Source organism: Megamonas rupellensis DSM 19944 (assembly GCF_000378365.1).
Taxonomy (GTDB): domain Bacteria; phylum Bacillota; class Negativicutes; order Selenomonadales; family Selenomonadaceae; genus Megamonas; species Megamonas funiformis.
Genome location: NZ_KB899583.1, coordinates 1 through 45,456, shown reverse-complemented (window position 1 = coordinate 45,456; position 45,456 = coordinate 1). Strand labels below are relative to the sequence as shown.

The 45,456-nt window shown below is 32.9% G+C and carries 42 protein-coding genes and 1 other annotated feature; of the genes, 22 read left to right on the top strand and 20 right to left on the bottom strand.

Annotated features, from left to right (window positions below; all coding sequences use genetic code 11):
- On the bottom strand, positions 1 to 585 hold a 585-nt coding region (locus tag F553_RS0107750), incomplete at its 3' end, for an S-layer homology domain-containing protein (RefSeq protein WP_018999668.1).
- A 461-nt stretch (positions 586 to 1,046) separates the two neighbouring features.
- Between F553_RS0107750 and F553_RS0107745 the strand changes: the two genes are divergently transcribed.
- Both F553_RS0107745 and sstT read left to right on the top strand, forming a co-directional pair.
- A complete protein-coding gene (locus tag F553_RS0107745) occupies positions 1,047 to 1,709 on the top strand; it encodes an MgtC/SapB family protein (protein WP_018999667.1) in 663 nt (220 codons plus the stop codon).
- A gap of 185 nt (positions 1,710 to 1,894) precedes the next feature.
- Entirely contained in the window at positions 1,895 to 3,148 is a 1,254-nt protein-coding gene (gene sstT, locus F553_RS0107740) for a serine/threonine transporter SstT (RefSeq protein ID WP_018999666.1), read from the top strand.
- A 134-nt stretch (positions 3,149 to 3,282) separates the two neighbouring features.
- On the opposite strand, the gene F553_RS0107735 is transcribed toward sstT, so the two are convergent.
- From F553_RS0107735 to F553_RS0107725, 3 genes are read right to left on the bottom strand one after another with little or no spacing between them, the layout of a single operon-like run.
- Positions 3,283 to 3,645, bottom strand: a complete 363-nt coding sequence (locus tag F553_RS0107735; RefSeq protein ID WP_015561792.1) for a hypothetical protein — start codon at positions 3,643 to 3,645, stop codon at positions 3,283 to 3,285.
- Between the two features lie 2 nt (positions 3,646 to 3,647).
- Entirely contained in the window at positions 3,648 to 5,354 is a 1,707-nt protein-coding gene (gene ptsP / locus F553_RS0107730; protein WP_008539428.1) for a phosphoenolpyruvate--protein phosphotransferase, read from the bottom strand.
- A gap of 40 nt (positions 5,355 to 5,394) precedes the next feature.
- Positions 5,395 to 5,658, bottom strand: coding sequence for an HPr family phosphocarrier protein (locus F553_RS0107725; RefSeq protein ID WP_015561791.1), 264 nt, complete (start codon positions 5,656 to 5,658; stop codon positions 5,395 to 5,397).
- A gap of 475 nt (positions 5,659 to 6,133) precedes the next feature.
- On the opposite strand from F553_RS0107725, the gene F553_RS0107720 reads away from it, so the two are divergent.
- The 4 genes from F553_RS0107720 (at position 6,134) to F553_RS0107705 (ending at position 9,797) form a co-directional block, all read left to right on the top strand.
- Entirely contained in the window at positions 6,134 to 6,571 is a 438-nt protein-coding gene (locus F553_RS0107720; protein WP_008539426.1) for a PaaI family thioesterase, read from the top strand.
- A gap of 1 nt (position 6,572) precedes the next feature.
- Entirely contained in the window at positions 6,573 to 7,778 is a 1,206-nt protein-coding gene (locus F553_RS0107715) for a D-alanyl-D-alanine carboxypeptidase family protein (protein ID WP_244263949.1), read from the top strand.
- 36 nt (positions 7,779 to 7,814) lie between these two features.
- Complete coding sequence (locus F553_RS0107710) at positions 7,815 to 8,756, top strand: AEC family transporter (protein ID WP_018999664.1); 942 nt, start codon at positions 7,815 to 7,817, stop codon at positions 8,754 to 8,756.
- A gap of 405 nt (positions 8,757 to 9,161) precedes the next feature.
- On the top strand, positions 9,162 to 9,797 hold the full coding sequence (locus F553_RS0107705; protein WP_018999663.1) for an HAD family hydrolase: 636 nt from the start codon (positions 9,162 to 9,164) through the stop codon (positions 9,795 to 9,797).
- Positions 9,798 to 9,912: 115 nt separating this feature from the next.
- Here F553_RS0107705 and F553_RS11820 read toward each other — a convergent pair whose 3' ends face one another.
- From F553_RS11820 to F553_RS0107690, 3 genes are read right to left on the bottom strand one after another with little or no spacing between them, the layout of a single operon-like run.
- Positions 9,913 to 11,265, bottom strand: a complete 1,353-nt coding sequence (locus F553_RS11820; RefSeq protein WP_018999662.1) for a glycoside hydrolase family 32 protein — start codon at positions 11,263 to 11,265, stop codon at positions 9,913 to 9,915.
- A 31-nt stretch (positions 11,266 to 11,296) separates the two neighbouring features.
- Entirely contained in the window at positions 11,297 to 12,292 is a 996-nt protein-coding gene (locus tag F553_RS0107695) for a LacI family DNA-binding transcriptional regulator (RefSeq protein ID WP_018999661.1), read from the bottom strand.
- A gap of 23 nt (positions 12,293 to 12,315) precedes the next feature.
- The gene (locus F553_RS0107690) at positions 12,316 to 12,567 is read right to left on the bottom strand and encodes a PTS sugar transporter subunit IIA (protein WP_018999660.1); all 252 of its coding nucleotides are present in this window, start codon (positions 12,565 to 12,567) and stop codon (positions 12,316 to 12,318) included.
- A 159-nt stretch (positions 12,568 to 12,726) separates the two neighbouring features.
- Between F553_RS0107690 and F553_RS0107685 the strand changes: the two genes are divergently transcribed.
- A complete protein-coding gene (locus F553_RS0107685) occupies positions 12,727 to 13,560 on the top strand; it encodes an AraC family transcriptional regulator (protein WP_018999659.1) in 834 nt (277 codons plus the stop codon).
- Between the two features lie 132 nt (positions 13,561 to 13,692).
- Here the strand turns inward: F553_RS0107685 and leuB are convergent, their stop codons facing one another.
- Genes leuB through leuC form a run of 3 tightly spaced genes read right to left on the bottom strand, consistent with a single transcriptional unit; the run spans position 13,693 to position 16,527 of the window.
- Positions 13,693 to 14,760, bottom strand: coding sequence for a 3-isopropylmalate dehydrogenase (gene leuB, locus F553_RS0107680; protein WP_018999658.1), 1,068 nt, complete (start codon positions 14,758 to 14,760; stop codon positions 13,693 to 13,695).
- An 8-nt stretch (positions 14,761 to 14,768) separates the two neighbouring features.
- The gene (locus F553_RS0107675) at positions 14,769 to 15,263 is read right to left on the bottom strand and encodes a 3-isopropylmalate dehydratase small subunit (protein WP_008539526.1); all 495 of its coding nucleotides are present in this window, start codon (positions 15,261 to 15,263) and stop codon (positions 14,769 to 14,771) included.
- Position 15,264: 1 nt separating this feature from the next.
- Positions 15,265 to 16,527 (bottom strand): 3-isopropylmalate dehydratase large subunit, encoded by a 1,263-nt coding sequence (gene leuC / locus F553_RS0107670; protein WP_018999657.1) that lies wholly within the window; start codon positions 16,525 to 16,527, stop codon positions 15,265 to 15,267.
- 325 nt (positions 16,528 to 16,852) lie between these two features.
- On the opposite strand from leuC, the gene F553_RS0107665 reads away from it, so the two are divergent.
- The 7 genes from F553_RS0107665 to F553_RS0107635 all read left to right on the top strand — a co-directional run bounded on the left by F553_RS0107665 (position 16,853) and on the right by F553_RS0107635 (position 25,436).
- Complete coding sequence (locus F553_RS0107665) at positions 16,853 to 17,428, top strand: hypothetical protein (RefSeq protein WP_018999656.1); 576 nt, start codon at positions 16,853 to 16,855, stop codon at positions 17,426 to 17,428.
- Between the two features lie 85 nt (positions 17,429 to 17,513).
- Positions 17,514 to 17,752: a binding site (T-box leader), on the top strand.
- A gap of 48 nt (positions 17,753 to 17,800) precedes the next feature.
- Positions 17,801 to 19,462, top strand: a complete 1,662-nt coding sequence (locus F553_RS0107660; protein WP_018999655.1) for a 2-isopropylmalate synthase — start codon at positions 17,801 to 17,803, stop codon at positions 19,460 to 19,462.
- A gap of 89 nt (positions 19,463 to 19,551) precedes the next feature.
- Positions 19,552 to 21,204, top strand: coding sequence for a dihydroxy-acid dehydratase (gene ilvD / locus F553_RS0107655; protein ID WP_008539522.1), 1,653 nt, complete (start codon positions 19,552 to 19,554; stop codon positions 21,202 to 21,204).
- Positions 21,205 to 22,035 (top strand): pyridoxamine kinase, encoded by an 831-nt coding sequence (locus F553_RS0107650; RefSeq protein WP_018999654.1) that lies wholly within the window; start codon positions 21,205 to 21,207, stop codon positions 22,033 to 22,035.
- A 152-nt stretch (positions 22,036 to 22,187) separates the two neighbouring features.
- Positions 22,188 to 22,835, top strand: a complete 648-nt coding sequence (locus F553_RS0107645; RefSeq protein ID WP_018999653.1) for a TatD family nuclease-associated radical SAM protein — start codon at positions 22,188 to 22,190, stop codon at positions 22,833 to 22,835.
- A gap of 71 nt (positions 22,836 to 22,906) precedes the next feature.
- Entirely contained in the window at positions 22,907 to 24,088 is a 1,182-nt protein-coding gene (gene alr / locus F553_RS0107640) for an alanine racemase (protein WP_018999652.1), read from the top strand.
- Between the two features lie 61 nt (positions 24,089 to 24,149).
- The gene (locus tag F553_RS0107635) at positions 24,150 to 25,436 is read left to right on the top strand and encodes an ArsB/NhaD family transporter (protein WP_018999651.1); all 1,287 of its coding nucleotides are present in this window, start codon (positions 24,150 to 24,152) and stop codon (positions 25,434 to 25,436) included.
- Positions 25,437 to 25,498: 62 nt separating this feature from the next.
- Here F553_RS0107635 and F553_RS11815 read toward each other — a convergent pair whose 3' ends face one another.
- The 4 genes from F553_RS11815 to tadA all read right to left on the bottom strand — a co-directional run bounded on the left by F553_RS11815 (position 25,499) and on the right by tadA (position 27,967).
- Positions 25,499 to 26,332, bottom strand: coding sequence for a hypothetical protein (locus F553_RS11815; RefSeq protein WP_033405665.1), 834 nt, complete (start codon positions 26,330 to 26,332; stop codon positions 25,499 to 25,501).
- A 157-nt stretch (positions 26,333 to 26,489) separates the two neighbouring features.
- Complete coding sequence (locus F553_RS0107625; protein WP_008539539.1) at positions 26,490 to 26,912, bottom strand: universal stress protein; 423 nt, start codon at positions 26,910 to 26,912, stop codon at positions 26,490 to 26,492.
- Between the two features lie 18 nt (positions 26,913 to 26,930).
- Positions 26,931 to 27,368: a universal stress protein gene (locus tag F553_RS0107620; protein WP_008539540.1), complete on the bottom strand. Its 438-nt coding sequence runs from the start codon at positions 27,366 to 27,368 to the stop codon at positions 26,931 to 26,933.
- Between the two features lie 119 nt (positions 27,369 to 27,487).
- On the bottom strand, positions 27,488 to 27,967 hold the full coding sequence (tadA, locus tag F553_RS0107615) for a tRNA adenosine(34) deaminase TadA (protein WP_008539541.1): 480 nt from the start codon (positions 27,965 to 27,967) through the stop codon (positions 27,488 to 27,490).
- A 182-nt stretch (positions 27,968 to 28,149) separates the two neighbouring features.
- Here tadA and F553_RS0107610 point away from each other — a divergent pair, with 182 nt between their 5' ends.
- Entirely contained in the window at positions 28,150 to 29,577 is a 1,428-nt protein-coding gene (locus tag F553_RS0107610; protein WP_018999650.1) for a sodium:solute symporter family protein, read from the top strand.
- Positions 29,578 to 29,622: 45 nt separating this feature from the next.
- Here the strand turns inward: F553_RS0107610 and F553_RS0107605 are convergent, their stop codons facing one another.
- From F553_RS0107605 to perR, 5 genes are all read right to left on the bottom strand, one after another.
- Positions 29,623 to 30,537: a cysteine hydrolase family protein gene (locus F553_RS0107605; RefSeq protein ID WP_244263948.1), complete on the bottom strand. Its 915-nt coding sequence runs from the start codon at positions 30,535 to 30,537 to the stop codon at positions 29,623 to 29,625.
- Positions 30,538 to 30,607: 70 nt separating this feature from the next.
- A complete protein-coding gene (gene rlmH, locus F553_RS0107600) occupies positions 30,608 to 31,087 on the bottom strand; it encodes a 23S rRNA (pseudouridine(1915)-N(3))-methyltransferase RlmH (RefSeq protein ID WP_008539547.1) in 480 nt (159 codons plus the stop codon).
- Between the two features lie 2 nt (positions 31,088 to 31,089).
- Complete coding sequence (locus F553_RS0107595; RefSeq protein WP_018999648.1) at positions 31,090 to 32,184, bottom strand: S1C family serine protease; 1,095 nt, start codon at positions 32,182 to 32,184, stop codon at positions 31,090 to 31,092.
- Between the two features lie 54 nt (positions 32,185 to 32,238).
- Positions 32,239 to 33,042 (bottom strand): MBL fold metallo-hydrolase, encoded by an 804-nt coding sequence (locus tag F553_RS0107590; RefSeq protein ID WP_018999647.1) that lies wholly within the window; start codon positions 33,040 to 33,042, stop codon positions 32,239 to 32,241.
- A 168-nt stretch (positions 33,043 to 33,210) separates the two neighbouring features.
- Entirely contained in the window at positions 33,211 to 33,654 is a 444-nt protein-coding gene (gene perR, locus F553_RS0107585) for a transcriptional regulator PerR (protein ID WP_008539551.1), read from the bottom strand.
- A 346-nt stretch (positions 33,655 to 34,000) separates the two neighbouring features.
- On the opposite strand from perR, the gene F553_RS0107580 reads away from it, so the two are divergent.
- The 4 genes from F553_RS0107580 (at position 34,001) to F553_RS0107565 (ending at position 39,121) form a co-directional block, all read left to right on the top strand.
- Positions 34,001 to 35,134, top strand: coding sequence for a metallophosphoesterase (locus tag F553_RS0107580; protein WP_018999646.1), 1,134 nt, complete (start codon positions 34,001 to 34,003; stop codon positions 35,132 to 35,134).
- Positions 35,135 to 35,182: 48 nt separating this feature from the next.
- Entirely contained in the window at positions 35,183 to 36,025 is an 843-nt protein-coding gene (locus tag F553_RS0107575) for an HD domain-containing protein (protein ID WP_018999645.1), read from the top strand.
- 72 nt (positions 36,026 to 36,097) lie between these two features.
- A complete protein-coding gene (locus F553_RS0107570) occupies positions 36,098 to 37,768 on the top strand; it encodes a glutamine--tRNA ligase/YqeY domain fusion protein (RefSeq protein ID WP_018999644.1) in 1,671 nt (556 codons plus the stop codon).
- A gap of 66 nt (positions 37,769 to 37,834) precedes the next feature.
- On the top strand, positions 37,835 to 39,121 hold the full coding sequence (locus F553_RS0107565; protein WP_018999643.1) for an ArsB/NhaD family transporter: 1,287 nt from the start codon (positions 37,835 to 37,837) through the stop codon (positions 39,119 to 39,121).
- A gap of 525 nt (positions 39,122 to 39,646) precedes the next feature.
- Here F553_RS0107565 and putP read toward each other — a convergent pair.
- Positions 39,647 to 41,152 (bottom strand): sodium/proline symporter PutP, encoded by a 1,506-nt coding sequence (gene putP / locus F553_RS0107560; protein ID WP_018999642.1) that lies wholly within the window; start codon positions 41,150 to 41,152, stop codon positions 39,647 to 39,649.
- A 415-nt stretch (positions 41,153 to 41,567) separates the two neighbouring features.
- Here putP and F553_RS0107555 point away from each other — a divergent pair, with 415 nt between their 5' ends.
- From F553_RS0107555 to pepD, 3 genes are all read left to right on the top strand, one after another.
- On the top strand, positions 41,568 to 42,959 hold the full coding sequence (locus tag F553_RS0107555; protein ID WP_018999641.1) for an ammonium transporter: 1,392 nt from the start codon (positions 41,568 to 41,570) through the stop codon (positions 42,957 to 42,959).
- 81 nt (positions 42,960 to 43,040) lie between these two features.
- On the top strand, positions 43,041 to 43,403 hold the full coding sequence (locus tag F553_RS0107550) for a P-II family nitrogen regulator (RefSeq protein ID WP_008539559.1): 363 nt from the start codon (positions 43,041 to 43,043) through the stop codon (positions 43,401 to 43,403).
- 267 nt (positions 43,404 to 43,670) lie between these two features.
- Complete coding sequence (gene pepD, locus F553_RS0107545) at positions 43,671 to 45,122, top strand: beta-Ala-His dipeptidase (RefSeq protein WP_018999640.1); 1,452 nt, start codon at positions 43,671 to 43,673, stop codon at positions 45,120 to 45,122.
- Positions 45,123 to 45,456: the final 334 nt, after the last annotated feature.

Here is a 45,456-nt window from a genome sequence, read left to right as displayed (position 1 = left end):
ACCGAAGAGAGGACCTTCAACCCAAGCACGATCAACTTCTACGTTGTTATCGTTTTCATCAGAGGAAAGATCCATTTCATAGTCTAAACGAGCATTAGCTGTCCAGCCGGAATCACCGATATAAGCTTTTGGTTCAAGACGGAATAAAACTTTGTTATGAGTTTCGTCACCAAGGTTAGAATCGCGATTGATATCATAATAACGATAACGGAGTTCTCCGCCCCATTTAACGTTATCGGATTTCTTTTCAAGGTCAGCAACGCGAACGCCAAGGTTATCAAGTTCTTCAGCGAATTCAGCAGCTAATTTGTCAACGAGAGCTTTATCAGCTTTTTCGAGGTCAGTTTTAGCCATAGCACGAGCTACGATCTGAGCCATTTCATAACGAGTCATAGTGTTTTGGCCTTTGTAAGTGCCATCTGGATAACCATCGATAACACCATCAGCAGCAAGAGTAGTAACAGCATCATATGCCCAGCTATCAGCAGGAACATCGCTGAAAGGATTTGCAGCAGCAAAAGTTGTGCTAGCAGCGCCAACTACGAGAGCGGCAGTGATTGCAGAAACAAGAGTTTTTTTAGACATAATAAAACTCCTCCTATAAAATATATTTTTTGTTCAATAAAAAATATATTGTTAGGAGAAATGATTGTGTATGAGTATCCACGTTTCCTCAACTTTTTTTCCTCTGCTCAATATATCTTTTTCTTGAACTAATAAAATGATAACATAAATGAGAAAAATACACAAATTTCTAACAAATGAATTATTTTAAATTATTAAAAAATAATTAAAAATATCTGTGAATTTATTAGAGAAATGAAAGTTTATTTATTAGTTTTAATGTATTTAATTTTATTAAAAAAATAAAACGAAATAAAATAACATAAAAATGCGTTCGATTAAAAAAAGATTAAAATTAGATTAAAATTTTAAATTTATTTTGTAATAGAGATAAAAAAACTAATATTTAGTATAATAAAACTTAAGAAATAGATGATTTATTTATATTTTTGATTTTGATTTTTAAGAATTTAGGTGAATATATGGAAAATGCAATAGAATATATTTTTAGAATAATTTTATCAGCGATATTAGGTGCGCTAATTGGTTATGAAAGACAATTTAAACATAAATCAGCAGGACTTAGAACGAATATTTTAGTGTGTATTGGTTCTTGTTTGATTATGATTTTGTCGAATTTATTGTATGAGCAAGTAGAGGGAAGAACAAATGCTGATCCTGCAAGATTAGCTGCACAAGTTGTAAGTGGTATAGGTTTTTTAGGTGCAGGAGCTATTATTAAAGAAGGTGTGAATGTAATTGGTCTTACAACAGCAGCTTGTATTTGGGTAGTATCTGGCGTTGGTTTAGCTGTAGGTGCTGGATATTATATAATTGCTGTTTTTGCTTCATTGCTAGTGTATATAATATTAGAGATTTTATCGCAAATGGATAGTTGGTTAGTTCCAACTGATAATATTATGATAAAAATAAGAATGATCAATGATAGTGAAAAGATAAAAGAAGTCTATAATGCATTATTAAAATTAGGTCTAAAAAGTAAAAATTTTTCGGTAGTATTTATTTCTGAAGATATTGTAGAATTAAATATTTTAATGTTTAATCCACATAAATTAAAATTAGCAGAGATATCCACATATTTTACTTCTATGGAAGGTATAATAAAATCTATAGAAATTCATTGAGTTTAAAGGGATTAGGAATGATAAAATTCTTAATCCTTTTTTTTATGTTTATATTATTATATAGAAGAAAAAATATTTATCTGAGTTTCAAGAGTGCATAATACTTGTCATTTTGGCAAAAATGATGTATACTATGAGAAAATATTTGTCTTTATATTGTGCAGTTTTAAAGGAGATGTATTATTTTGTTAAGTCGTATTGGAAAAAAATATCAAGAAATGGCTTTATTAAAACTAATAGTTTTAGGGCTTATAATTGGTATTTTCATTGCAGTGGCTGTGCCGACAGCTGTACCTGCCGTAGCTATCTTAGGGGATTTATTCGTTAAAGCTTTAAAAGGTATTGCACCTATTTTGGTATTTATTTTAGTAATGAACGCTATGGCACAAAAAAATGCAGAGGCTAGTGCATCTATAAAACCTATTGTTAAATTGTATGTACTCGGAACATTTTTTGCTTCTTTAGTAGGCGTATCTATGTCATTTTTATTCCCTACTACATTACAATTACAAGTTGCAGATGCTACAATAGCTCCACCAAGTGGTATCGTAGAAGTTTTACATAATTTACTTATGAGTATTGTTGATAATCCTGTTAATGCTTTAGTTAATGCAAATTATATTGGTATTTTAGCTTGGGCTATTTTAGCAGGTGTAGCTTTACATGCTTCTTCTGATAAAACTAAAACTATGATTGCTGATTTGGCTAGTGCTGTTACAAAAATTGTAAAATGGATTATTCGTTTTGCTCCATTTGGTATTATGGGCTTAGTAGCAAATGCAGTAGGAACAAGTGGTATTGGTGCTCTCTTAGGTTATGCTCATTTACTTGTTGTATTGCTTGGAGCATTCTTCATCGTTGCACTTGTTATGAATCCATTGATTGTATTTTTACACATTCGTCGTAATCCTTATCCATTAGTATTTGCAACTCTTCGTGAAAGTGGTTTATATGCATTCTTCACTCGTAGTTCTGCTGCTAATATTCCAGTAAATCTTTCTTTATGTAAACGTCTTGGTCTAAATGAAGATACTTATTCTATCTCTATTCCACTTGGTGCAACAATCAATATGTCTGGTGCTGCTATTACAATTGCTATTCTTTCCCTAGCAGCTGCTCGTACACTTGGTATTGAAGTTGATATTTTAATGGCATTATTATTATCCATAATCGCTACAATTGGCGCTTGTGGTGCTTCAGGTGTAGCTGGTGGTTCATTATTACTCATTCCAGTAGCATGTGCATCTTTTGGTATTAGCAATGATATCGCAATGCAAGTTGTAGGTGTAGGCTTTATTATTGGTGTGCTCCAAGACTCTTGTGAAACAGCTTTAAATAGTTCTAGTGATGTATTATTCACTGCAACAGCAGAATTTGCTGCTCGTTCTAAAGAAGGAACTCTTGATGTGAAAGATATGGTTCCACAAAATAGAGCTTGATAATAATTTATAAATGATAATAGGCGACATTTTAAGCTTTAATTGCTTTTAATGTCGCTTTTATTTTTACTTTTATTTAAAATAAAAAGGACTTAGTTTTATAAAACTAAGTCCTTTTCTATAAGTAGCTTAAACTACATTAATTTATGTTCAAGTTCTTGTATTTTCTTTTTATGATGTTCAATGGCAAATTTTAAATGACTTTGAACTTCATCGCTAGTAGCTTGTTTAAAAGCTTCTTCTAGTTTAGCTAGGCGAGTCCTAACTTCAAGAAGTTCATCACTTAATACGGTTTTTTCATTTAAACCAATGCCATAAACAGTTCTGATATCATTCAATATAATATCAGCATAACCTGGTTCAGATGATACAGTCTCAAGATATTTTGCTAATTCATAAATGATACTATAAGGATCTTTTCCTTCGTTTAACCATTTTAACAAATTCATCTTGATATTTTGCTCTTTACCATGAGCAGAATTAATATTATCTGTCATTATTATAATGCTGTTTGAAGATATTCTTTAATAGCGTTTCCATCTTCCATAGTCATAACAGTGTCTAAAGCAGCTTTAGCTTGAGCAGATGTTATGGAACGGATTTTTTCTTTTACGCGTGGAATAGATGGAGCACTCATGGAAAGTTCGTTGATACCCATTGCCATTAAGATAGCAGCAGCATTAGGGTCGCTAGCCATTTCACCGCACATACCTACCCAAATATTATTATTACGAGCAGACTCAATAGTGAGTTTAATGAGGCGAAGAACAGCTGGATTAAAGTGATTATAAAGATAACTTACATTAGTGTTAACACGGTCAACAGCAAGTGTATATTGAACAAGGTCATTAGTACCAATGCTAAAGAAATCAAGGTATTTAGCAAGTACAGGAGTCATTACAGCAGCTGCTGGAGTTTCAACCATGATACCAAGTTGAACATTATTGGAGAATGGTTTTTCTTCATGAGCAAGCTGTGATTTAGCTTCTTCGATAATTGCACGTACTTGTTTTACTTCTTCTACGTTGATAACCATTGGGAGCATCATTGCTGCTTTACCATAAAGACCAGCACGTAAAATAGCTTTAACCTGTGGCATAAATACTTCACGACGGTTTAAACAAATACGAATTGCACGGTAACCTAAGAAAGGATTTTCTTCTTCTGGGATATTTAAGTAAGGGAGTGGTTTATCGCCACCGATATCCATTGTGCGAATTACACATAAATGACCATTGCATTTTTCAATAGCTTCTTTATATGCTTTAAATTGAGTTTCTTCATCAGGAATAGTATCTCTACCCATGAATAAGAATTCAGAACGGAATAAACCAACGCCTTTAGCACCAAATTTCATAGCAGCTTCAACATCTAAATGAGTGCTGATGTTAGCCATAAGGTCAACTTCTACACCATCTTTAGTTACTGTAGGAAGTTTGGAAAGCTGAGCATAATGTTCTTTTAAGCGGCGTTGTTCTTCTAATTTTACCTGATAGGAAGCGATTAAATCTTCAGTTGGTTCGACAAAGATTTCACCAGTTTCACCATTTAAGATAACTTCAGCATTATCAGGAATATCTTTAATTTTATCGCCAAGACCTGCAACAGTAGGGATAGCTCTTGCTTTAGCAATGATTACAGCATGGCAAGTAGTACTACCATTACCTAAAATTACACCAGCAATTTTTTCAGTAGGAATGTTAGCGATAACAGATGGTTCAATTTCTTCTCCACAGAGAATTACAGCACCACCATCAACTGTTTTTTCTTTAAGACCTAAAATACGTCTTGTTACGCGTTTACCAACATCGCGGATATCTACAGCACGTTCACGGAAATAAGTGTCGTCCATTTGTTCAAAGATAGATGCATTTTCTTCAGACGCTTCAAGTACAGCTTTTGGTGCACTTCCACAAGCGCCGAGTTTTAACATAGCATTTTCTTCGAGCATAGGGTCTTGTACCATCATACGATGTGCTTCCATAATGCCTGCTTGTTCAAGCATGCCTTTATCACGAAGTGTTTTAATATTTGTTTGAAGTACTTCAGCTGCATAAGCTAAAGCTTCTTTAATTTTTGATACTTCTTCTTCAGCAGTTCCTGGAGTGTAAGCATCAATATAAGATTGTAAATCTTCTCCGAGTTTCATTACTTTGGCAATAGAAATACCAGTAATAACTCCTTTTCCTCTTAATTCGTACGGCAAAGTACAAATCCCCCTCTCTCATTAACTCTCAGTTTAGAAATTATTCTTCACCGAATTTGTTTTTGATGAGACCAGTAAGAGCATCAAGAGCTGCTTGAGCGTCGTCACCTTCAGCACTGATAGTGAGTTCAGTACCCTGAGTAAGACCAAGGCTCATGATCATAAGAATGCTTTTAGCATCAACAGTTTTACCTTTAGCAGTAAGTTTGATTTTGGAGCTGAATTTGTTAGCTTCCTGTACAAACATAGATGCAGGACGTGCATGTAAGCCAGTTTTGTTTTCAATAATAAGTGTAGTTTCCATTATAAATAAACCCCTCTCTTAATACATCATAGAACATAATTGTATATTTAACATTATCGTTTGAAAATTATGTCTTTGTTAATTATAACTAAAAATTGCAAAAATGACTAGTGCATTTTGGAAAAAAATAAGAAATTTTCTAAAAAAACTTTAATTGAACATCATTTCTGTCATTTCCATAACTAAAACATAATAAATCAAAAGAAATGTTATTTTTAAATATCGGTTTTATTACGAAGTAAAAGTCTTATAATAATGGATAAATTTTTATTTGTTAAAGTAAATTATATCTGAAAATCTCTCAATATATAATGTTAAATGCTGTTTATTTTACCTTATAGAATTTTATTCATAGAAAAAATTTTTGGTTGGTTTATTTCTATATTAAGAAATAAATAAAAAAGTTAGCTTTTTCTTGAAATCAAAAAAAACGTAAATTATAATAAAATTTATCTATAAAGGCAGGTGAAAAAGTGTGAAACAATTTAATCAAGATAATATGAAAAGTATAAGTGATTATATCAACAATTTTTATGAAGATAATCCCTTTACAAAACATTTAGGTGTAGATATTGTTTCGATTGATAAGGGTAATGTATGTGTTAGTCTGACAATTAAACATGAACATACAAATGTTTATGGCATAGCTCATGGTGGCGTGATTATGTCCCTTTGCGATATGGCTATGGGCGCAGCCTGTCTTAGTGTGGGAAAGAAAGTAGTAACTTTGGATTTTAATATTAATATTTTAAAATCTATTGATATGGAAGATGTGGCTATTGTAAAAGGAATGATTATTCATAATGGAAGAAGTACAGTAGTTGCTGAATGTGAAGTTTTTAATAAAGATAATAAATTATGTGCCAAAGCTCGTGGTACATTTTTTGTGATAGGACGATTAGCTAGTGAATGAGATGATTTTTAAACGACTTATAATTTTTAGTATAGTTTTTGTACAAATTTTTATAGCATTTAACCCAGCAAGGGCTATGGATAGCATAGTAGATGATGCTCCACCAGTAGATGAATCAAAACCATATATTCCTGTTACAGCAGATAATCTACAAGATATGACTGCTCAAGCTGCAATTTTGATAGATGCAACTACAGGTAGAGTTCTTTATGAAAAAAATCCAGATGCTAAGGCAATGCCTGCAAGTACGACTAAGATGATGACTTGCATACTTGGACTGGAAAATGCAAATGATGATGATATTGTTGAAGTTGATAAACGTGCTGTAGGTGTAGAAGGGTCTGCCATTTATATAAATGAAGGCGATAAAATAAAAATGTCAGAACTGTTGCAAGCTACAATGCTAGCTTCTGGTAATGATGGTGCTGCAGCCATTGCTTATTATGTAGGAAAAGGTTCCCTAGAAACTTTTGTGCAAATGATGAATGGTAAAGCAAAAGAAATTGGCGCTACTAATACACATTTTAATAATCCTCATGGATTGACAGACCCAAATCATTATACGACGGCTAGAGATTTAGCTAAGATTGCAAGATATGCATATCAAAATGAAAAATTCTGTAAGATAGTATCAACAAAAGAACAAGAGATACAGTGGGTAAATCCAGCGGAACGAAAAGATATTTATGGTAGTACAAATCGTTTATTGTGGAATTATGATGATGTAACTGGTATAAAAACAGGATATACTGATGCTGCTGGTGGCTGTTTAGTAGCTTCTGCACAAAAAAATGGTATTACACTTATTGCCGTAGTATTGAAAACATCAGATAGTAGAGCTCGTTTTGTTGAAGGCAGAGCTTTATTGGATTATGGATTTAAACATATAAAAGAAATGAAAACTGTTGATGAACAGAAATTAATTTCTAGTATATATACGCATAATAGCACTAATTATAAGACTACAGTAAAACCTATACAGCCTTTTACTTATTTAGTCATGGATACAGATAATGTAAATGATTTTTCTTGGAAAATGAATTTACCAGCATATATAGATGCTCCATTAAAACAAGGTGCTAAAGTGGGAACAGTTGATTTATTATATCAGAGAAATGTTGTTGGTAGTGTAGATATGGTAACGACAGAAGAAGTAACAGAAGGATTTAATCTGTTAGGCTTTTTACACAAATTATTTTTTAGTTGATAAAGATAAAACTTAATAAATGAAGGGAATGATAATATGCAAGCATTGCTACACGCTATCAGTGGTGTTTTGACTTTGATTTTTATGGGGCTGATAGGTTGCTATCTAGCTAAGATTGGTTGGATAAACAAAGATAATAAAGCTCTATTGCCGAAATTGGTAACAAATGTATCATTGCCTTTGTTTTTTATCTATAATATTACACATGCTTTTAGTCATGACCAATTATTACATTTAATAACTGGTTCTATCGTGCCATTTATTTCTATTGGTGTATGTTTTATTTTAAGTGTGTTTTTGGCAAGATTTATGTCTAAAAAAGGTCATAGAGGGATTTTTCAATCTACATTTACAACTTCCAATACTATTTTTGTAGGTTTACCAGTAACTATGGCATTATTTGGTGAGGAAGCAATACCTTATACTTTATTGTATTTTTTTGCTAATACTACATTCTTTTGGACTTTAGGAAATGCTTGTATTCAAGCAGATTCAAAAGAATTTTCTTATCAGCAAATGTTTACTTTAAAAACTTTGAGAAGAATTTTTTCTCCACCGATTTTAGGGTTTTTAGCTTCATTGATTATTTTAATTTTAGACATTCCTTTACCTAAATTTTTTATGGATACAGCTCAATATATGGGAAATTTAACAACACCACTTGCTTTGATTTTTATAGGTGTAACACTTTATTCCATGGGTTTGAAAAAAATTCGTTTTGATTTAGGTTTAATAGGTATATGTTTAGGTAGATTTATAATTGCACCGCTTAGCATGTACTTATTGTCTTTTATCTTCCCTATGCCAGAATTGATGTTTAAAGTATTTGTAATCATGGCGTCATTACCGGCGATGATTCAAACAGTAGTACTATCTAGTCTTTATAATACAGATACAGAATATGCAACATTAGTAGTTTCCGCGACTACATTATTATCTATAATTACAATTCCAATTTATATGGTATTATTATCGTAAGTTTTTGTTCATTTCTTTGATGACAAAGAAACGAACCAAAGAAATCACCGCAGATAAAATTTTAATTTTGAAAATAATTATCGCTTCATACAACGCTTAGAAACTCGCTACGCTCAAACATTCAGACAAAAACCGTATTCAGCGATAATTATTTTCAATAACCTTGCGGTTACCTTTAAAATTTTATAATGCGGGAAATAAAAATACGTATTATTTAATTGTAATTAATGTTTATATTAGTTTATGAATAAGAAAAATTATATGAAATGTTGTACCTATTAGTGGATTTTACAGCAATAAAAAATTGTTTTTATCAGAGTAAAATCAGTATCATAGGGCAACTTTCTTTTTTTACATTTCTATTTAAAAGAAGACAAACATTGCATATATTGAGGAGAAATTTTTATGTCCTATAAGGTTTATTTATTTGATTTTGATTATACTTTGGCAAATTCGGAAGTTGGTATTGTGAAGTGTTTTGAGTTGCTTATGGAGCAGGAGGGGTATCCGCTTCGTCCTAAAGATGAGATAAAAAAAACTATTGGTCTGCCTATGAGTGAGGCTTTGTCTATATTGACTGGAGAGGTTGATGAAGCAAAAATACAGGAGTTAAAAGATAAATATACTGTTTTTGCTGATTTATATATGACAGAGAATACATATTTATATAATGATACAAAAATGGTACTGAAGACTTTAAAAGAACGTGGGGCTAAGATAGCAATTATCTCTAGTAAAACACGTCGTCGTATTATGCAGACTTTGACTAGGGATAAAATAGATGATTTGGTAGAGTTTATTATCGGTAGTGAGGATAAATATGCGTATAAACCTGCTCCAGATGGAATTTTAGAAGCTGTTAAGCGTTTAAATGTAGATAAAAAAGATGTAATTTACATTGGTGATAATATTGTAGATGCACAAGCTGCTCAAAATGCGCAGGTGGATTTTGCAGGGGTATTAACAGGGAATAATATTAAAGCAGATTTTGCAAAATTTCCTCATGTTAAAATAATGAATTGTTTACAAGAATTAATATAATGTCTTGGATATAAAATTTAAAATAATTATGTAGATAAAAAGAAAAAGTAGTCAACTAAAATATATTAAACGGAAAGGGGGAATTTAATATATTTTTAGATTGACTACTTTTTGGCTATAAGTAAGAAATAGAGTTTAAATCTGTGAGTGTAGTGTAATTATTAGTATTTTGGATTAAATCGAAAACTGGATTATCATTTGTTGGATAATAACAAAATGTAGCATAATATTCTCCATCTTGTAGATATAGTTCTATAATACTATTGTCTATATAGACGGACAGATTTAATTCATCTTGAGCTTTTACTAGAAATTGACGAATGCCTTTTCCGCCTAATTTTAATTGATTGCGGTCTATAGTAAAAACAGAAGTATTTTTATCATAAGTTAATAAAATATATTCATCATTGAATTTTAATTTACCTTGCCAGCTAGAAATATCTTTAAGGGGGATAGATATTTCTAGTTTTTTATTTGCAGATAAAGAGATTTTATCTGTATTTATTTTTGTTGTAGTATTTTGATTTAATTTATTTAATTCGCTTATAGGACGTTGGTATAATTTATCATTTTTTAAAATTAATTCACGTGGTAAAGTTAAAGAATGAACCCAGCCATCATTTATAGTTGGATAATCTTGTAATTTATCTGGCATACCCACCCAACCAATTAAAATATGGCGATTTTCATGAACTAAAACTTGCGGTGCGTAAAAATCAAAGCCCATATCAAACTCATGAAATTCGCCATGAGTAAATTCTAGTGTATCAGGATTAAATTGACCTATTAGATAGCCTGCTTGATAAAGATTTTGATATTGATATTTTTGAGCTTTTAAACCTTGAGGGCAGAATACTAAAATATCTTTATCGTCTATAGTAAATAAATTAGGACATTCCCACATATAACCGAAATCAGTTAGTTGAGTTTTTAATTCACCCCTAAAAATCCAATTTTCATCAATTTCTTCATAGATTAAAGCGCAACCTGTTAAATTTTCACGTTGAGCGCCTAAAATAATGAAACTGCGATTATTTTTGGTGAATATATAAGGGTCGCGAAAATGTGTAGTATATCCTTTAGGTACGGTATCAATAATGATTTTTTCTTTGATGAATTTACCATCATCATCTTGTTTAACTAAAACTTGACGAGGATAGCGTATATTTTGTTCATCTTTTAAATTAGCTGTGTAAATAATTTCTAATTTATTATTTTTACTACGTGCAGAGCCTGAATAACAGCCATCTTTATCAAATTTGTCAACAGGAGCTAAAGCTATTTGAGGTTTAGTATAATTTATAAAATCTGTAGTTTGTGTGTATGTCCAATGTTTATGTTTATGTTCACAGCCAAAAGGATTCCATTGGAAAAATATTTGATATTTACCTTGATGATAACAAAGACCATTAGGGTCATTAACTAAGCCTTTAGGCATTTCCAAATGAAATTTGTTATGCCATTGCATAAATGAAAGTCCTCCTTCATTAAGTATTATTTTATATTTTTGCTAAGCGTGTGCTTTCACGTATGATTAAATTCATATTGTGGTCGTATTCAGAAGTTACAGGTTGATTTTGAAGCATAGATAATAATTTTTCTGCTGTTTTTATGCCTAGATGTTTATAATCAAAAGCTAGGCTAGTCAATGATGGATAAGATATACTGCCTACAGGATAACCACCAAAGCCAGCAAGTGAAATATCTTGGGGAACATGGATTTTCTTTTCATGAAAATAACGCAATAATCCTAAAGCGATATTATCTGTAGCACAGACGATTGCACTAGGTTCAAAAGATACTACAGTATCGCCTAAATTATAGGCTTGTTCAAAACTAAAATCAGTTTGGACAAAAGATATTTTACCTTGCGGATTATTAGCAAGAAAACCTTGTTTAAATCCTTCATAGCGGTCTACGCCTACAGCTTTATCTTGAGGAGATACGCCTAAAAATACCACTTGTTGATGATTTAAAGAGGCGATATATTCACCCATTAATTTGCCTGCATTGATATCATCTACTTTGATAAAATTTACTTTATCGTGGCTTTGCCCTGTAAAAATGATGGGGATATTGGCTTGATTGATTAATTTTAGATGATTGTCATTGATATTGATGGAGTCAACGATAATTCCATCTACACCTTGTTGAATTAATTGAGAGATATTATCTAGTTCTTTTTGCGAGTTTAATTCACTGATTAAAATCAAAGCTTGATATCCCATTTGTTGTAAAATTATATTAAAACCTGTCAATAATTTGCCCGCAGAAAAAGAGTCTAAACGAGGCATGACAATGCCGATTAATTTACTTTGTTTAGTTTTTAAACGCTTGGCGAAAAAATTGGATTTATAACCTGTTTCACGTATGACTTTATCAATTAACATAGCTTTTTCCTTGCTTACGTAACCATTATTTAGATAGCGAGAAACTGTGCTTTTAGCTACTCCAGCTAGATTAGCAATATCTTGTATAGTGAGTTTTTGAGTCATGATAAAGTCATCCTTTGCAATAATTATTCTTCTGGTTTAAAGCATACCATAGTTAGAGCAAAAGCGACAGCTAAACCAATAAAAGTAAGTCCAATAGCATGTTTAGTTTCAAAGAGAACTTCTACTTTAGCATCAAATGGTGCAAAGACTTTGCCTTCAGATGGCACGATACCACAGCCAGCACCCATAGCACCAGAGGAAAACGCAGGGTCTTTTATTTTGTCCAAGGCAATTAATTCGCCAGGAATAGGACTTGTTAGAATAAGATTTTTCATTTATGTACACTCCCTTAATTATGGAATTGGTTCCACTTATATGGTATCAGTTCCATAATTCTAAGTCAAGATTTAAATTTTGTATTGTGTTTTGAAAAAGAGTATATATAATAAAAATAGAGCAAGAATGGTATAAATTTTATTTGGGTGGGATTTTTTATGGAAATAAGAAAAATTTATAGTGAATTTAATACACCTGTTTATTTAAGTAAAGCATTAAATTTATATTATGGAGGCTGGGAAATTTGTTGTCCTATGCATACATTTGGGCCAGCAATACGACAGCATTACTTAATTCATTATGTAACGAGAGGCAAAGGAAGACTTTGGATGAATGATACTTGTTATGTAATAGAAAAAGATACTATGTTTCTTATTCGTCCAGGAATAACATGTGTTTATCAAGCTGATAAAGATGATCCATGGGAATATTGTTGGATTTGCATTGATGGCTATGATGTAGAAAATATGTTAAATAATAGTGGTTTTGACAAGGTAAATCCATTATTTTTTGATAAGAGTAATGGTGAAGTTAGAAATGCTATGCTTAATTTTATATTTTATTTTTCTAAGTATAAAAATAATGAATATATGTTACTTAGTCGTTTATATAATATTTTTGGTCATATGAAAATACAAATGAAAAAACAACAAGCAAAATCTATTCATGTAGAAAAAGCTATAGACTATATATATGAAAATTATTATAAAAGTATCACTATTATTGATATAGCAAATTATTTAGGTATAGATAGAACATATTTATATCGTCTATTTAAAGAAGAATATAATATGTCTCCCCAGAAATATTTATTAAATTTTCGTTTGAAAGCAGCTATGAATAAATTAGAAGGTGGAAATATGTCTATAGCTGAAATAGCATATAGTTGTGGTTTTAATGATGCATCTGCATTTTGTCATCAATTTAAGAAAGTTTATAAAGATACACCACTTAACTACCGAAGATATCCTCAATTAGCTATTCATGAATAAATAAAGAAAACCCCCTAGTTATTCACTAGGGGGTGAGTAAAGAATGTATATAAGTCCTAACACAAGAATTATATTAGAAGATAAGTTAATTGTCAATAAAATTTTCTAATAAGTTTATAGATAAAATATATATTAAATATTGTTTAATACAGCTTCAGTCATAGTTTTTGTATCTGCTTTGATGAAGCCTTCTTTATATAAATCAGGTGTGCGATATCCTTGAGCTAAAGCTTTATCTACAGCTTGTTCAATGCAAGTAGCAGCTTCTTGTTCATCAAGAGAATAACGAAGAAGCATAGCAGCAGAAAGTATAGTAGCTAATGGATTAGCAATGCCTTTGCCCGCAATATCAGGAGCAGAGCCATGAATTGGTTCATAAAGGCTAGTGGACTCACCGATACTAGCAGATGGAAGCATACCAATAGAACCACTTAAAACTGCAGCTTCATCACTTAAAATATCGCCAAAGAGATTGCCTGTTACAATGACATCAAATTGGCTTGGGTTGATGGCAAGTTGCATAGCACAGTTATCTACATAGAGATTTTCTAAAGTGATTTCAGGATATTTTTCCGCTACTTTAGCAGTTGTTCTACGCCATAATCTAGAGGTTGCTAAAACGTTGGATTTATCTACGGAAGTCACTTGATTTTTACGTTTTTTAGCAGCTTGCATAGCGAATTCTACGATGCGATTGACTTCAGGAACAGAATAATTTTCTAAATCCCAAGCACGTTCATTGCCTTCATAGATTTCACTTTCACATTTATCGCCAAAATAGATACCGCCGATTAATTCACGTACGATTAATACATCAGTACCTTTTACGATTTCTTCTTTGAGTGGAGAATATTCAACAAGAGCATCTGCTACTTTGATAGGACGAAGATTAGCATATAATCCGAGTCCTTTTCTAAGCCCTAAAACTGCTTTTTCAGGGCGAAGTGTAGGTTCTACATTATCCCATTTTGGACCACCAACAGCACCGAAAAGCACAGCGTCAGCATTTTGTGCAGCTTCAAGTGTTGTCTGTGGAAGTGGGGTGCCACATAAATCATAAGCAGTACCACCAGCAGGATGACTTTCAAATTCAAGATTTAAATTATATTTATCAGAAACTTTTTTTAAAACGGCAACGGCACTATCAGTTATTTCTTGACCAATACCATCGCCAGGAATGACTACAATTTTTTTACTCATAGATAATCTTAACCCTTCTGTTTAATGTAGTTGATGAGTCCGCCAGCTTTGGCAATATCTTGGATAAATCCAGGAAGTGGCACAGCATGGAATGTATCACCAGTTGTGAGATTTTCAATAGTACCAGTGGATAAATCAACGCGTAATTTATCATTAGCATGGATTTTTTCTACATCATCACCAATTTCAAGTAATGGTAAACCAGTATTGATGGCATTGCGATAGAAAATACGAGCAAAACTGCTAGCGATTACTACAGGAACACCAGAAGCTTTGATGGCGATTGGAGCATGTTCACGAGAAGAACCACAGCCGAAGTTTTTACCGCCGACCATGATATCGCCTTCTACTACATTTTGAGCAAAAGTTTCGTCGATATCTACCATACAATGACTAGCTAATTCTTTTGGGTCAAAAGAATTTAAATAACGAGCAGGGATAATTACATCTGTATCAATATTGTCGCCATAGCGCCAAACTTTTCCTTCTAATTTTTCAGCCATATTATTCTACCTCCTCAGGAGTTGCGATTTTTCCAAGAATTGCACTAGCTGCAGCTACATAAGGGCTAGCGAGATATACTTCACTATCTACATGTCCCATGCGACCACGGAAGTTACGATTTGTAGTAGAAACGCAACGTTCACCAGCAGTCATAATACCCATATGAGCACCAAGACAAGGTCCACAAGTTGGTGTACTTACAGCAGCACCAGCTTCAATAAATGTATCTACATAACCATTATGAATAGCATCAAGATATACTTGTTGGCTACCAGGAATGATGATACAACGAACATTAGGATGTACTTTATGACCTTTTAAGATAGAAGCAGCGATTGCTAAATCTTCTAAACGTCCATTAGTACAAGAGCCGATAACTACCTGATCAATAGTGATAGGTTCTTTGATGGATTCAACAGTATGAGTATTTTCAGGAAGATGAGGGAATGCTACTACAGGTTTTAATTCAGAAAGATTGATTTCTACAGTTTGACAATAAGTAGCATCGCTGTCTGCTTCAACGATTTCATATGGTTTAGTTACACGGTCTTTAATATAATTGAGAGTTTCATCATCTACAGGGAAAATACCATTTTTAGCACCAGCTTCGATAGCCATATTGGCAATTGTTAAACGGTCAGTCATATTGAGTTCTTTGACACCTTCGCCAGCAAATTCTAATGCTTTATATAAAGCTCCATCTACACCGATCATGCCGATTAAAGTGAGCATAACATCTTTACCACAGATATATTTAGGTTTTTTACCAGTGATATTGACTTTGATGGTTTCAGGAACTTTGAACCATGCTTCACCAGTAGCAAGGGCAACGCCTAAATCTGTAGAACCAACACCTGTGGAAAAGCCACCTAAGGCACCATATGTACAAGTATGAGAATCTGCACCGATAGTTACCATACCAGGAGCTACAAGACCTTTTTCTGGTAAAATTACATGTTCAATACCTACACGACCAATTTCAAAGTAGTTTACAATATTATGTTTATGTGCAAAATCACGAACAATTTTAGCAAGTCCAGCGGATTTAATATCTTTATTTGGTGTAAAATGGTCAGGCACAAGAGCTATTTTTGTATTATCAAAAACAGGTTTGCCAATTTTTTCAAATTCTTTAATTGCAGGTGGAGCAGTTACATCATTTGCAAGTACCATATCAAGTTTGCAATTGATGAGCTGTCCAGGTTTTACCACATCAATTCCAGCATGTTTAGCCAAAATTTTTTCGGTCATAGTCATACCCATGAAAATCACTCCAATATCGTTTATTTTAAGTTAACAAATTAACAATGTCATTAAAAGATATGATATTACAAGTGGAAAAATTTTGTCAAGAGTAATATTTTGGCGAGAAAAACAGCAAAACTTTGGGTAAAAAGTATATTACTAGGAAGATTTTTTCTTTTTTTAGGAAAGTAAAAACGGACTTTTGATTTTTAGTATAGGAAATTTGTTTTTGCTAAAAGTATAAAAAAGTTTTATTTTCATTGATATTAATATTTGATTTTAATAATTATTATGATAAAATTTACCTATTAATGAAATAAATTTCTATAAAGGAGATGGAATAATGAAAAAGTATTTGAGTTCAGTTTTGATTATGTTATGTATTTTATTATCAGCAGTAGTGGCAAGTGCTGAAAAAGCTGAATGGAAAGCGGACAATTATGATTTAAGTAAGGTACAAAAAATTTACGTTGAAGATGATGTAGAAAAAGACGAAAGTGTCTCTTTTTCTGATTTAGAAGCTTTGAAAGTACGTCAATCTTTGGACGAAAATGAAAAATATATAAAAAAATATAGAATTGTAAATAATAAAGATATAGCAGATGCTGTTTTATCTGTGAAAATGTTGACATGGGGAACTAAGAAATATTGGGTAGATGAACAAACTGTTACAGAAAACCAAACTATTACGCATACAGGCAAAGATGGGAAGACTTCTTCAGTAACAATTCCTGTAACAGTAACAAAACCGGGTTATTATTATTACACTCAGTATTTTTCCGCTAAATTTGTCTTAACTGATAAAGACGGCAAGACAATATTTGAAAGAATTGATAAAAGAGAAGATGAGAAAAAAGCCTATGATATGTTTAATAGAGCAGTAAAAGATTTCTATAAAGATGTCAATTCTTTAAAATAAAATGTAAATTTGTATACAAAACACTTGCAAAAAATTATGCTATATGATAAGGTATTAAACAGCAATATTAAACAATTATAAATATAAAAATATGAAGAAAAGGAATAGTAAAATTATTTTCTTTTACAGAGAGCTGTTGATTGGTGCAAAACAGTAAGGAAGATTTTTTGAACTCGCCTTGGAATAGCTGGCTGAACATCTTAGATTATAGATAATTAGGTTAAGTCGGTACTCGACCGTTATATTGAGTTTAAAAATGAGTGCATGTAGATATTTTTACATGAATAAGAGTGGTAACGCGTAAGTACAGCTTTCGTCTCTAGTTTTAGAGATGAAAGCTTTTTTTATAAATTGTTATTGGAGGAATACATAATGATGAATGTTAATAAATATACTAAAGGTTATTTTATGCCACCAACAGTAGACATGAGTTGGACTCAAAAAGAATATGTGGACAAAGCTCCTACATGGTGTAGCGTAGACCTTCGTGATGGTAATCAATCTTTGATTATTCCTATGAGCTTAGAGGAAAAAATCGAATTTTATAAACGCCTTGTAGAAATCGGATTTAAAGAAATTGAAGTTGGTTTCCCAGCAGCTTCTGAAACTGAATTTGAATTTTTGCGTACATTGGTAGAACAAGATTTAATTCCTGATGATGTAACAGTACAGGTATTGACTCAAGCTCGTGAACATATCATCAAAAGAACTTTTGAAGCTTTAAAAGGTGTAAAAAATGCTATAGTTCATGTGTATAATTCCACTTCTGTAGCACAGCGCCAACAAGTATTTAGAAAATCTAAAGAAGAAATCAAACAAATCGCTATTGATGGTGCAAAATTACTTAAAGATTTAACTGAACAAGCAGGAGCAAATTATCGTTTTGAATATTCTCCAGAAAGTTTCACAGGAACAGAACCAGAATTTGCTTTAGAAGTATGTAATGCTGTTTTAGATGTATGGCAACCAACAAGCGATCGAAAAGCTATCATTAATTTACCTGCAACAGTGCAGATGTCCATGCCTCATGTATATGCAAGTCAGATAGCATATATTTCTCAAAATCTCAAATATCGTGAAAATGTAGTATTATCACTTCACCCACATAATGACCGTGGCACAGGCGTTGCAGATTCTGAAATGGGCTTACTCGCTGGTGCTGACCGTATTGAAGGTACTCTCTTTGGTAATGGTGAACGTACAGGTAATGCCGATATTATCACTATCGCTATGAATATGTTTGCTTTAGGCGTTGACCCTAAACTTGATTTTTCCAATATGCCAGAAATCATTGAAATGTATGAACGCGTAACTCGTATGCATGTATATGAACGTCAACCATATGCTGGTAAACTCGTATTTGCAGCATTCTCCGGTTCTCACCAAGATGCTATCGCTAAAGGTATGAAATGGCGTGAAGAAAATGATGAACCACATTGGACTGTTCCATATCTTTTAATTGACCCACAAGATGTTGGTCGTCAATATGATGCAGATGTTATTCGTATCAATAGCCAATCTGGTAAAGGTGGCGTAGCTTATGTTATGGAACAAAAATATGGTCTTAACATGCCTAAGAAAATGCGTGAAGACTTCGGTTATTGCGTAAAAGGTGTATCTGACCATAAACATAAAGAACTTATGCCAGAAGAAATTTATCAAATTTTCCAAGACAATTATGTAAATGTTGAAGAACCATATAAATTGATTGATTTTGTTTTGAATAAACAAGCAGATGGCACATTTAAAGGTAATGTACATTTGATGGAACATGGTCATGAAGTTGTAGTAGAAACACAAGGTAATGGTCGCTTTGATGCCGCAAGTAATGCTATACAAAAAGAATTTGGCATCAAATATGATAATTTGATTTATAGTGAACATGCTATGGAAATCGGTGCTACTTCAAGAGCTATGGCATATGTAGGTATTACAGCAGAAAATGGTAAAACATACTGGGGTGCTGGTATGGATACAGATATCATCACTGCTTCTATAAAAGCTTTAATCAGTGCAGTTAATCGCATGGATTAAGAGAATTTTATTTGTATATATGATTAATCTGTTAGTATAATAAATTTATTGTTTATATATTATATGTAGATAGAAAAGGTGGTTTGTTCATGAGAAGTGATTTAGTAAAAAAAGGTGCAACTCGTTCAGCACATCGTGCTTTATTTAATGCTATGGGATATGGTCCAGAAGATTTGAAAAAACCATTAGTTGGTATTGTAAATGCTTTTAATGAAATAATTCCAGGTCATATTCATTTACGTACAATCGCTGATGCAGCAAAACTCGGTGTAGCTGCTGCTGGCGGTACACCTATTGAATTCCCAGCTATTGGTGTTTGCGATGGTATTGCTATGGGACACCCTGGTATGAAATTCTCCTTGGCTAGCCGTGAATTAATTGCTGATTCTATCGAAGCTGTAGCAACAGCTCATGCTTTTGATGGTTTAGTACTCATTCCAAACTGCGATAAAATCGTTCCAGGTATGCTCATGGCAGCTGCTCGTTTAAATATTCCTTGCGTAGTAGTAAGTGGTGGCCCTATGCTTGCTGGTCGCTATCAAGGTAAAGATGTCAGCGTAAGCACAACTTTTGAAGCTGCTGGTAAATTTACAGCTGGCAAAATCACAGAAGATGAAATGTATGATTTAGAAGCAAAAGCTTGTCCAGGTTGCGGTTCTTGCTCTGGATTATTTACAGCTAATACAATGAATACTTTAACAGAAGTATTAGGTATGGGACTTCCTGGTAATGGTACAATTCCAGCTGCTTATACTGGTGCTAGAATTTCACTTGCAAAACAAGCTGGTCATGTAATCATGGATTTAATTGCAAAAGATATTAAACCTCGTGATATTTTAACTCAAAAAGCATTTGAAAATGCAATCACTGTAGATATGGGTATTGGTGGTTCTTCTAATACTGTACTTCATCTTACAGCTATTGCACATGAAGCAGGTATTAAACTTCCAGCTCCATTATTTGATGAAATCAGTGCAAAAACACCTTATATCACAAAATTAAGCCCAGCTGGTACTCATCATATGCAAGATTTAAATGAAGCTGGCGGTGTTTGTGCAGTAATGCATGAACTCAGCAAAAAAGGTCTTATTCATTTAGATGCACTCACAGTAACAGGAACTGTTGAAGATAGAATAAAAAATAGCGAAATTCAGCGTGCTGATGTAATCAAAACAGTAGAAGCACCATATCGTCCAACAGGTGGTATCGCTATATTACAAGGTAATTTAGCTCCAGATTATGCAGTAGTAAAAGCTAGTGCAGTAACAGAAGATATGCTTTGCTATAAAGGTACAGCAAAATGCTTTAATTCTGAAGAAGAAGCTATCGAAGCTATTACTGGGGGCAAAATCAAAGATGGCGATGTAGTAGTAATTCGTTATGAAGGTCCAAAAGGTGGCCCTGGTATGCGTGAAATGCTCAATCCAACTGCTGTTATCGCAGGTATGGGCTTAAAAGTAGCGCTTATTACAGATGGTCGTTTCTCTGGTGCTACTCGTGGTGCTTGTATCGGTCACGTATCTCCAGAAGCTATGGCTGGCGGTCCAATCGCATATCTTGAAGATGGTGATATCATTGATATCGATATTCCAAATCGTAAATTAAATGTATTAATCAGCGATGAAGAAATGGCTAAACGTAAAGCTAATTGGGTAAAACCTGAACCAAAAGTAAAAACAGGATATCTTTCCCGTTATGCAAAACTTACAACATCTGCTAGCACAGGAGCTGTTTTAGAGTAAGTGAATAAACAAAAAAGAATTGCTTTAATAAATGATATAACAGGTTTTGGTCGCTGTTCTGTAACAGTACAATTGCCATTGATTTCAGCTTTAAAGATACAAGCTTGTCCGCTTCCTACTGCAATTTTAGCAGCGCATACAGGTTTTCCTGTGCATTATATGGACGATTATACTCGTCATATGAAAGCTCATATGGATAATTGGCAAGCTTTGAATTTAGAATTTGATGGCATCTTGACAGGTTTTTTAGGCTCTAAAGATCAGATTGAACTTGTATTAGAATTTGCAAGACGCTTTAAAAAAGAAAATACTTTATTTGTCGTTGACCCAGTGATGGGCGATGGCGGAAAATTGTATTCTTCTTATAATGAAGAACTTTGTTTGAAAATGCGACAATTATTGAATGTGGCTGATGTTTTAACGCCGAATTTAACAGAGGTTTGTCAATTATTGGATATAGAATATCCAAATAAAATGCCAACTGAAGCTGAATTATTAAAAATGGCACAAGCTATAGCTACTAAAGGCGTAAAGCAAATTGTAATCACAGGTCTTGTCAATGAAACAGCTGACAAAGTTTATAATTATATTTATGAGCAAGGTAAAAATCCATGTATGCAAGAGAATAATCGCATACCAGAAGAACATTCAGGTACAGGAGATGCTTTTGTGGCTATCTTGACAGCTTGTTTAGTTCGTGGAGAAGCTTTACCGAAAGCTGTGCAAAAAGCAGCTGATTTTGTAGGAAAAGCAATGGCATATACTAATTCTTTAAATGTGCCATGGAATTATGGTTTATGTTTTGAAGAATATTTAACTGATTTAAAATAATAGCGTACAAAAATAAGCTTTAATTTTACTAAACAATGTAGTTGGTAGAATTAAAGCTTATTTATTAATTATAAATATGATTTTATATTGAAGTTTAGAAGCTAAAAGGCTATAATTTTTATGTTATATTGTAACAAGGAAAAGGTGATTAAATGATATTATATACATTACATAATAATGGATATATTGATTTTAGTGAAAAAGTTAAATTATTTCCTAAAGAAAAATTCAATATGTATGTAAATTTTACCAATAGATGTAATTGTAATTGCACATTTTGTTTGCGTCATTTAAAGGACGACCATAAGTTATGGTTAAAAGATGGCGAACCTTCTTTAGAAGAAATTAAACAAGCATTTTTAAATGCACCTATGGAAAATGTAGAAGATATTGTCATTTGTGGTTTTGGTGAACCAACTATGCGTTTAGATGACTTGGTAAAATTATTGACTTTTATCCATCAAACATATCCTAAATTTAAAGTTAGAATGAATACAAATGGTTTGAGTGATTTAGAATATGGTAAAAAAACAGCTGTGTTATTTAAAGGTTTATTAAATACTATTTCTATAAGTTTGAATGAATCAAATGCAGAAAAATATTTAGAAGTTACACGCAGTCGTTTTGGTATAAAATCTTATAAAGCTATGCTTGATTTTGCAGTGGATTGCAAAAATTACATTCCAAATGTAGTAGTAACTATAGTGGATATTATCGGCGAAGATGAAATCAATGCTTGTAAAAAGGTTTGTGAAGAATATAACTTGAATTTGCGTATTCGTCGTTATGAAGCAAATTAAAAAATAGTATTTGTAAATTGAAATGTACTAGAATGATTAAGAATGGAAGCGAATAGATTGTGGAGTCCGAAATGATAAGATTATTGTGGACAGAAATTGATTTAGATGTAATTGCACAGAATATGCAAATTATACGAAAGATGGCAAAATCAAAAGAAGTGGCAGCTGTAATCAAAGCAGATGCTTATGGTCATGGTTCTGTAACTTTAGCTAAAACTTTATTGGAAAATGGTGCTGATAGATTAGCTGTAGCACGTTTAGATGAAGGGCTAGAGCTTCGTCATCAAGGTATTATAGCTCCTATTTTTATTTTGGGTTATACAAATCCAGTGAGAGCTAGTGAAGCTATTGCTTATGGAATTGATGTATGCATCTTTGATTATGAACAAGCAAGACTTTTTTCTGAGGAAGCTGTAAAACAACAAAGTGAAGTGGTATTTCATATAGCTATAGATAGCGGTATGCAACGCATTGGCTATCAACCAACAAAAGAAGCTGTAGAAGAAATTGTAAAAATAAGCAAATTACCTAATGTAAAAATAGAAGGTATGTTTACTCATTTTTGTTTAGCCGATTGTGCAGATAAAACTTTTACACATACTCAATATAAACGTTTTAAATGGGTTTGTGATGAAGTGGCCAAAGCTGGAGTGAAGGTCAATGTACATCATTGTGCTAATAGTGCTACTATTATTGATTTACCAGAGTATCATTATGATATGGTACGTGCTGGAGTGATATTATATGGCATGGCACCATCAGATGAAGTTGATATCAGCAATACTGGCTTAAAACCAGCTATGAGTTTTAAATGTGAAGTAACACATGTAAAAACTATACATGCTGGCGAAGGTGTAAGTTATGGTCATAAATTTATAGCTAAAGATACTCGCGTGATTGCCACTATACCTGTAGGTTATGCTGATGGCTATACTAGATTATTATCTGGAAAAGCAGAAGTATTGATACATGGTAAGCGTGCAAAAGTAGTAGGTAATATCTGCATGGACCAGTGCATGGTTGATGTTACAGATATCGAAAATGTACAAGTAGGCGATGAAGTAGTTCTCTTTGGTAAACAAGGTGATGAATGTATTTTAGCTGATGAATTGGCTGAAAAATTGGGAACTATAAATTATGAAATAACTTGCATGATTTCTCGTCGTGTACCTAGATTTTATATACAAAATAATAAGATGAAATTTTATAAATCATATTTAAGTGATTTAGCTATTAGTATGTATAATATTTAAAATTTATTTAAGTAGATTTTAAATAATTATAAATATCTTTTAGGAAAGAAAGTGATTATTGATGGATAGTAGTGCTTATATAGCTATAGCTGTATTTGTCATTGCCTATATGTTGATTATTTCTGAGAAAATACATCGTACTATAGTGGCTTTGACAGGTGCTATGGTTATGATTATTATGGGCATATTATCACAAGACCAAGCAATCCATCACATTGATTTTAATACGATTGGTTTGCTTACTGGTATGATGATTATGGTCAATATTACCAGTGAAACAGGATTGTTTAATTATTTGGCTATTTGGGCAGCAAAAAAAGTAAAAGCCAACCCAGTGAAATTATTAGTAGCATTATCTGCACTTACAGCTGTTTGTTCTGCTTTTTTAGACAATGTAACTACTGTTTTATTGACAGTACCTGTAACTTTTAGTATTACAGCACAGCTAAAAATACCAGTACAGCCATTTTTGATTGCACAGATTATGTCTTCTAATATCGGTGGTACAGCAACACTTATCGGTGACCCACCAAATATTATGATCGGTAGTGCTGTTCCCGAAATGGATTTTATGGCATTTTTGACTAATTTAGGTGATATCTGTATTGTCATTTTTGCTATTACTATAGCGATAATCATTGCTATATATCATAAGAAATTAACAACAACAACTGCATTACAAGAACAAGTAATGGCAATGAATGAAAAAGAAGAGTTAAAAGATACTTTATTATTGAAAAAATGTTTGATTGTATTATTTTTAACTATTATTACATTTATGTTCCATTCTCAACTTGGTTTAGAATCGGCAACTGTAGCTTTAGCAGGTGCTTCTATATTGATGTTGATCACTGTAAGTAGACGTGAAAAAAGAATTGCAAATATCTTAAGTCGTTTGGAATGGCTTGCTATTTTCTTCTTTGTTGGTTTGTTTATTTTAGTTGGCGGTTTAGTAGAAACTGGCGTTATCAAGGCTATGGCAGCAGAAGCTATAAAAATAACATCTGGAAATGTTACTGCTTCCACAATGCTTATCTTATGGCTCAGTGCTATTGCTTCAGCATTTATTGATAACATTCCTTTTGTAGCTACACTTATTCCTATGATTAAGGAAATGGGTGCTATGGGTATGACTAATCTTGAACCACTTTGGTGGGCATTGTCTTTAGGTGCTTGTCTTGGTGGTAATGGTACACTTATTGGTGCGAGTGCCAATGTAGTAGTAGCAGGTATGGCAAGTGCTCATGGTGAAAAATTATCCTTTATCAGCTATTTAAAAATAGCTTTTCCACTCATGATTTTATCTATTATTGTAGCTAGTGTATATATATATATTAGATATTTATAATACTTATGAAATAAAAAATGCCTAGAAGTTATAGCTTCTAGGCATTTTTAGTTAAATTAATTTTAATCTTGAATTTTAGTCTGTAATTTATCTTTTACAGCTTCTTTAAAAGCAGTGAAAATTTGTTGTAATCTTTCTGGAGAAATGCCAGTTCCTTCAGAAATTTTAGCTAAACGCTGTTCATCAGTTAATTGACGATAATCAGCTAAATATTCACGGCGTTCTTCTTTTGTCATATTAGCTAATTTATCTCTACCAGATTGCATATATTCATCAAGGATATTTACTTCATCCTGAGTGATTTTTCCATCAGCTACTAATTGATTAGTGAATTTAGCGAGTCTTTCGGATAAATCATCACGATCTTTAGGTGCTTTAGGGTTTGGTTTAAATAAAATGCGTTTTAAAGTATCTACAGGGATAGTAGTGCTTTCGGAGATATCTGCTATATTAGCACGTAAGGAGAAATGTTCACGATTTTCTTGACGATATTCTCTAGCATCTCTGCGGTCTAATTTACGAGCTTTATCTTCATATTTTTGTCTGTCTTTATAAAAACTGATGATTTCTTTTTTTAATTTAGTAGCTTGATTAGTGGAAATAGTATTGCGTTCTAAAGCTTTATCTACAGATACAAAATCTCTTGCAGCATCTTCACGTGTGGATAGATACATCCAAGAATAATCACTTTCAAATTGTGTGCAATAATTTTGTACTTCTTCGTTGTGTACAAATGGTCTAGGTGGAGGAGGCGGTGGTGTTGGTCTTTGTGCTAATTCTGTAGGTGGAGGAGGTGGTGGTTGCGGAGGATTAGCTAAAGCTACACCACTTAATATAAATGTACTACAGCCAGCTAAAATAGCAGCTGTAAGTTTTTTCTTTAAAGTAGTTTTCATGAGATACACACCCTTTCGGCTATTGATTTATATAAATATCGCATATTTTTTATTTGTACATTTAGTATATCATCGAAAAAAAATAATCATATTAAAATTTAATTAACTTTAGATTAAAAAAAAGAGCCTATATATAGACTCTTTTCATATTTATATTTTATTTTACAACTAAAGCAGGACATGGAGCATGTTCTACTACATATTGGCTTACAGAGCCTAAAAGTACACCTTTTACAAGACCAAGTCCACGACTGCCAATTACTACTAAGTCAGCTTTGATTTCATCAGCAAAATCTGTGATAGTAACAGATGGAGAACCAGTTTCTGAAGTTGTAATTACATTGATTTTTTCAGGAACTTTATTAGCAGCTTTCTCTAGTATTTCATTACCAGCTTTTGTTACTGCTTCTAAGATTGCATCAGAGAGGCAAGCATTGATTGCTAGTTGGTTGATATTTGCTACATAAAGAATGTGAATATCTGAATTATATACTTCGGCAATTTTAATAGCTTCTTCAATAGCTCTATCAGAAGTTTCAGAGCCATCTACTGGTACTAAAATACGTTTAATATCTGTCATAAGGAATCCCTCCAAAGATTATTTTACAATGATTACAGGACAAGTTGATTTTTCAAGAATTTGGCGACTTGTACTACCATTTAAAATACTGCTAAATAAATTCAATTTACGGCAACCCATGATGATTAAATCTGTATTATGAGCTTTGGTAAATTCTAAAATTTTTGAAGCAGGTTGTCCACTTAAATGATGTGTGCTGATATCAATATTTGCAGGCAATAAATCTTTTGCCCTAAGAAAAACACTTTCAGCATAACGAGAAACTGAACCAGTCAACGGAGTGGCTAACCAAGAAGAATATGTTGATTTATCATCAGTTTCTGTGGAAAAGTATGTAACTAATAATAAACAAATCTGTGCTTGGTATATTTTTGCTAAATCTGAAGCTAAAGATAAAGCTTTGAATGATTCTGCTGTGCCATTTATAGGAACGACAATTTGTTGTATATTTGGCATATATTACCACCTAATTCTTGAACTATTTGTATGTATATTTTATTTCGCTAAAAAAAGTGAAAATCCCTTTAATTTTGTAAAATTTTTCTAAAAATAAAATTTTGTTTGCTAGAGAAACCTCAATTGTGATTTTGACGTCTAGTTTGAAAGAATTTTTTTACCAGTAAAGAGCATTCATCTTCGAGTACACCAGCTCGTATTTGCGTTTGATGATTTAGCCAATGATTATTTACGATATTAAATACAGATTCACAACCACCAGCGCGCCAATCAGTAGCACCGTAGACTAAGCGCTTTAATCTACTAGAAAAGATAGCGCCAGCACACATAGGACATGGCTCAATTGTTACATATAAAGTTAAATCAGAAAGTCGCCAGTTTTGAAGTTTAGTGCAGGCTTTGCGAATAGCTACAATTTCTGCATGAGCAGTGGCATCAAATGTTTTTTCGCGAAGATTATGACCGCGAGCGATGATATTGCCTTTATCATCGCAGATTATAGCTCCTATAGGAATTTCACCGATAGCAAAAGCTTTTTTAGCTTCAATTAGGGCTTCTTGCATACCTTCAATATCATTTTTTATCTGTAAACGTTCCATGATATCACCACATTTATATTTGTATTTTAATATTGTCTATACTATAATAAATAAGCTATAGTCTTGGCAAGAACAACTGACAATTAATTTGCAGTTGATTTTTGAGGAATGTTTTTGTCTGCAAATAGCAATAAACCTTGATTTTTAGGTTATTGACTTAGGCGAAAGAGTGGAGGCTTATAATGAACTGGTATCTTATGGTAATTGCCCTTTATGCTGTGTTATTAATCGCTGTTGGTGTGATAATATCACGAAAAGTAAAAGGAGCAGATGATTTCTTTGTTGGTGGACGTAAAATGGCACCATTTTTATTATTCATCACTTTGGTAGCACCAAATATTGGTGCAGGCTCAACCGTTGGCGTAGCAGGTATGGGCTTTACATCAGGTATCTCTGCTGCATGGTGGATTATTGCTTCAGCTGTAGGTACATTTATTTTGGCATTTGTCATTGGCCCTAAAATTTGGGAAATAGCCAAAAATCATGGTTTTTATACTTTAGGTGATTATTTAGAATATCGTTATAATCGTTATTTTAGAGGTCTTATATCATTGATGATGGCGATTGGCACTTTAGCCATTTTTGCTGGTCAATTGATGGGGATTGCCTGGATATTATCTGTAGTAGCAGAAATTGATAAAACTACAGGTGTTTTAATCGCTTCTGTTGTAGTCGTTTTATATTTTTGTGCAGGTGGATTTTTATCAGCTGTTTACGCAAATTTAATTGAAGCTGGAGTAAAATTAATCGGTTTTATCGTAGCTGTACCACTTGTATTATCTTTTGTTGGTGGTCTTGATGGTTTACAGGCAAAAGTAGTAGCTAATATGGCTGATGTAGCAAAATCAACAGCTTATTTTAGTTTTGATGGCTTAGGTAATACTGTAATCATGGGCTTTTTCTTGATGTTAATGCCATCATTTTTCCTATCTCCAGCACTTATCGGTAAAGTGTATAGTGCAAGAGATAAAAATACAGTACGCATTAGTACATTTGCTTGTGGTTTAGTCATGTTATTATTTTCCATCATTCCTGTTACTTTAGGTATGGCAGCTTATGCTATTGCCCCAGATTTACCACAGCAGGATTTAGCACTTCCTTATGTAATGAAAGAATGTATGCCATTTTGGGCTTCAGCTTTAGCTTTGGCAGCTATTTTCTCGGCGGAAATCAGTGCAGCAGATGCAGTTTTATATATGATAACAACATCTTTTACGAAAGATTTATATAAATCTTTTATCAATCCTAATGTTTCTGATGAAAGCTTAATCAAAGGCAGTAGATTTGTAACTGTAATGGCAGGTATTATCGGTATTGGTCTTGCGATTGTGTTACCAAATGTAATTTCAGCATTATCTATTTTCTATTCCTTGATGTCTGTATCCATTACAGCACCATTATTATTCGGTTTATTTACAAAACGCAGTAGTGCTTCAGCTGCTATAATTTCTACAATAGTGGGGATTATAGTTACTGTAGGATTAGATTTATTTAATGGTAATAAAGGCATTTGGATTTTAAATGCTCAATCTACAGCTATTATGTTGACGTTAATAATTATGTTCATCATGATGTTTGTAAGTCCAAATAAAAAAGTACTAAATAAATAAAATAAAAAGAGCGACTTTAATTTTTTAATTAAAGTCGCTTTTTTGTTAGAGAAAATTATCAGTAGATTTTACGAGATTGATTTTATATTTATTGGCTAAAATATTATATCTAGTTTCACTGTATTGCTCGAAGCCTTGAATATCACTCATGCAATCAGTGAGTACGTATATTTTGCGTGTTATCTCTAATTTGTCAAAATAATATTCGCAGATTTGGCGGACACTTTCAAGTACGCAGTGGGATTTTGCTTCACCTGCGATAATGATTTTATCAAAAGAAGCAATCTCAGTGAGTAAATCTGTATTTGTATCATCATGCATGGAATATTCAGGTTTGATGATACCGTACATTTCTGAAAGTGGATATTGCCCTTTATTGATTTTTGTTAAAGGAATATTTTGAGCTAAAGAAATGAAGTGAATAATATTATTGAATTGACTCTCTAAAGTAGCACCTACAGTACCGTTAATACAGTGGTAAGGCCAAATACATAATTGTTTATCGGCTTTTTCTAAATGACGAACATAATTTTTGCTAAGTGCAGGGTCAACAGTAGCTCTCCATTTACCTTCTGTTAAATCAGAAGCTTTGATAATGGTATAAGGAGCAGGGTGATTGCCTTCAATATCTACCCACCAGCAAGGGTGAAAGATTTGTTTTACTTCATGAGTATCTAGTGAAACAATGATTTTAGATAATTTATCCATATGTTTATAGAGAAATTGACTTAGGCGAATTACATCTTGCTTCGCGCCTGCAACACCTAAAGCTCCATTATCCATAAAATCTGTCTGGATATCAATTCCCAAAAAGAGAATTTTTGGTTTGTTTTCTTCTGTTTGGGCTGTTGTTATTTGCCCAGCCCATTTGAGAATTTGATTTAAAGGCAAAGGATTGATTAATTGACCGACCGAGTCTTTATCAAAGATATGGTAAAATGGTACTGACAAAAAAATCACCTCTTTTATATTTTATAAAGCAAAAGCTCAGGAAATCCTGAGCTTTTATTTTGTCTATACTTCTTATGATTTACCAGTGATATTTTTCACCACGGCTGATTTTGAAAGCACGATAGATTTGTTCTACGAGTAGAAGTCTTATCATTTGATGTGTAAATGTCATTCGTGAAAAAGAAATACGTTCATCAGCACGTTTGCGGACTTCTTCAGATAAACCAAAAGCTCCTCCGATTAAAAAGGTTATATGGCTTTGTCCAGATAAAGTGAGTTTATCAATTTTGGCAGATAATTCTTCTGAGGAAATATCTTTACCAAAAACATCAAGTACAATTAAATAACTATTTGCTGGAACTTTCTTTAAGAGTCTTTCACCTTCAGCTATTAATGTAGCTTTTTTCTCAGCTGGTGAAGGATTATCTTTCATTTTTTCTTCATTGATTTCAATGAATTCTAATTGTGTAAAAGGTTTTAAGCGTTTTACAAATTCATTGATACCATCGCGTAAATATTTTTCTTTAATTTTACCTGAAGCTACAATTGATATTTTCATGATTAATTATTTGTTGGCATTTCAGCTAGAGTAGCTGTAACATCGCCAACTTGTCCATTTCTTGAGATTGTGATTGTGATATTATCGCCGACTTTATGTTCAGCTATGATACTGCGTAAATCAGCTACAGTATTAGTGTCTTTACCGTCGATTTTTAAGATTAAATCACGTTGTCTAATACCAGCTTGGTCAGCAGGACTGCCGAGTTCAAGTTGCATTACAATGACGCCAGCATCGACATTTAATTTATAACCAGCTTGAGCTGCAGTTTGTTTATCAAGAACACCCACGCCAAGATATGGGTAAGTTACATGACCTTTATTGATTAATTCATCAATGATTGGTTTAGCAGTATTGATAGGAATAGCAAAACCGATACCTTCAACGCCAGTAGCAGCAAGTTTGGCACTATTGATACCGATTACTTGACCATCAGCATTTACAAGTGCACCGCCAGAGTTACCAGGATTGATAGCTGCATCAGTTTGTAAAAGTTTTAGACGATTATCACCGATAGTTAAAGTGCGGTTTAATGCACTGATTACGCCAGCAGTTACACTGCCCTGAAATTCTAGACCTAAAGGATTGCCGATAGCAATGGCAGGTTCACCGACCATGATATCATCGGAATTACCGAATTCAGCAGTTGGTAAATCAGTAGCATCTACTTTGATTACTGCTAAATCTGAATATGGGTCAGTGCCAATGAGTGTAGCAGGAAGTGTTCTGCCATCAGCGAGAGCTACAGTGATATCTTTAGCACCTTCAATTACATGGTTATTAGTTACGATATAACCATCACTTCTAAAGATAACACCAGAACCAGTACCTTTATCAATTTCAACTTGACGATTGAACCAATCGCGAGCTACTGCTTTATTAGTGATACCAACAACAGCAGGACCTACTTTTTTAGCTGCTTGCACTATTGGTGTATTGCGCGCATCGGAAATAGGTGCAGTGGATTTTTCACTAGAAGCGGAAGATGCTGCTACAGAAGATGAAGATGTAGCACTTTGTTCATCGCTACCACAACCGCCAAGAAAAATACTCATAGAGATAAGGCAAATGCCTAAGATGGAAAGTGGAGAACGCATAGAAAAACCTCCTTAAAATAATTATCTATTTAAAATATGGATAGAATATTAAATTTAATTTTTAATATTTAACATTCTATCAGGTGATGCCACATGTAAAGAAATATCCATTAAATTATTTTCTTGAAAAATTTGCTTGATTGTATTTAAAGCGATATCAGGAGAATTATTTTGTTCGCTAAGATGAGCCAAAATTATCTGTTGAGGTTTAGCTTGAAGTCTGTTGATAGCAAAACCGGCATCAACATTAGATAAATGACCTTTAGTGCTTAAAATACGTTTTTTCAATGACCATGGATATTGACCATTTTGCAATAATTTTAAATCATGATTGGCTTCCAATACTAAAATATCAGAGTCCTCTAAAGCAGATTGTACTGTTTCACTGACAAAACCTAAATCGGTAGCTAGAGTTATTTTTTCAGTAAATTTCTTTGTTTTAGCATTATCTTTATACTTAGATATAGTGTAACCTACAGGGTCGATTGCATCATGAGAAATATTGAATATTTTTATAGCTAGATTGCCGATATCAATATTATTAGTTGTAAGTGCTTGGCAATTTTTTAAATTTATATCTGTAAATTTTTGAGTAATAGCTATTTGTTTTAATGTAGCAGTTTTGCTATAAATTGGCACATTATAATTTTTGGTCAAAGTCTTTAAACCACGGATATGGTCGATATGCTCATGCGTTATAAAAATAGCATCTAAGTCTTCAATATTTAAATGTAGTTGTGCTAAAGCTTGTTTCAATTTACGGGTGCTAATACCCATATCAATCAAGATAGCATTATTATCATCATGAATTAAAGTACAATTGCCGCGGCTACCACTAGCTAAGACAGATATGTTCATAAAATAAAAAACCTCATTTCTGATTTTTATTGATTATATGTGTATATAGCCTTAGCCATTAAGTAATATGATTAGTATATTACTAGGATAAGAAAAATACAATATAAAAAGCCACAGAAAACTGTGGCTTTAGATTAAATTTTAATTAAAATTAATTGAATTAATGAATTAACTAACTTTAGCTTTGCTATTTAATTTAGCTTTACATTCTGCGCAAGTGCCATAGAAGTAAAATTGATGACGATGAACATCATAAGAAGATTGACTAGCAACTTCTTCTACACATTTAGCAAAATCGATCATGATATCATCAACTCTGCCACATTCAGTACAACAGATATGAGCATGAGAGCTAGTGTTTGCGTCATAACGGAAAGAATCTTCACCGACATTTAAGATATTGATTAATCCGATTTCGTGTAAAATATCAACAGTTTTGTAAATTGTAGCCAAACTCATTGTAGGGTAATAAGGTTGCAATTTATTAAATATCATTTCAGCATTAGGATGTGCTTTAGTGTTGCATAATGCGTTATAGATTGCCAAACGTTGTGGCGTTACTTTGAAACCTTTTTTTCTTAAGAGCTCAGTCACTTTTTTATTATCTAACATGGCTGTATCGCCCCTTCCAAAAATAGTTATTAATAATAATTGTTATTAAAATAGAAAAATTATCCAAAAACTATAATTTTATTCTAAAAGAAAAATAAATCCTTGTCAATAGTAAAGGGTGCTATATATAAGCTTTAAGAAGATTTTTATAAAAATTATTAAATAGTTAAATAAAATTATAGGGTAGAAATAATTATATAATATATGAAAACTGTCTCTTTTAAAATTTTTGGTATATATGATATAATTTAAAAATAATGTAGATTTGTAATAAATTTGATTAATAAAATTTATTGATTAGCTAATATTTTAATTTAGAGATTGTTAGGAGAGTGATATATTGCACATGAGTTTTACTATAATGATGGCTTTAGTAATGGCTGTTATCGCTTGTAGTAGTATTTTATTAGCAAAGGAATATATTTCCGCTAATGTTTATAAATCTGCGAGAAAAAAATTAATCATTATTAATTTAGTAGCTATTGTGGGTTTTGCAGTATTATATCCTAAAATATTAGATTTTGAATATGCTTCAATTCTCATAAAATTAGTTGTAATGTGGTATGTATTGCAAGTCTTTTTATCCATTATAGCTTTATTGGTGAAGATTTTCCGCTTAATTTATGAAAAAACAAGTGGTACTAAAGTTGATGAGAGCAGACGTAGATTTTTACATGGTGTTGTTTGGGTGCCGGCTATTTCAGCTACTTTATATGGTGGTTTATATGAAAGCCGTAATATAGAATTTGTAGAACAAGATATAGATTGTAGTGCATTTCCTAAATTAAATGGCTTGAAAATAGCTCATTTAACTGATGTACATTTGGGAAATTTCTTCTCAGTTAGACAGTTTTATGAGATTTTAAATGAAATAGCACATAAAGCTCCAGATATGCTCGTCATCACAGGTGATATTTTTGATAGCGGAAAAATAAATGATGAAGCTATCAAGATATTAAATGCTTTTACACCGTATTTTCCTTTTGGTGTTTATTTTTGCTGGGGCAATCATGAACATATACGTGGTATAAAACATCTACAAGAAGCTTTAAGTAAGACAAATATCAAAGTCTTAAATAATCAGTCTATAAAGATTTTAAGTGGAGATAAACCTTTATATCTTTTAGGCGTGGATTATGTAGACGAAAGAGGCGGACAAGAGTCTGCTAATATGCGAGAACAGTATTTACAAAAAGCTTTAAAAGATGTACCAGAAGATGCTTATAAGATATTGCTTGCTCATCATTCTATTTTTATAGATGAAGCTTTTAAACATAATATAAATTTGACTTTAACAGGTCATACACATGGAGGACAATTTGCTTTTTTAGGTATACCTATTATTCCTATGTTTAAGTACATGCGTGGAAGATTTGAGCAGAATAACTCCATTGGTTATGTAAGCAATGGTGCAGGCAGTTGGTTCCCTTATCGCATTGGTTGCCCACCAGAAGTTACTTTCTTTAATTTTAAAGCTTAAAAAATATCATATTGTATTTTGAAATTTTGAAGATTTTGGGGTGATATGATGAACGATATAGCAAAAATGCAAGAGCTTTGGCAAGAAATGAGTTCATGGATGACAACATACATGAAATCTTTTTATTCGCCAGAAGCAGCAAAGACAGCAAAATCTCATTTGGAGATAAAATCGGCCAAAACGATATTTTTTGACGATGCTCAAATCGTAGATGGCATAATATTAAAAGAAAAACATACATGGAAAGTAGTAAAAAACTGCGAAAATTTGGCTAAGCATTTGAATTTAAATGAACATGATAGTTTGTTAGCTAAAATGATAGGTTTATTCCATGATGTAGGTCGCTTTTATCAGTTCACAGTATATCGCACCTTTAATGATGCCTTATCTGAAAATCATGCTAAATTAGGTCTAAAAGTTATAAAGGATTTACCTTTTATGGCTAAATTAGATGAAGAAGATTTAGCGACTTTAAAATTTGCCATAGGTAATCATAATGCTAAAGAAATAGCGCCTACAGAAAATCAAAGGCATTTAGCTTTTGCTAAATTAATTCGTGATGCTGATAAAATAGATATTTATCGTGTATTAAAACCATTTTTAGGGCCTACAGATGGTACAGGTTGTAGCCCTGATTTTGTGGATTTATTTGTAGCAGGCAAGCAATGTGATTACACAAAAATGAGAACACAAGATGATAGAAAACTTGTGCGTTTGATGTGGGTATATGATGTATATTTTGCATGGTCATTGAAGCAGATTGTTGAACAAAATTATATTGAAGATATAATCAATAATCTAGTTCAAGATGAAAAAATGATGCAAGGTATTACTCGTTTGCGCAATTATATCCAAGAAAAACTACAAACGAAAGATATTTGGCAAGGTTAAAGCTGACAAATTATAGTTTATCATGATATCATATAAGATAAACTATAATTTGATAAAAGAAGGGGAAAAATAATGGCAGAATTAATGGCTTCTAATTTTGTGCATAATGCTATTGATGAAGATTTAAAAGAAGGTAAATATACTGAAGGAATACATACACGTTTTCCTCCAGAACCAAATGGATATTTACATATTGGACATGCAAAATCCATATGCTTAAATTTCGGTACAGCTCAAAAATATAATGGTCTTTGTAACCTTCGTTTTGACGATACTAATCCAGTAAAAGAAGATGTAGAATATGTAGATTCCATTCAAGAAGATGTAAAATGGTTAGGTTTTACATGGAAAGATAGAAAATATTACGCTTCCGATTATTTTGAAAAACTTTATGATTATGCAGTAGAGTTAATCAAAAGAGGTAAAGCTTATGTAGATGATTTAACTGCTGATGAAATTCGCGAATATCGTGGTAATTTGACTGAAGCTGGTAAAGAATCTCCATATCGTAACCGTAGTGTAGAAGAAAACTTAGATTTATTTACACGCATGAAAAATGGTGAATTCGCTGATGGCGAAAAAGTTTTACGTGCAAAAATCGATATGGCTTCACCTAATATCACTATGCGTGACCCAGTTATCTATCGTATAGCTCATATTTCTCATCATCGTACAGGTGATGCATGGTGCATTTATCCAATGTATGACTTTGCTCATCCATTATCTGATGCTATCGAAGGTATTACACATTCCATCTGTACTTTAGAATTTGAAGATCATCGTCCACTTTACGATTGGCTTTTAGACAGTCTTGGTTTTGACGTAAATACACGTCCACGTCAGATTGAGTTTGCTCGTTTGAATATCACAAAAATGGTTATGAGTAAACGTAAACTTCGCCAATTAGTAGAAGGTGGTTATGTATCTGGCTGGGACGACCCACGTATGCCGACTATCTCTGGTCTTCGTCGTCGTGGTTATACAGCAGCAGCAATTCGCGATTTTTGTGAACGCATTGGCGTAGCTAAGGCAAATAGCTTAGTAGATGTAGCAATGCTTGAACATTGTGTGCGTGAAGATTTAAATGCTCATGCAAACCGTATCATGGCAGTGCTTGACCCTATCAAAGTTGTAATCACAAATTATCCAGAAGATAAAACAGAAATGCTTGCTTGTGAAAACTTACCAAATACAGATGCTAAACATTATATGCCATTTAGCCGTGAAATTTATATTGAACGTGAAGACTTCATGGAAGAGGCACCAAAGAAATTCTTCCGCTTAAAACCAGAAGGCGAAGTTCGTTTGAAAAATGCTTATATCATTAAATGTGAAGAAGTTATAAAAGACGAACAAGGAAATATCGTAGAACTTCATTGTTCATATGACCCAGATTCCAAAACTGGTGGTAAAACAGCAGGACGTAAAATCAAAGGTACTATTCATTGGGTAAATGCTTCTACAGCTTTAGATGCACAAGTTCGCCTTTATGATTATTTATTAAATGATGAAGAAGGAGTAGTAAATGGAGATTTCATCGCTTCTTTAAATCCAAACTCTTTAGTAGTATTAGATAATTGTAAAGTAGAACCAAGTGTAAAATGGGCAGCACCTGGTACAAAATTCCAGTTCTTACGTCAAGGTTATTTCTGCGTAGACAAAGATAGCACAATGGATAATTTAGTATTCAATCGTGTAGTAGGTCTTCGTGACACATGGTCCAAAGTTGCTAAAAAAGGATAATTATAATTAATTATAGATAAAGATAATAAAAAAGGGGAAAATAAAAAAATAAAGTGAGGTTTATTCATGGATTCAACAGCTTGGATTGCACTTGCCATTTTCATGGTAGTGTATGTGTTCATCGTTTCGGAGAAAATTCATCGAACTGTAATTGCCCTAACTGGTGCAATGCTCATGATTGTATGTGGTATTTTAACTCAGGAGATGGCTATTCACCATATCGACTTTAATACTATCGGTCTTTTGGCTGGTATGATGGTAGTTGTAAATATCACAGGTGAAACTGGTCTATTTAATTATCTAGCAGTTTGGGCAGCTAAAAAAGTAAAAGCAGAACCACTAAAATTATTAGTAGCGTTGTCTTTTTTAACTGCAATCTGTTCTGCATTCTTAGATAATGTAACAACAGTATTATTGACAGTGCCACTTACTTTCAGTATTACAAGACAGTTAAATATACCAGTAAAACCATTCTTAGTAGCACAAATTTTAGCTTCTAATATTGGTGGTACATCAACACTTATCGGTGATCCACCAAATATCATGATTGGTAGTGCCGTACCAGAAATGGACTTTATGGCATTTATCACTAATTTATCTGGCGTATGTATAGTTACTTTTATCGTTACGATTGCAATATTATTATTCCTCTATCGTAAACAATTAGTTACAACAGATGAATTAAGAGCAAAAGTAATGGCTATGGACGAACGCCAAGAAATCAAAGATTCTACATTGCTCAAAAAATGTTTAGTAGTATTAGCTATGATCATCGTTACATTCACAATGCATGCTCAATTGCATTTAGAGTCTGCAACAGTAGCACTCACAGGTGCATGTATTTTGATGCTCATCAGTATGGCTAGATATGAAAAGAAAATTGCCAATGTATTAAGTCATATAGAATGGCTAGCAATCTTCTTCTTTGCAGGCTTATTCATCTTAGTAGGTGGATTGGTAGAAACAGGCGTAATCAAATTATTAGCAGAAAAAGTATTAGAGATAACAGCAGGAGATTTAACAAGTACAACAATGCTTATCTTATGGCTAAGTGCGATAGCTTCTGCATTTATTGATAATATACCATTCGTAGCAACTCTCATACCGATGATCAAAGATATGGGAGCAATGGGAATGACAAATTTAGAACCATTATGGTGGGCATTATCATTAGGCGCATGTCTTGGTGGAAATGGAACACTAATAGGTGCAAGTGCTAACGTAGTAGTAGCAAGTATGGCAGCAATCCATGGAGAAAAAATCTCCTTTGCTAAATACTTTATGGTAGCTTTCCCAATTATGATTTTATCTATTATTATAAGTAGCATTTACTTATATTTATTCTATCTATAATTTAACAAAAATATTAAAATAAAAAGCCGTTTTTCTAGGTTTAATGATAATAACTTAGAAAACGGCTTTTTATTTTCATAAATGTTTATTTACTTTTCTTTGGTGGGCAAAGAAAAGTAACAAAAGAATACCCACCGCAGATAAAATTTTAGTTTTGAAAATAATTATCGCTTCATACAACGCTTAGAAACTCGCTTCGCTCAAACATTCAGACTAAAAACGTATTCAGCGATAATTTTTTTCAATAACCTTAGGTTACCACTAAAATTTTATAATGCGGAAAAATATAATACCAAATATTTCCCGCATTTTAGTATTTTTTACGGTAGCCATAGGCTATTGGTAAAGATAAAAATAGGACTACGGTGTTAGTTCTACTGTTTGAGCGAAGCGAGTTTAGAACGTTGTTGACATATTTTTATCTTTGCCAAAGTAAAAAGTGCGTGAGCGGGTGGTTTCTTTGGTTCGTTTCTTTGCCACCAAAGAAATGAACATCTCTCTGACATCAAAGAAATGAACAAATAATTAAATATTGCTATGTTTTACGGAGTCAAAGATATCTGTGATTTCTTTAGATGGTGCTTTATCGAGTTTACTACCAATGATGATAGCTAAAGAGGATAAGATAAAGCCTGGAACGATTTCATAGAGTTGTAAGATTGGATATACAGTTGCGATATCTAATAAAGTAATTTGTTTCCAAACAAGAACAGTGATACCGCCGACAATCATACCTGCTAAGATACCATTTCTTGTAGTGCGACGCCAGAAGAGAGAGAATAATAAAGCAGGGCCGAAAGTAGCACCAAATCCTGCCCAAGCGTAAGCAACGATATTTAAAATGGAGTTATTAGGGTCAAGACCAAGAGCGATAGCTATCAAGGCGATACCGATTACAGATAAACGAGTAACAAGTACTAATTCACGAGGATTGATATCTTTATGAATGAATTGTTTATATAAGTCTTGAGCTACAGCGGAAGCACCTACTAATAATTGAGCGGAAGCTGTACTCATGATAGCTGCAAGTACAGCAGAAAGTACGATACCAGCCCAGAATGGACTAAATAAATGGTCAGTCATAACGAGGAATACTGTTTCAGAATTAGTGCCATTGAGTGGTGTAGTTAAATAAACACTACCAACCATACCTACACATACAGCAGCAGTAAGAGAGATTACTACCCAAGTCATAGCAATGCGAGTGGCTTTTTTCAATTCACTAGAAGAAGTGATAGCCATGAAACGCACTAAGATATGAGGTTGACCAAAATAACCAAGACCCCAAGCAAGTAGAGAAATCAATTCTAATACTGTAGTATAAGAACCATCTGGTTTAGTGAATGGATTGAAAAACTCTGGATTAGTGATGCTGATAGCAGTATATGTATCACCAAATCCCCCTAATGTGAAAGCAGCAGCAATAGGGACGATTAAGATAGCGAAGAACATCATTACGCCTTGGATAAAGTCAGTCCAACAAACGGCTAAAAATCCCCCTACAAAAGTATAAAAGACGATAACGAAAGCACCAAGACAAAGAGCATATTCATAAGGAATGCCCAAAATAGTGTTGAATAATTTACCGCCAGCTACAAATCCAGAAGAAGTGTAGATGATGAAGAAGATTAAAATAAAGATTGCCATGACAACACGAATTAAAGGGCTTTTATCGTGATAGCGATTTTGCAAGAAATCTGGCAAAGTCAGAGAGTTATTGGCAAGTTCTGTATATTTGCGTAATCGACGAGCGATAAACTGCCAATTTGCCCATGTACCAAGTGCAAGACCTACAGCAATCCAGCCAGCATTTAGACCAGCCAAATAAGCAAATCCAGGAAGACCCATGAGCATCCAACCACTCATATCGGAAGCTTCGGCACTCATGGAAGTTACCCAAGCACCAAGTTTTCTGCCACCTAAGATGTAATCGGACATATTATGAGTGCGATAATAAAAATAAACACCGATTGCCATCATGAATAGCAAATAAAGTAAAAAAGCGACGATAATAGATATATTATCAGACATAAGATACCTCCTATTTAATTTTGATGTTTAATTATATGGTTAATATTGTATCATGATAAGCAAAATATGTACATATGTAAATGTGTATACTATAAATAATACAAATATACTATAAATAAGAAAAATATTGCAATAAATATAAGGGAGATTTACTTTGTGGATTGTATACAAAATTTTTTTGTATTTTTAATTGACAAATATAATGTCCAGTCATATAATAAAAAACATCAACAGTGATGTACATCAGAATTAAATAAAAAATTGTTGATATTATCTTGTAATTTAATAGCAAAATAAGACAAAGACGTCTTGTTAAAAGATATACAAAGCAGTATATCCTTTGACAAGGCGTTTTTTATTTTAGCAATTATTATATATTTTTGGCTTATTTTGTGATGAAGAAAGGGTGTAATTTATGAAAAAATTAGCATCTATATTATCTATGACTGCTATGTTCATAGCGATGATGGCATCTGTGGCTTTCGCCGCTGACGATACTACAGCAGCAATAGATACAGGTGATACAGCATGGGTTTTAATCAGTGCAGCACTTGTATTTATCATGACACCAGGTCTTGCATTTTTCTATGGTGGTATGGTAAGAAGTAAAAACGTATTGAGTACCATAATGCACAGTTTCTTCATTGTAGCGATGATTTCTGTGGAATGGGTTCTTATTGGTTATGCAATGACTTTTGGCAGTGATATTGGTGGTTTTATTGGTAGCTTAGACAAAGTTGGTTTGACTGGTGTAGGCATGCAGGTAATGGCAAATGGCACAATTCCTGAACTTGCTTTCGTAGCCTTTCAGTGTATGTTTGCTATTATTACACCTGCACTTATTACTGGTGCTTTCGCAGAAAGAATGAAATTTGGCGCTTTTGTAGTATTCATCTTATTATGGGCAATCTTAATCTATAACCCTATGGCTCATTGGGTATGGGGTGGTGGCTTCTTAGCTAAACTCGGTGCCTTAGATTTTGCAGGGGGATTAGTAATTCATATTTTATCTGGTGTATCTGGTCTTACAGTATGTATTTTACTTGGCAAACGCCATGGTTATGGCAAAGTTCCAATGCTTCCACATCATTTACCAATGACTGTACTTGGTGCAACACTTTTATGGTTTGGTTGGTTCGGCTTCAATGCAGGTTCTGCACTTGGTGCTAATGCACTTGCTGCAAATGCTTTTGTTACTACACAGGCAGCAGCAGCTATGGCGACTGTATCTTGGGTAGCATGTGAATGGATGCATCATGGCAAACCTACAATCTTAGGTGCAGCTTCTGGTTGTGTTGCAGGTCTTGTAGCCATTACTCCAGCAGCAGGTTTTGTTGCTCCACTTCCAGCTGTAATTATCGGTTTAATAGGTGGTATTGTTTGTTACTTTGCAGTAGCAGTTGTTAAAGAAAAATTCGGTTATGATGATTCCTTAGATGCTTTCGGTGTTCATGGTATCGGTGGTACATGGGGGGCTGTAGCTACAGGTTTATGGTGCTCCACAGAAATAAATCCAGCTGGTGCAGATGGTTTATTCTATGGTAGTGCAGATACTTTAATCGCTCAGTTAATTTCTATAGTAGTAGCTTATGTACTTGCTATTGTAGGTTCTTATATCTTATTTAAAGTTGTTAGTTGCTTTATGCAGGTTCGTGCAAGTGAAAATGAAGAAGTTTCCGGTATTGATATCTGTGAACATGGTGAACGTGCATACAATCAATCTATCATGAGTGCCAATACATTGCTTTCCAGTAATGCAGAAGCTTTTGCTAGTGAAAATTTTACAAAACCTGTTGATTTAAAATAATAAAATTAAAATTTAAAAGTTTTAGTGGTATTATTATAAGAAAAAGAATTTATAGATTTTCATTAGTAAGGGGTAGATTTTATGCGCAAAATAACGAAAATAGAAATTATAACTCGTGCTAGTAAATTAGAAGAATTAAAAGAAGCTTTGAATAAAATCGGTGTTCAGGGTATGACTGTAAGTCAAGTATACGGCTGTGGCTTACAAAAAGGTCATACTGAAGTATATCGTGGCAAACAATATAGCGTAAATCTTGTACCAAAAGTAAAGATTGAAACAATTGTTTGTGCAGTTCCTGTAGAATTAGTTTTAGAAACAGCACGCAAAGCTTTGCAGACAGGTCATATTGGTGATGGTAAAATCTTCGTTTATGATGTAGAGAATGCTATGCGTATTCGTACAGGTACAATGGGTGATAAAGCCATCACAGATGATGAAGCATGATTAATTTCCTTCATTATAATAAGCGTAGTTAATTTGACTATATATTATAATGAAAGAAATATCTTTATACACAAACAAGGAATATCTCTATGAATAAATAGAGATATTCCTTGGATATTTTTTAGCTTATTAAATAACTTATAAATTAATATACGAAAGAGAAGTTAGGTATTGCCTAACTTCTTTTTTTATCTTGTATAAAGTTAAAATAAATATATTTTATGCTATAATATAGTATAATATATTATCAAAATCGAGGTGTAGCTTATGTCTTTAACTGATAAAGAAATTATGGATGGCGTATTAGCTGAATTTAGCAATTTAGCAGCTATTCCACGTAAATCAAATCATGAAGAAGCAGTAAGTAATTTTTTGAAAGAACGTGCTTTATCTTTTGGTTGTAAAGTAGTTCAAGATGAAAAATTTAATTTAATCATTGATAAAGATGCAGCAAAAGGTTGTGAAGCTTGGCCACGTGTAATCATTCAAGGTCATATGGATATGGTATGCGTAGCAGCTGAAGGTGTGCAATATGATCCACTCACAAGCCCTATTAAAATTATCAATGATGGTGAATTTTTACGTGCTGATGGTACTAGTCTTGGTGCTGATGATGGTATTGGTGTAGCAGCAGCTATGTATTTATTACAACAAGATTTTAATCATGGTCCTATTCGTGCTATTTTCACTGTAGATGAAGAACAGGGTATGACTGGGGCAAAAGCATTAGATGCTAAATATTTATTAGATGCAAAATATCTTATAAACTGTGATTCTGAAGCTTTTGATGTGCTCACTTTGTCTAGCGCAGGCAGTGTAAATGTCGATGCAGAACGTCGCATTACATGGCATAAACCAGAACATCGTTCTGCTTATAAATTTGTAGTCAAAGATTTACATGGTGGTCATTCTGGTGAAGCTATCAATTGTGGTTATGCTAATGCTGTAAAAATCATTGCTCAAGCAATTAATAGCATTATGAAAAAAACAGAAATTGAACTTGCAAGTATCAGCAGTTTAAAAGCTAGAAATGTAATTCCATCTGAAGCTGAATTTGTATTCACTTCTCCACTTTCCAATGTGAAAGTATTTGATGTAGTAGTAGCAAAAATCACAGATTATTTAAAAGCTGCTTATGGCAATGTAGAAAAGAATTTCACAGTTACTTGTGTTCCTTGTGAACTTCCAGAACGTGTAATGTCTGAAGAAGATGCAAGCAGTATTGTAGACTTCATCAATTTGAGCATGACTGGCGTACTCAAGATGTCTCAAGTTGAAGATGGCTTAGTAGAATTATCTGCAAATATCGGTCCTGTTGTTACTAAAGAAAATGCAGTAGAAATATCTGTATTCCCAAGAAGTGCTGTAGATGCATTGACTAGAGAAATTGCAAATATTTATATTCAATTGGGTAAACGCTGTGGTATTCGCGTTGTAAGTGGAGAACCTGCTCCTGGTTGGCCTGCAAATCCAGATAGTCAATTAAAACATGTAGTATTAGAAACTTTCAAAGAACAAAATGGCTTTGATATGAAAGCAAAATCCATTCATGCAGGTCTTGAATGTAGCTATTTCTATGCTAAAAATCCAAACTTAGATATAATTTCTATTGGACCAAACAACATAGATATTCATAGTCCAAATGAAAGATTGGAATTAAAAACATTAGTTCCTCATGTAAAATTAATTAAAGGCGTTATCGAAAAATTAGATAAATAATGGTTAATGTTCGTTTTTCTTTTGTGCAAAAGAAAAATGAACCAAAAAGAAAACCACCGCAGATAAAATTTTAGCTTTGAAAAAAATTATCATTTCATACAATGCTTAAAACTCGCTACGCTCAGACAGTTAAGCAAAAGGCGTATTCAATGATAATGTTTTTCAATAATCTTGCGATTACCGCTAAATTTTATAATGCGGAAATAGATTACGTATTATTAGAAAAATTTCCTCATAGTATAGATATTATATTTATTGTATAAGATTTATATTATGAGGATTTTTTATTATTAGATTTAGAAAAATAATAACCAAATATTCCTCACGTTAGCAA

What these genes read in the sequence shown, in the direction of transcription:
- F553_RS0107745 (WP_018999667.1), top strand. Translation starts at nt 1,047, where the DNA reads ATGGAAAATGCAATAGAATATATTTTTAGAATAATTTTATCAGCGATA.
- F553_RS0107735 (WP_015561792.1), bottom strand. Translation starts at nt 3,645, where the DNA reads ATGACAGATAATATTAATTCTGCTCATGGTAAAGAGCAAAATATCAAG.
- F553_RS0107725 (WP_015561791.1), bottom strand. Translation starts at nt 5,658, where the DNA reads ATGGAAACTACACTTATTATTGAAAACAAAACTGGCTTACATGCACGT.
- F553_RS0107715 (WP_244263949.1), top strand. Translation starts at nt 6,573, where the DNA reads ATGATTTTTAAACGACTTATAATTTTTAGTATAGTTTTTGTACAAATT.
- F553_RS0107710 (WP_018999664.1), top strand. Translation starts at nt 7,815, where the DNA reads ATGCAAGCATTGCTACACGCTATCAGTGGTGTTTTGACTTTGATTTTT.
- F553_RS0107705 (WP_018999663.1), top strand. Translation starts at nt 9,162, where the DNA reads ATGTCCTATAAGGTTTATTTATTTGATTTTGATTATACTTTGGCAAAT.
- F553_RS11820 (WP_018999662.1), bottom strand. Translation starts at nt 11,265, where the DNA reads ATGCAATGGCATAACAAATTTCATTTGGAAATGCCTAAAGGCTTAGTT.
- F553_RS0107695 (WP_018999661.1), bottom strand. Translation starts at nt 12,292, where the DNA reads ATGACTCAAAAACTCACTATACAAGATATTGCTAATCTAGCTGGAGTA.
- F553_RS0107690 (WP_018999660.1), bottom strand. Translation starts at nt 12,567, where the DNA reads ATGAAAAATCTTATTCTAACAAGTCCTATTCCTGGCGAATTAATTGCC.
- F553_RS0107685 (WP_018999659.1), top strand. Translation starts at nt 12,727, where the DNA reads ATGGAAATAAGAAAAATTTATAGTGAATTTAATACACCTGTTTATTTA.
- leuB (WP_018999658.1), bottom strand. Translation starts at nt 14,760, where the DNA reads ATGAGTAAAAAAATTGTAGTCATTCCTGGCGATGGTATTGGTCAAGAA.
- F553_RS0107675 (WP_008539526.1), bottom strand. Translation starts at nt 15,263, where the DNA reads ATGGCTGAAAAATTAGAAGGAAAAGTTTGGCGCTATGGCGACAATATT.
- leuC (WP_018999657.1), bottom strand. Translation starts at nt 16,527, where the DNA reads ATGGGTATGACTATGACCGAAAAAATTTTGGCTAAACATGCTGGAATT.
- F553_RS0107665 (WP_018999656.1), top strand. Translation starts at nt 16,853, where the DNA reads ATGAAAAAGTATTTGAGTTCAGTTTTGATTATGTTATGTATTTTATTA.
- F553_RS0107660 (WP_018999655.1), top strand. Translation starts at nt 17,801, where the DNA reads ATGATGAATGTTAATAAATATACTAAAGGTTATTTTATGCCACCAACA.
- ilvD (WP_008539522.1), top strand. Translation starts at nt 19,552, where the DNA reads ATGAGAAGTGATTTAGTAAAAAAAGGTGCAACTCGTTCAGCACATCGT.
- F553_RS0107645 (WP_018999653.1), top strand. Translation starts at nt 22,188, where the DNA reads ATGATATTATATACATTACATAATAATGGATATATTGATTTTAGTGAA.
- alr (WP_018999652.1), top strand. Translation starts at nt 22,907, where the DNA reads ATGATAAGATTATTGTGGACAGAAATTGATTTAGATGTAATTGCACAG.
- F553_RS0107635 (WP_018999651.1), top strand. Translation starts at nt 24,150, where the DNA reads ATGGATAGTAGTGCTTATATAGCTATAGCTGTATTTGTCATTGCCTAT.
- F553_RS11815 (WP_033405665.1), bottom strand. Translation starts at nt 26,332, where the DNA reads ATGAAAACTACTTTAAAGAAAAAACTTACAGCTGCTATTTTAGCTGGC.
- F553_RS0107625 (WP_008539539.1), bottom strand. Translation starts at nt 26,912, where the DNA reads ATGACAGATATTAAACGTATTTTAGTACCAGTAGATGGCTCTGAAACT.
- F553_RS0107620 (WP_008539540.1), bottom strand. Translation starts at nt 27,368, where the DNA reads ATGCCAAATATACAACAAATTGTCGTTCCTATAAATGGCACAGCAGAA.
- tadA (WP_008539541.1), bottom strand. Translation starts at nt 27,967, where the DNA reads ATGGAACGTTTACAGATAAAAAATGATATTGAAGGTATGCAAGAAGCC.
- F553_RS0107610 (WP_018999650.1), top strand. Translation starts at nt 28,150, where the DNA reads ATGAACTGGTATCTTATGGTAATTGCCCTTTATGCTGTGTTATTAATC.
- rlmH (WP_008539547.1), bottom strand. Translation starts at nt 31,087, where the DNA reads ATGAAAATATCAATTGTAGCTTCAGGTAAAATTAAAGAAAAATATTTA.
- F553_RS0107595 (WP_018999648.1), bottom strand. Translation starts at nt 32,184, where the DNA reads ATGCGTTCTCCACTTTCCATCTTAGGCATTTGCCTTATCTCTATGAGT.
- F553_RS0107590 (WP_018999647.1), bottom strand. Translation starts at nt 33,042, where the DNA reads ATGAACATATCTGTCTTAGCTAGTGGTAGCCGCGGCAATTGTACTTTA.
- perR (WP_008539551.1), bottom strand. Translation starts at nt 33,654, where the DNA reads ATGTTAGATAATAAAAAAGTGACTGAGCTCTTAAGAAAAAAAGGTTTC.
- F553_RS0107580 (WP_018999646.1), top strand. Translation starts at nt 34,001, where the DNA reads ATGAGTTTTACTATAATGATGGCTTTAGTAATGGCTGTTATCGCTTGT.
- F553_RS0107575 (WP_018999645.1), top strand. Translation starts at nt 35,183, where the DNA reads ATGAACGATATAGCAAAAATGCAAGAGCTTTGGCAAGAAATGAGTTCA.
- F553_RS0107570 (WP_018999644.1), top strand. Translation starts at nt 36,098, where the DNA reads ATGGCAGAATTAATGGCTTCTAATTTTGTGCATAATGCTATTGATGAA.
- F553_RS0107565 (WP_018999643.1), top strand. Translation starts at nt 37,835, where the DNA reads ATGGATTCAACAGCTTGGATTGCACTTGCCATTTTCATGGTAGTGTAT.
- putP (WP_018999642.1), bottom strand. Translation starts at nt 41,152, where the DNA reads ATGTCTGATAATATATCTATTATCGTCGCTTTTTTACTTTATTTGCTA.
- F553_RS0107555 (WP_018999641.1), top strand. Translation starts at nt 41,568, where the DNA reads ATGAAAAAATTAGCATCTATATTATCTATGACTGCTATGTTCATAGCG.
- F553_RS0107550 (WP_008539559.1), top strand. Translation starts at nt 43,041, where the DNA reads ATGCGCAAAATAACGAAAATAGAAATTATAACTCGTGCTAGTAAATTA.
- pepD (WP_018999640.1), top strand. Translation starts at nt 43,671, where the DNA reads ATGTCTTTAACTGATAAAGAAATTATGGATGGCGTATTAGCTGAATTT.